This window comes from Vulcanisaeta distributa JCM 11216, from assembly GCF_001315985.1.
GTDB lineage: Archaea > Thermoproteota > Thermoprotei > Thermoproteales > Thermocladiaceae > Vulcanisaeta > Vulcanisaeta distributa_E.
This window is the reverse complement of sequence record NZ_BBBI01000004.1, coordinates 1-55,287: the sequence shown is the minus strand read 5'-3', so window position 1 is coordinate 55,287 and position 55,287 is coordinate 1. Positions and strand designations below refer to the sequence as shown.

67 protein-coding genes, 1 other RNA gene and 13 pseudogenes (1 of these 81 only partly in view) are annotated in these 55,287 nt (G+C 45.1%); 23 read left to right on the top strand and 58 right to left on the bottom strand.

Translation table 11 applies throughout. The features are described from left to right. Both dnaG and JCM11216_RS16330 read left to right on the top strand, forming a co-directional pair. Positions 1 to 121 (top strand): annotated as a pseudogene (dnaG, locus tag JCM11216_RS16335) (DNA primase DnaG) (its annotated part extends 706 nt beyond the left edge of the window); the annotation flags it as partial. A 344-nt stretch (positions 122 to 465) separates the two neighbouring features. Continuing rightward, on the top strand, positions 466 to 681 hold the full coding sequence (locus JCM11216_RS16330) for a hypothetical protein (protein WP_243675171.1): 216 nt from the start codon (positions 466 to 468) through the stop codon (positions 679 to 681). 69 nt (positions 682 to 750) lie between these two features. Here the strand turns inward: JCM11216_RS16330 and JCM11216_RS04490 are convergent. Beyond that, a pseudogene (locus JCM11216_RS04490) lies at positions 751 to 3,126 on the bottom strand (DNA polymerase II). A gap of 83 nt (positions 3,127 to 3,209) precedes the next feature. Next, positions 3,210 to 3,674 carry an Lrp/AsnC family transcriptional regulator gene (locus JCM11216_RS04485; RefSeq protein ID WP_054853431.1) on the bottom strand — a complete coding sequence of 155 codons (465 nt, stop codon included), beginning with the start codon at positions 3,672 to 3,674 and terminating at the stop codon, positions 3,210 to 3,212. Between the two features lie 273 nt (positions 3,675 to 3,947). On the opposite strand from JCM11216_RS04485, the gene JCM11216_RS04480 reads away from it, so the two are divergent. Further along, on the top strand, positions 3,948 to 4,238 hold the full coding sequence (locus JCM11216_RS04480; RefSeq protein WP_054853430.1) for a UPF0147 family protein: 291 nt from the start codon (positions 3,948 to 3,950) through the stop codon (positions 4,236 to 4,238). A gap of 7 nt (positions 4,239 to 4,245) precedes the next feature. Here the strand turns inward: JCM11216_RS04480 and JCM11216_RS04475 are convergent, their stop codons facing one another. The 5 genes from JCM11216_RS04475 to JCM11216_RS16315 all read right to left on the bottom strand — a co-directional run bounded on the left by JCM11216_RS04475 (position 4,246) and on the right by JCM11216_RS16315 (position 10,376). After that, positions 4,246 to 5,589: an NADP-dependent malic enzyme gene (locus JCM11216_RS04475; protein WP_054853429.1), complete on the bottom strand. Its 1,344-nt coding sequence runs from the start codon at positions 5,587 to 5,589 to the stop codon at positions 4,246 to 4,248. Positions 5,590 to 5,703: 114 nt separating this feature from the next. Continuing rightward, positions 5,704 to 6,747 carry an ABC transporter ATP-binding protein gene (locus JCM11216_RS04470; protein WP_054853520.1) on the bottom strand — a complete coding sequence of 348 codons (1,044 nt, stop codon included), beginning with the start codon at positions 6,745 to 6,747 and terminating at the stop codon, positions 5,704 to 5,706. Then, positions 6,731 to 8,515: a substrate-binding domain-containing protein gene (locus JCM11216_RS16325; RefSeq protein WP_243675170.1), complete on the bottom strand. Its 1,785-nt coding sequence runs from the start codon at positions 8,513 to 8,515 to the stop codon at positions 6,731 to 6,733. Before JCM11216_RS16325 ends, JCM11216_RS04470 begins: the two co-directional genes overlap by 17 nt. Positions 8,516 to 8,919: 404 nt before the next feature. After that, positions 8,920 to 9,420 carry a hypothetical protein gene (locus JCM11216_RS16320; RefSeq protein ID WP_243675169.1) on the bottom strand — a complete coding sequence of 167 codons (501 nt, stop codon included), beginning with the start codon at positions 9,418 to 9,420 and terminating at the stop codon, positions 8,920 to 8,922. A 29-nt stretch (positions 9,421 to 9,449) separates the two neighbouring features. Beyond that, positions 9,450 to 10,376 (bottom strand): amino acid permease, encoded by a 927-nt coding sequence (locus JCM11216_RS16315; RefSeq protein ID WP_243675168.1) that lies wholly within the window; start codon positions 10,374 to 10,376, stop codon positions 9,450 to 9,452. Positions 10,377 to 10,502: 126 nt separating this feature from the next. Here JCM11216_RS16315 and cyaB point away from each other — a divergent pair, with 126 nt between their 5' ends. Next, positions 10,503 to 11,054, top strand: a complete 552-nt coding sequence (gene cyaB, locus JCM11216_RS04450; protein ID WP_054853428.1) for a class IV adenylate cyclase — start codon at positions 10,503 to 10,505, stop codon at positions 11,052 to 11,054. Positions 11,055 to 11,077: 23 nt separating this feature from the next. After that, positions 11,078 to 12,265, top strand: coding sequence for a hypothetical protein (locus JCM11216_RS04445; RefSeq protein ID WP_054853427.1), 1,188 nt, complete (start codon positions 11,078 to 11,080; stop codon positions 12,263 to 12,265). On the opposite strand, the pseudogene JCM11216_RS04440 reads toward JCM11216_RS04445, so the two are convergent. Continuing rightward, positions 12,242 to 15,185, bottom strand: a pseudogene (locus JCM11216_RS04440) (DEAD/DEAH box helicase). The gene JCM11216_RS04445 and the pseudogene JCM11216_RS04440 sit on opposite strands and share 24 nt — an antisense overlap. Positions 15,186 to 15,360: 175 nt before the next feature. Here JCM11216_RS04440 and JCM11216_RS16310 point away from each other — a divergent pair. Both JCM11216_RS16310 and JCM11216_RS04430 read left to right on the top strand, forming a co-directional pair. Continuing rightward, complete coding sequence (locus JCM11216_RS16310) at positions 15,361 to 15,540, top strand: TFIIB-type zinc finger domain-containing protein (protein WP_243666868.1); 180 nt, start codon at positions 15,361 to 15,363, stop codon at positions 15,538 to 15,540. A gap of 37 nt (positions 15,541 to 15,577) precedes the next feature. Continuing rightward, a complete protein-coding gene (locus JCM11216_RS04430) occupies positions 15,578 to 16,330 on the top strand; it encodes a hypothetical protein (RefSeq protein WP_243675167.1) in 753 nt (250 codons plus the stop codon). Here the strand turns inward: JCM11216_RS04430 and JCM11216_RS04425 are convergent. The 13 genes and pseudogenes from JCM11216_RS04425 to JCM11216_RS04365 form a co-directional block, all read right to left on the bottom strand. Continuing rightward, positions 16,292 to 16,879, bottom strand: coding sequence for an XTP/dITP diphosphatase (locus JCM11216_RS04425; protein WP_054853424.1), 588 nt, complete (start codon positions 16,877 to 16,879; stop codon positions 16,292 to 16,294). The two genes, JCM11216_RS04430 and JCM11216_RS04425, sit on opposite strands and share 39 nt — an antisense overlap. Positions 16,880 to 16,927: 48 nt before the next feature. Continuing rightward, positions 16,928 to 17,684, bottom strand: a pseudogene (locus tag JCM11216_RS04420) (thioredoxin family protein). A 70-nt stretch (positions 17,685 to 17,754) separates the two neighbouring features. Then, positions 17,755 to 18,210 carry a hypothetical protein gene (locus tag JCM11216_RS04415; RefSeq protein ID WP_054853423.1) on the bottom strand — a complete coding sequence of 152 codons (456 nt, stop codon included), beginning with the start codon at positions 18,208 to 18,210 and terminating at the stop codon, positions 17,755 to 17,757. Positions 18,211 to 18,461: 251 nt separating this feature from the next. Then, complete coding sequence (locus JCM11216_RS04410) at positions 18,462 to 19,220, bottom strand: hypothetical protein (RefSeq protein WP_243675166.1); 759 nt, start codon at positions 19,218 to 19,220, stop codon at positions 18,462 to 18,464. Next, positions 19,198 to 20,028, bottom strand: coding sequence for a hypothetical protein (locus JCM11216_RS04405; RefSeq protein ID WP_054853421.1), 831 nt, complete (start codon positions 20,026 to 20,028; stop codon positions 19,198 to 19,200). Before JCM11216_RS04405 ends, JCM11216_RS04410 begins: the two co-directional genes overlap by 23 nt. A 414-nt stretch (positions 20,029 to 20,442) precedes the next feature. Beyond that, positions 20,443 to 20,688 (bottom strand): 50S ribosomal protein L23, encoded by a 246-nt coding sequence (locus tag JCM11216_RS04400; protein WP_054853518.1) that lies wholly within the window; start codon positions 20,686 to 20,688, stop codon positions 20,443 to 20,445. A gap of 8 nt (positions 20,689 to 20,696) precedes the next feature. After that, a pseudogene (gene rpl4p, locus JCM11216_RS04395) lies at positions 20,697 to 21,538 on the bottom strand (50S ribosomal protein L4). Positions 21,539 to 21,540: 2 nt separating this feature from the next. Next, the gene (locus JCM11216_RS04390; protein ID WP_243675165.1) at positions 21,541 to 22,575 is read right to left on the bottom strand and encodes a 50S ribosomal protein L3; all 1,035 of its coding nucleotides are present in this window, start codon (positions 22,573 to 22,575) and stop codon (positions 21,541 to 21,543) included. A gap of 51 nt (positions 22,576 to 22,626) precedes the next feature. Beyond that, positions 22,627 to 23,211, bottom strand: coding sequence for a putative RNA uridine N3 methyltransferase (locus tag JCM11216_RS04385; protein WP_054853419.1), 585 nt, complete (start codon positions 23,209 to 23,211; stop codon positions 22,627 to 22,629). A 675-nt stretch (positions 23,212 to 23,886) separates the two neighbouring features. Then, a pseudogene (gene secY / locus JCM11216_RS04380) lies at positions 23,887 to 25,193 on the bottom strand (preprotein translocase subunit SecY). 400 nt (positions 25,194 to 25,593) lie between these two features. Beyond that, positions 25,594 to 26,064, bottom strand: a complete 471-nt coding sequence (locus JCM11216_RS04375; protein ID WP_054853418.1) for an uL15 family ribosomal protein — start codon at positions 26,062 to 26,064, stop codon at positions 25,594 to 25,596. A gap of 119 nt (positions 26,065 to 26,183) precedes the next feature. Beyond that, positions 26,184 to 26,745 (bottom strand): annotated as a pseudogene (locus JCM11216_RS04370) (50S ribosomal protein L30). Positions 26,746 to 26,794: 49 nt separating this feature from the next. After that, positions 26,795 to 27,410: pseudogene (locus JCM11216_RS04365) on the bottom strand (30S ribosomal protein S5). A 119-nt stretch (positions 27,411 to 27,529) separates the two neighbouring features. Between JCM11216_RS04365 and JCM11216_RS04360 the strand changes: the two are divergent. The 3 genes from JCM11216_RS04360 to JCM11216_RS04350 all read left to right on the top strand — a co-directional run bounded on the left by JCM11216_RS04360 (position 27,530) and on the right by JCM11216_RS04350 (position 29,871). Continuing rightward, the gene (locus JCM11216_RS04360; RefSeq protein ID WP_054853416.1) at positions 27,530 to 28,012 is read left to right on the top strand and encodes a hypothetical protein; all 483 of its coding nucleotides are present in this window, start codon (positions 27,530 to 27,532) and stop codon (positions 28,010 to 28,012) included. Beyond that, positions 28,012 to 28,467 (top strand): hypothetical protein, encoded by a 456-nt coding sequence (locus tag JCM11216_RS04355; RefSeq protein WP_054853415.1) that lies wholly within the window; start codon positions 28,012 to 28,014, stop codon positions 28,465 to 28,467. Before JCM11216_RS04360 ends, JCM11216_RS04355 begins: the two co-directional genes overlap by 1 nt. 75 nt (positions 28,468 to 28,542) lie before the next feature. Further along, positions 28,543 to 29,871, top strand: coding sequence for a type II/IV secretion system ATPase subunit (locus JCM11216_RS04350; RefSeq protein ID WP_054853414.1), 1,329 nt, complete (start codon positions 28,543 to 28,545; stop codon positions 29,869 to 29,871). A 279-nt stretch (positions 29,872 to 30,150) separates the two neighbouring features. Here JCM11216_RS04350 and ffs read toward each other — a convergent pair. Beyond that, positions 30,151 to 30,458: signal recognition particle sRNA (gene ffs, locus JCM11216_RS16305), an RNA gene on the bottom strand. A gap of 107 nt (positions 30,459 to 30,565) precedes the next feature. Here ffs and JCM11216_RS04345 point away from each other — a divergent pair. Together JCM11216_RS04345 and JCM11216_RS04340 are read left to right on the top strand one after the other, a co-directional pair. Next, on the top strand, positions 30,566 to 31,177 hold the full coding sequence (locus JCM11216_RS04345; RefSeq protein ID WP_243675164.1) for a hypothetical protein: 612 nt from the start codon (positions 30,566 to 30,568) through the stop codon (positions 31,175 to 31,177). 31 nt (positions 31,178 to 31,208) lie between these two features. Next, positions 31,209 to 31,691 (top strand): hypothetical protein, encoded by a 483-nt coding sequence (locus tag JCM11216_RS04340; RefSeq protein WP_054853412.1) that lies wholly within the window; start codon positions 31,209 to 31,211, stop codon positions 31,689 to 31,691. Here JCM11216_RS04340 and JCM11216_RS04335 read toward each other — a convergent pair. The 4 genes and pseudogenes from JCM11216_RS04335 to JCM11216_RS04325 form a co-directional block, all read right to left on the bottom strand. Continuing rightward, positions 31,666 to 32,167, bottom strand: a pseudogene (locus JCM11216_RS04335) (adenosine-specific kinase). The gene JCM11216_RS04340 and the pseudogene JCM11216_RS04335 sit on opposite strands and share 26 nt — an antisense overlap. Before the next feature lie 24 nt (positions 32,168 to 32,191). Beyond that, a complete protein-coding gene (locus JCM11216_RS04330; RefSeq protein ID WP_243675163.1) occupies positions 32,192 to 32,647 on the bottom strand; it encodes a hypothetical protein in 456 nt (151 codons plus the stop codon). A gap of 1 nt (position 32,648) precedes the next feature. Then, positions 32,649 to 32,822 (bottom strand): hypothetical protein, encoded by a 174-nt coding sequence (locus tag JCM11216_RS16300; RefSeq protein WP_243675162.1) that lies wholly within the window; start codon positions 32,820 to 32,822, stop codon positions 32,649 to 32,651. Positions 32,823 to 32,854: 32 nt separating this feature from the next. Continuing rightward, positions 32,855 to 34,174 (bottom strand): type II secretion system F family protein, encoded by a 1,320-nt coding sequence (locus tag JCM11216_RS04325; protein ID WP_243675161.1) that lies wholly within the window; start codon positions 34,172 to 34,174, stop codon positions 32,855 to 32,857. Positions 34,175 to 34,196: 22 nt separating this feature from the next. On the opposite strand from JCM11216_RS04325, the gene JCM11216_RS16295 reads away from it, so the two are divergent. Beyond that, the gene (locus JCM11216_RS16295; protein WP_243675160.1) at positions 34,197 to 34,346 is read left to right on the top strand and encodes a hypothetical protein; all 150 of its coding nucleotides are present in this window, start codon (positions 34,197 to 34,199) and stop codon (positions 34,344 to 34,346) included. Between the two features lie 93 nt (positions 34,347 to 34,439). On the opposite strand, the gene prs is transcribed toward JCM11216_RS16295, so the two are convergent. The 3 genes and pseudogenes from prs to JCM11216_RS04315 form a co-directional block, all read right to left on the bottom strand. Continuing rightward, positions 34,440 to 35,018 carry a ribose-phosphate diphosphokinase gene (gene prs, locus JCM11216_RS16290; RefSeq protein ID WP_243675159.1) on the bottom strand — a complete coding sequence of 193 codons (579 nt, stop codon included), beginning with the start codon at positions 35,016 to 35,018 and terminating at the stop codon, positions 34,440 to 34,442. After that, the gene (locus JCM11216_RS16285; RefSeq protein WP_243675158.1) at positions 35,005 to 35,334 is read right to left on the bottom strand and encodes a ribose-phosphate pyrophosphokinase-like domain-containing protein; all 330 of its coding nucleotides are present in this window, start codon (positions 35,332 to 35,334) and stop codon (positions 35,005 to 35,007) included. The genes prs and JCM11216_RS16285 overlap by 14 nt, the downstream gene beginning before the upstream one ends. Positions 35,335 to 35,372: 38 nt before the next feature. Continuing rightward, a pseudogene (locus JCM11216_RS04315) lies at positions 35,373 to 35,814 on the bottom strand (hypothetical protein). Positions 35,815 to 35,898: 84 nt separating this feature from the next. Between JCM11216_RS04315 and JCM11216_RS04310 the strand changes: the two are divergent. Next, positions 35,899 to 36,594, top strand: coding sequence for an HAD family hydrolase (locus JCM11216_RS04310; RefSeq protein ID WP_054853411.1), 696 nt, complete (start codon positions 35,899 to 35,901; stop codon positions 36,592 to 36,594). 2 nt (positions 36,595 to 36,596) lie between these two features. Here JCM11216_RS04310 and JCM11216_RS16280 read toward each other — a convergent pair whose 3' ends face one another. Genes JCM11216_RS16280 through JCM11216_RS16270 form a run of 3 tightly spaced genes read right to left on the bottom strand, consistent with a single transcriptional unit; the run spans position 36,597 to position 37,113 of the window. Continuing rightward, positions 36,597 to 36,737: a hypothetical protein gene (locus JCM11216_RS16280; protein ID WP_243675157.1), complete on the bottom strand. Its 141-nt coding sequence runs from the start codon at positions 36,735 to 36,737 to the stop codon at positions 36,597 to 36,599. Then, positions 36,734 to 36,973 (bottom strand): ribosomal protein L13e, encoded by a 240-nt coding sequence (locus tag JCM11216_RS16275; protein WP_243675156.1) that lies wholly within the window; start codon positions 36,971 to 36,973, stop codon positions 36,734 to 36,736. The genes JCM11216_RS16280 and JCM11216_RS16275 overlap by 4 nt, the downstream gene beginning before the upstream one ends. Then, on the bottom strand, positions 36,922 to 37,113 hold the full coding sequence (locus JCM11216_RS16270) for a hypothetical protein (RefSeq protein ID WP_243675155.1): 192 nt from the start codon (positions 37,111 to 37,113) through the stop codon (positions 36,922 to 36,924). The genes JCM11216_RS16275 and JCM11216_RS16270 overlap by 52 nt, the downstream gene beginning before the upstream one ends. A 59-nt stretch (positions 37,114 to 37,172) precedes the next feature. Between JCM11216_RS16270 and JCM11216_RS04300 the strand changes: the two genes are divergently transcribed. Further along, positions 37,173 to 37,523: a hypothetical protein gene (locus JCM11216_RS04300; RefSeq protein WP_054853410.1), complete on the top strand. Its 351-nt coding sequence runs from the start codon at positions 37,173 to 37,175 to the stop codon at positions 37,521 to 37,523. Here the strand turns inward: JCM11216_RS04300 and JCM11216_RS04295 are convergent. The 8 genes and pseudogenes from JCM11216_RS04295 to radA all read right to left on the bottom strand — a co-directional run bounded on the left by JCM11216_RS04295 (position 37,509) and on the right by radA (position 43,112). Next, on the bottom strand, positions 37,509 to 37,880 hold the full coding sequence (locus JCM11216_RS04295) for a hypothetical protein (protein ID WP_054853409.1): 372 nt from the start codon (positions 37,878 to 37,880) through the stop codon (positions 37,509 to 37,511). The genes JCM11216_RS04300 and JCM11216_RS04295 overlap by 15 nt on opposite strands. Further along, entirely contained in the window at positions 37,870 to 38,265 is a 396-nt protein-coding gene (locus JCM11216_RS04290; RefSeq protein ID WP_243675154.1) for an HIT family hydrolase, read from the bottom strand. Before JCM11216_RS04290 ends, JCM11216_RS04295 begins: the two co-directional genes overlap by 11 nt. Positions 38,266 to 38,318: 53 nt before the next feature. Next, positions 38,319 to 39,334, bottom strand: a pseudogene (locus JCM11216_RS04285) (transcription initiation factor IIB). Positions 39,335 to 39,402: 68 nt separating this feature from the next. Next, entirely contained in the window at positions 39,403 to 40,395 is a 993-nt protein-coding gene (locus JCM11216_RS04280) for a replication factor C small subunit (RefSeq protein WP_054853408.1), read from the bottom strand. A 24-nt stretch (positions 40,396 to 40,419) separates the two neighbouring features. Beyond that, positions 40,420 to 40,647 (bottom strand): hypothetical protein, encoded by a 228-nt coding sequence (locus tag JCM11216_RS16265; protein WP_243675153.1) that lies wholly within the window; start codon positions 40,645 to 40,647, stop codon positions 40,420 to 40,422. Continuing rightward, positions 40,622 to 40,894, bottom strand: coding sequence for a hypothetical protein (locus tag JCM11216_RS16260; RefSeq protein WP_243675152.1), 273 nt, complete (start codon positions 40,892 to 40,894; stop codon positions 40,622 to 40,624). The genes JCM11216_RS16265 and JCM11216_RS16260 overlap by 26 nt, the downstream gene beginning before the upstream one ends. Before the next feature lie 31 nt (positions 40,895 to 40,925). Next, positions 40,926 to 42,105: pseudogene (locus JCM11216_RS04270) on the bottom strand (TGS domain-containing protein). Positions 42,106 to 42,152: 47 nt separating this feature from the next. Then, entirely contained in the window at positions 42,153 to 43,112 is a 960-nt protein-coding gene (gene radA, locus JCM11216_RS04265; protein WP_054853407.1) for a DNA repair and recombination protein RadA, read from the bottom strand. 85 nt (positions 43,113 to 43,197) lie between these two features. Here radA and JCM11216_RS16255 point away from each other — a divergent pair, with 85 nt between their 5' ends. Then, a complete protein-coding gene (locus JCM11216_RS16255; RefSeq protein ID WP_243675151.1) occupies positions 43,198 to 43,620 on the top strand; it encodes a hypothetical protein in 423 nt (140 codons plus the stop codon). Next, entirely contained in the window at positions 43,607 to 44,146 is a 540-nt protein-coding gene (locus JCM11216_RS16250; RefSeq protein WP_243675150.1) for a LysO family transporter, read from the top strand. The genes JCM11216_RS16255 and JCM11216_RS16250 overlap by 14 nt, the downstream gene beginning before the upstream one ends. A 1-nt stretch (position 44,147) precedes the next feature. On the opposite strand, the gene JCM11216_RS16245 is transcribed toward JCM11216_RS16250, so the two are convergent. From JCM11216_RS16245 to JCM11216_RS04225, 8 genes are all read right to left on the bottom strand, one after another. Next, entirely contained in the window at positions 44,148 to 44,294 is a 147-nt protein-coding gene (locus tag JCM11216_RS16245; protein WP_243675149.1) for a hypothetical protein, read from the bottom strand. Beyond that, positions 44,266 to 44,619 (bottom strand): CBS domain-containing protein, encoded by a 354-nt coding sequence (locus JCM11216_RS04255; RefSeq protein WP_243675148.1) that lies wholly within the window; start codon positions 44,617 to 44,619, stop codon positions 44,266 to 44,268. Before JCM11216_RS04255 ends, JCM11216_RS16245 begins: the two co-directional genes overlap by 29 nt. A 41-nt stretch (positions 44,620 to 44,660) precedes the next feature. After that, positions 44,661 to 44,912 carry a hypothetical protein gene (locus JCM11216_RS04250; RefSeq protein ID WP_054853406.1) on the bottom strand — a complete coding sequence of 84 codons (252 nt, stop codon included), beginning with the start codon at positions 44,910 to 44,912 and terminating at the stop codon, positions 44,661 to 44,663. Next, positions 44,912 to 45,493 carry a hypothetical protein gene (locus JCM11216_RS04245; RefSeq protein ID WP_054853405.1) on the bottom strand — a complete coding sequence of 194 codons (582 nt, stop codon included), beginning with the start codon at positions 45,491 to 45,493 and terminating at the stop codon, positions 44,912 to 44,914. Before JCM11216_RS04245 ends, JCM11216_RS04250 begins: the two co-directional genes overlap by 1 nt. A 28-nt stretch (positions 45,494 to 45,521) precedes the next feature. Further along, positions 45,522 to 45,710 carry a V-type ATPase 116kDa subunit family protein gene (locus tag JCM11216_RS04240; RefSeq protein ID WP_054853404.1) on the bottom strand — a complete coding sequence of 63 codons (189 nt, stop codon included), beginning with the start codon at positions 45,708 to 45,710 and terminating at the stop codon, positions 45,522 to 45,524. Between the two features lie 126 nt (positions 45,711 to 45,836). Beyond that, a complete protein-coding gene (locus JCM11216_RS04235) occupies positions 45,837 to 46,295 on the bottom strand; it encodes a hypothetical protein (RefSeq protein ID WP_054853403.1) in 459 nt (152 codons plus the stop codon). Next, positions 46,292 to 46,609 (bottom strand): hypothetical protein, encoded by a 318-nt coding sequence (locus tag JCM11216_RS04230; RefSeq protein ID WP_054853402.1) that lies wholly within the window; start codon positions 46,607 to 46,609, stop codon positions 46,292 to 46,294. Before JCM11216_RS04230 ends, JCM11216_RS04235 begins: the two co-directional genes overlap by 4 nt. An 11-nt stretch (positions 46,610 to 46,620) precedes the next feature. Then, positions 46,621 to 47,199 (bottom strand): hypothetical protein, encoded by a 579-nt coding sequence (locus JCM11216_RS04225; RefSeq protein WP_054853401.1) that lies wholly within the window; start codon positions 47,197 to 47,199, stop codon positions 46,621 to 46,623. 291 nt (positions 47,200 to 47,490) lie between these two features. On the opposite strand from JCM11216_RS04225, the gene JCM11216_RS16240 reads away from it, so the two are divergent. Further along, the gene (locus tag JCM11216_RS16240) at positions 47,491 to 47,592 is read left to right on the top strand and encodes a hypothetical protein (RefSeq protein WP_243675147.1); all 102 of its coding nucleotides are present in this window, start codon (positions 47,491 to 47,493) and stop codon (positions 47,590 to 47,592) included. Between the two features lie 31 nt (positions 47,593 to 47,623). On the opposite strand, the gene JCM11216_RS04215 is transcribed toward JCM11216_RS16240, so the two are convergent. The 10 genes from JCM11216_RS04215 to JCM11216_RS04180 form a co-directional block, all read right to left on the bottom strand. Next, complete coding sequence (locus tag JCM11216_RS04215) at positions 47,624 to 48,346, bottom strand: hypothetical protein (RefSeq protein ID WP_054853400.1); 723 nt, start codon at positions 48,344 to 48,346, stop codon at positions 47,624 to 47,626. 214 nt (positions 48,347 to 48,560) lie between these two features. Continuing rightward, positions 48,561 to 49,109, bottom strand: coding sequence for an AMMECR1 domain-containing protein (locus JCM11216_RS04210; RefSeq protein ID WP_054853399.1), 549 nt, complete (start codon positions 49,107 to 49,109; stop codon positions 48,561 to 48,563). Positions 49,110 to 49,166: 57 nt separating this feature from the next. Continuing rightward, entirely contained in the window at positions 49,167 to 49,712 is a 546-nt protein-coding gene (locus JCM11216_RS04205) for a Mut7-C RNAse domain-containing protein (protein WP_054853398.1), read from the bottom strand. A 6-nt stretch (positions 49,713 to 49,718) separates the two neighbouring features. Then, positions 49,719 to 50,426: an NFACT RNA binding domain-containing protein gene (locus JCM11216_RS04200; protein WP_054853397.1), complete on the bottom strand. Its 708-nt coding sequence runs from the start codon at positions 50,424 to 50,426 to the stop codon at positions 49,719 to 49,721. After that, positions 50,423 to 50,608: a hypothetical protein gene (locus tag JCM11216_RS04195; RefSeq protein WP_054853396.1), complete on the bottom strand. Its 186-nt coding sequence runs from the start codon at positions 50,606 to 50,608 to the stop codon at positions 50,423 to 50,425. Before JCM11216_RS04195 ends, JCM11216_RS04200 begins: the two co-directional genes overlap by 4 nt. Next, positions 50,577 to 51,062 (bottom strand): hypothetical protein, encoded by a 486-nt coding sequence (locus JCM11216_RS04190; RefSeq protein WP_054853395.1) that lies wholly within the window; start codon positions 51,060 to 51,062, stop codon positions 50,577 to 50,579. Before JCM11216_RS04190 ends, JCM11216_RS04195 begins: the two co-directional genes overlap by 32 nt. Positions 51,063 to 51,191: 129 nt before the next feature. Further along, positions 51,192 to 51,395, bottom strand: a complete 204-nt coding sequence (locus tag JCM11216_RS04185) for a hypothetical protein (RefSeq protein ID WP_054853394.1) — start codon at positions 51,393 to 51,395, stop codon at positions 51,192 to 51,194. A gap of 26 nt (positions 51,396 to 51,421) precedes the next feature. After that, entirely contained in the window at positions 51,422 to 51,559 is a 138-nt protein-coding gene (locus tag JCM11216_RS16235) for a hypothetical protein (protein WP_243675146.1), read from the bottom strand. A 23-nt stretch (positions 51,560 to 51,582) separates the two neighbouring features. Further along, a complete protein-coding gene (locus JCM11216_RS16230) occupies positions 51,583 to 51,738 on the bottom strand; it encodes a hypothetical protein (protein WP_243675145.1) in 156 nt (51 codons plus the stop codon). A 40-nt stretch (positions 51,739 to 51,778) separates the two neighbouring features. Then, entirely contained in the window at positions 51,779 to 52,039 is a 261-nt protein-coding gene (locus JCM11216_RS04180; RefSeq protein WP_054853393.1) for a hypothetical protein, read from the bottom strand. 171 nt (positions 52,040 to 52,210) lie between these two features. Here JCM11216_RS04180 and JCM11216_RS04175 point away from each other — a divergent pair. From JCM11216_RS04175 to JCM11216_RS16220, 5 genes and pseudogenes are all read left to right on the top strand, one after another. Next, positions 52,211 to 53,151 (top strand): annotated as a pseudogene (locus JCM11216_RS04175) (histone deacetylase). 174 nt (positions 53,152 to 53,325) lie between these two features. Then, positions 53,326 to 53,832, top strand: coding sequence for a hypothetical protein (locus JCM11216_RS04170; RefSeq protein WP_243675144.1), 507 nt, complete (start codon positions 53,326 to 53,328; stop codon positions 53,830 to 53,832). A gap of 18 nt (positions 53,833 to 53,850) precedes the next feature. Next, complete coding sequence (locus JCM11216_RS04165) at positions 53,851 to 54,720, top strand: molybdenum cofactor guanylyltransferase (RefSeq protein ID WP_054853392.1); 870 nt, start codon at positions 53,851 to 53,853, stop codon at positions 54,718 to 54,720. Next, complete coding sequence (locus JCM11216_RS16225; protein ID WP_243675143.1) at positions 54,717 to 55,010, top strand: NTP transferase domain-containing protein; 294 nt, start codon at positions 54,717 to 54,719, stop codon at positions 55,008 to 55,010. Before JCM11216_RS04165 ends, JCM11216_RS16225 begins: the two co-directional genes overlap by 4 nt. 29 nt (positions 55,011 to 55,039) lie before the next feature. Continuing rightward, on the top strand, positions 55,040 to 55,252 hold the full coding sequence (locus JCM11216_RS16220) for a hypothetical protein (RefSeq protein WP_243675142.1): 213 nt from the start codon (positions 55,040 to 55,042) through the stop codon (positions 55,250 to 55,252). Positions 55,253 to 55,287: the final 35 nt, after the last annotated feature.

Genomic DNA, 55,287 nt, shown 5'->3' with positions numbered 1-55,287 from the left:
TAAGTATGCGGATATTGACTACATAGCAAAGGCACCACCAGGTAAGGAGGTTGAGCAATTAACGGCTAAGGAAATAACGAAAGCCCTCAGGAATAAGGTACCTGCTGAGGAATACTTAGCAAGTCTTGAGAAGAAGGAAAGAAAGCTAATTGAGGAGGCTAGGCAGGCACAATCGCAGTCGCAGCAGGAGATACCACAGGCGCAGGCCATAGAAGTTCCTGTCCAGGAACAAGCGCAACAGGCTGAGAAGATACAGATAATACCGCAGCCACAGCCAGTGCAATCGGCACCGCCAACAGCAGCGCCAGTAACGCCTCAGCAATCACCGCCTCAGTCTCAACAGCCAAGTCCTGAATTACCCCCCCAATTACCTCCAAATGTTATTGATGAGATGAGAAAACTTGGGGGGGAACACTGGAGGCCATTATATACGATGATCACTGGACGGAGATTAAGAGGATACCCGTGAGGGACCTCGTAGACACACTACAGCAACTATCTAATGCCTATGCCGTAATATTTGATGGAGTTTGCACACAACGCCTTGTTGATGTTGCATCAGGCAAAGGCGTTAAGTTATTAATAATGTCTAGGGTGGGTAATATAACGAAGGTACCCACCGACATGCTAATACTAACAATAGACGAATACCTAAGTAAGGTAGGAACAAGCATCAAGTAAACCTAGTGAAATACTTTAAAAATCATCATATTTCCATTAACTCAGTAATTCAATGCCTAACAATCTTTCTCACGAGAAATAATCCAAGATTGACCTACCCGCTTTACCCTCCATAAGCTGTGACTCCTTAACTCCCAAAACCTCGAGTATCCTCATTGCGGCAGGGACTATCTGCTTCTCAACATAGTAATCAACATCAATCTCCCTAATATCCTTAACAAGTATGTACGGCTTAACCTTATAGGCCAGCTTGGCGCCACCGCCCTTAACAACCACGTAACCAATCATGTCACCCTTACCAACCTTATAACCAGCCTCTACCAACTGCTTAGCCGCCGCGACATGAGGCGTTAAAACCTTGTACTCATTCAATGACTTGTCAAGCGTCTTCCAAATAATTACATCATCTATATCGAATTGATAGGCCTTAACCTTATCAATCACAGACTTAACGTAAGAAACCGCCTTACTAACATCACCCGTGGTCAATACTATCTCCGCGACACTTTCCTGAACACCCTTAGCAATCTCGGCCCAATCACCCCCCCTAACGGCCTCAAAACCGACAATGTCTATCTCACCATCAATTGTCAAACCAACATACCTCTTCTTAGCCTCAGTAAACAAAACCCTCCTATACACCTTATCAACCTTAACCTCAAAGCCAAGCTCATTATTTATGTAGTTGATTAATGCATCAACCTTATCACTAATGTTCCTAACGAATAAGCTATCGGTATCGCCGTAGATTATTGGTAGGCCCAGGGACCTGGCCTTCTCAATAACGGTCTTAAGCAGGTTCCTACCCCCCCATGCGGTGACGGCCTCAGCCACCTCACGCCTATACCACCTAGCCCCCCCAACCAACCGCAGTACCCATACATGGCATTAGCATGATCTTAAGCGCCCTCTGTCTCTCATTAAGTAGAACCCACTCAGGGCTGTCCTCAGGGTACTTCTTCATTAAATCCCTCACCCTACGCCTACCCTCAACAAGGATCCTAAGTAAGCCAGAGTATAACCCCCCCTCAGGCGACTTCTTGAACTTATAATTAACCTCAGGCGCCACGTAGCAGTCCCCCCCGCAATCCCCCCCAAGCACCAGTGTGTCTGGCGAGACGTTATACTTCATCATTATGCTTGGGTACATACTGGAGAAGTCTATCACGCTATGTTCTCATGAAGCCCAGGCCTCGGCTCAAGCACGACGGCGCCCTTATAAGTCTCGTATGGCCTCTCCTCACGGTTAGGAGCCAACTCACCCCCCCTCTTGACCGCCTCGTAAAATATCATCCACTCAACCCTAGCACCAACACTGGCCGCACCAACCTGATCCAGCGGAAGCCCTGATATTGAGGACAACTGGATTGCGAATGGAAGCAGCTTCTCCGCCAGTCCGTAAGTACTGACCACGTCATCCCTGGCATACTTAAGAAGCAATTCACGCTTATTCTTGTCATCCCAATACTCATGTATCCTGTGGCCAGGTATTAAGACGCGCTCGCTCCTCCTCATTATTCCGAAGAACTCGGCTGCTCGGTCCAGGCTCTTCACCTTTATCTCGCTAATCTCCTCAATGAAGTTGTACAGGTCAACATTTGCCCTACCTATTATTGACCAGTGACCATACACACTCGGCTCGGGTGGATTACCCATCCTAGATAGGGTCAGCCTAACACCCACCCTTGAAGACCTATTGACTAGGTAAGGCCAATCAAAGCCATTATTATTATAACCAACCACTATGTCTGGGTCATACTTCCTGAAGTAATCCAGGAACTCCCTAATTATCTTAGCGTCATTCCTATTATCATCAGCCACAAACATCTTAACGCCATCCTCCTTAGTCATTGTCGATATTATTATTACGGGGGGGTCCCTATCAGGGTTGGGCATACCCCTTGGGTTATAAACCTCGATGTCGAAGGCAAGCACCTTAAAGCCGGGTAACTTATGCTCCTCAATCATCCTAGGTCTAGTCTTGGCGAGACATACCAGGTCAACCTGGTAATTACCCTTAACCTCCTCACACTGATCAACAACAACCCAATTACTCGGCTTAACACCCATGTCCAGCAGGTACCTCTGCGAGAACCTAATGTCAGCCTCAAGCACATCCTCAACGCCTGGAACCTCGGCAGCGAGTTCCCTAAGCTCCCTAACCTTCTCAGGTATTGTTGCAGTAACCTTAATGGCATCAACTTCATTACCAAACAACCTGCGCTTAACAACCTCCACATTCAATACCCTACCCTCCAACTTACGCTTAACGTTGTTTAACACAGCATTAGTATCACCTGAAGGTAATACATAGAAGTACGGCCTAAACGACCTATCCAAAACAAGGACCCTTTTGCCATTATCTGCAATACCGAATAACCTTAACTCCGGCGTATTACCAGCAATGCCATATGTGACGTCTAATAACCAAAATGTTAATTCCATTATTTAATAGGTTGAGAAGCAATATGTTAAACTTACTCTTCATGAAGTTTAACCATCAGCCTGGTAGGCAAACGCAAAGGCACTTATATAGGTAGTCTCGGGTCCTCCTTAATTACCTTGGCTACTATAAGGGTTGAGGTCCTCTCAACCTCCTCCATATTCATTATCTGCTCAAGTATCCTAAGAATCTCATCCTTACCACTAGCCCTAACCTGAAGCACGAAGTCCCACTCACCAAATATGTAGTAGACTGTCGTCACACCGCCAATACTCGCCAACTTCTGACCAACCTTCTCATGATAGCCAGGGCCATACTTGGCCTTAACGAGTATCACAGCCACGTAATCCTTACCCATCTTCTCAGGGCTTAGCTTGGCATGGCAGCCGAGTATTATGCCGAGTCTCTCGAGTTTCTTAATTCTGTAATAAACAGTTGATTTCGAAATCTTCAATTTATTAGCCATTTCATCGAGTGTTACCCTGCAGTCATCCTGCAACATCTTTAAAATCTCAATATCAGTCTGGTCTATCTCCTCGGTTATTGACATCAATGAACTATTACTGAACCTATTTAAAAAACATTCGCTTGTTATAAAAATGTTCATATCGCACATAACTACTTTACATAATTATCTTTCTCACGCACCTATCTAAAGACTAATTAATCACCATGATGGACATATATACGTAAATAATTCATGCACTTTTAAACCCTGAAAAAATATGAACGCCGTTAATTAGCCAATGAATTAAGCAAAGAAAAATGCTTTTATATCAGTTACCAACGTCTGCCAACAAAGAGGTCTTCTTGGTGATGAAATATGTCAAGCAAGCAAACTCCCGGATTAAGTAGGGATGAAACGGATGAAAGAATAAAGCAAGCATTATATTACCTAACAAGGGTTGTCCAGGACATGGGCATACCCAGAAATATCAGGAGGGCTGCCAGCGAAGCCGTTAGGGTTTTAATGGACCCGGGCATGAGCCCAGGCCTTAAGGCTTCAACGGTCATCAGCATACTCGAGGAGGCATTGGCAGACCCAAACATGCCACTTTTTAGTAGGGTTATTTTCTGGCAGGTTATTTCATTACTTGAACAGATTAGGGATTGACACGGATTCAGGCTAGGTCTTCTAATAAGTTCTTTATTAGTCCCTTGCCATACAAAGTCTCTATCATTAATCTGGTGCTTGCTATGATCTCCTTGGCCCTATTGTACTCATCCTTCCAAGTCAATGACCTCCTGGAAACACCCTGTTCTGCAGCCTTTACAGCAACAGCAGCGGCAACCCTCGGGTAGAAGTCCCACTCCTCCATTGTTGGCAATATCTTATCCTCGCTTAATCTATCACCGACAAAATTCGCGATCTCCTGCGCGGCGGCAATAATCATCTCATCAGTTATTGTTCTAACCCTAGCATCCAATGCGCCCCCCCTAAAAACTCCTGGGAATACCAGGGAATTATTGACCTGATTGGGGGGGAAGTCGCTCCTACCTGTCGCCACGACCTTAGCACCGGCCTCCTTAGCCTCCCAAGGCCAGATCTCCGGTATTGGGTTCGCTAGAGCAAAGACTATTGGGTCCTTATTCATCGCCCTAATCCACTCCTTCTTAATCACGCCCGGCCCCTGGACTGAGGCGGCAACAACCGCATCAACGCCAACGAGCGCCTCCTTAATACCACCCCCCCTCCTTCTCTCGGCGTTGGTCTTTATCGCCAATTCGTACTTCCACGGATTGGTGAGCATTAACTTATCCATATCCTCCCTCTCCGGGTGCAGTATTCCCTTACTATCAACGAGAATTATATTGCCTGGTTTAACCCCCCCGTACTTAATCAAGATTCTCGCCGCCGCTATGTTTGAGGCACCAGCGCCAATAAATACTATCGTTGAGTCCTCAAGCTTCTTACCAACAATCTTAAAGGCGTTTATTAAGCCAGCCAGTATTGCTCCGGCTGTTCCCTGTTGGTCATCATGCCAGATGGCTATCTTTAGCTCCTCCCTTAATTTATCAAGTACGTAGAAGCACTTAGGTGACTCAATATCCTCAAGGTTTATACCACCGAAGGCGGGTTCTATGGCCTTTGCAACACTAACAATGTCATCCTGAGTCCTCGCCCTAATGGGTAATGGTACAGCATCGACACCACCAAGGTACTTGAAGAGGAGCGACTTGCCTTCCATGACGGGCATTGCTGCCTCAGGACCAACATTGCCAAGCCCAAGAACTCTACTGCCGTCTGTCAGTATTGCAATTGCATTCCACCTCCATGTATACTCAAAGGATTTATCAACGTCTGCATTTATTTCCTTAGAAACCGCGGCGACACCGGGCGTATACCATATAGAGAAATCACCTAATTTCCTAACTGGTACCTTGGGTAATACCATTATCTTTCCTCCATACCTCCTTGATGCCTCAATCGCCACCTTAAACCATTTACTTGATTCCTCACTCATCGGGTTAATGTAAAAATTGAGGATTTATATTAATTTCTGAAGATAAATTCGGCAACTGACAAGTATAGAAATTATAAGATAAGAATTCAGTTGAGTATAATATTATTAATGAACTTAGCCCTTAATAACATGAATATTTTCCTTAGGTATCACAAGCAGGACCTTATCGCCAGGTTTAAGGGCCTTTACAGACAATGCAGTAATCACTAGGTCACTACCCACTGAAATTAGTAATTGATAACCAAGCCTAACTCTAACCACCTCATTAACAATACCCTCAAACACGTTTTGCCCCCCCTTAGTATCAACATCATTATCTACAACAACCTTGATCCACTCAGGCCTAATACAAACATAAACTTCACCATTAATATTCCCATCAATACTTAGCCCTACCTCTCCATTAAGCCTTACAAAACCATTCTCTGCAACGCCCCTAATGACATTTTGAAAACCAAGGAACCTAGCCGTGAACACATTACTTGGCCTATTAAATACCTGCTCAGGGTCTCCCTCCTCTATTACCTTGCCCTCATTCATAATGTACACCCTATCAGCCAATGAGTACGCCTCATCCCAATCATGAGTTACGTGAATCACGGTAATACCATATCTCTTGGGTAACTCCCTGAGCATTAATATTATCCTATCCCTGGTCTCCCTATCAAGCATTGAGAGAGGCTCATCCAGCAATAAGACCTTTGGCTTAATAACGAGGGCCCTAGCCAACGCAACCCTCTGCTGCTCACCACCGCTTAGGTTAACGGCTCTCCTACTAAGTAGGTACTCAATACCCAGGTCCTTGGCAATCTCCATAATAAGCCTACGCCTCTCCGGCTTGGGAATGCCCTTGAACCTAAGCCCATACTCAATATTCTCGTAAACAGTCATGTGGTCAAAAATCGCATAACCCTGAGGTACATAGGACACGTTACGAGTCTCTGGTGGTTCCCTAGACACGTCAATGCCATCAATCACCACACTACCCTCACTAACCTTATAAATACCCGCTATCGTCTTAAGTAACGTACTCTTACCTGATCCCGTGGGTCCAAGAATTACGTTATACGTCTCGCGTTCAAAAGCCGTGCTTATTGGACCTAGGGTGAAGTATCTAAGCCGCACAATTACACTCCTTAATTCAACCATACCAGGCATTACCACCACCCAAGCTAACCAGGACCCTATAGATTATGAATATCACGAGCATGACCGCGACAAGCGCTGCCGAAAACTCCACAGCATTAACCAAGCCAATACCCACGTAGCTCTCGTATATGTATACCGAGGCTGGGTAAACAAGGTTCTTACCAAATAACACGTAATAAGCAACAATGAATAGGGCACCGGCTTCCGAGACTGACCTAGCCCACGATAATAAGGCGCCTGTTGCCATTGACCTCCAAATCCTGGGGGGGAGTATGATTGACGTGAAGACCCTTAATGGGCTAGCCCCTAGGGTCCTCGCAACAGCCTCCATTTCAGGGCTTATCATCCTAATCGATGCCTCAACAACCCTAATGTAGTATGTCGATGAGAGAAAGGCGACCGCAGTCGTGGCGCCCCAAAGGGTATTTATGAAGTTAATGCCGTGAGCCTTTAGGAACGGGCCAAGACCGTAGTAGGAAGCGAAGGCTAGCACTACCATTATCCCAACGATTATGTGGGGGGGTATCATTATTGGTATATCGATCACGGCATCCACAATGCTCTTTAGGTGAAAGTCGTACCTAGCCATTACGTAGGCTATTGGCGTCCCCCCCATAATTATCGCTATTATTGCCGATAACGTCGACATGACCACCGTCACCTCAATCGCCTGTAAAAAACTAACCACGGAGAGAGCCTTCGGTATCATTGGGAAGCCCAGGACTATGAGTAGGGCCAGTGGGTATATTATGAGAATTGAGAATATGAGTATTGAGATTAGTAGGATTAGGATGATGGGTATGTTCATTTTTAATGAATTCATGCCATTAACTCCCTTAGCCTGGCTTGGGAATATGGATGCATACTGCGGGTACTGGCTTAACGGCGCAACAAAGGGTTTAATTGCATTAGGCACAGCGCTGTAATTACCATAGACTATACCGGGTATTATGGGTACAATACCATTCTCCTCAAGTATGTTCTGACCAATTGGGCTATAGAGCAGTAGTAGGAAGTATTCAGCTGCTTGTTTATTCGGTGCCTGGAACGGTATCGTTATTGTATAAACAACGGGGGGGTTGCACGCGAAGGTCTTCGTGACACCACCCTCAGACCAGGTGACATTAACCTGGTGGTAGTAATCGACATAGCTCAGGTTGCCGAGGTTTATGAATGGCGGTAGTGTTATGAATACGGTATTATGGTACGTCTGCGTCTGCGGTATTGCATTGCTCTCATAGGCCGAGAGTATGAAGTCCACCTGCCCAGAGGTCATTAGCGTTAGTAGGTCTATCTCTGTATTCCTCATCACGTACTTACTTGGATTTCCATATATTGCGTCGTATAGGTATGAGGCATTGTTAAAGAATGCCAAGCCAGCTAACTTAACGACACACTGCGCCTGGTAGCCGGAGGGGTCTGTGAATGGGTTTGAAACGCCAACAACGGTGCTTGAGTTAAGGGCTATTATCTGCCAAATCTTCTGCCAGGTCTCGTTATATTGAGCGGACATTGGTGGGTATGACTGGGCCTGCTGCCATAGTTGATAGACCTCCTGACCAGCCGTGGTGTTTAGGTTGACTATTATGACCATTTGCGTAATTCCAAAGGCTATCTCATAATTAGTGTAGTTGGGGAATAATACGGAGGGTATTGTCGTTGTATCCGCAGAAGCCACAACACTGAATTGCTGGGTAGTTGCCTCTGTATGGGCAATCTCACCACTACCCTTGAACATGGCTGGGGCTATGGTTATGCCTGGGTAAAGGCTCTGCATGATGTTGAGAATATCCGTAAACGCGAACTTCAGGGTGCCGGCGGCGCCGACTGCGAAGGGCGCGGTTGATGTCGTGGTAGTCGTAGTAGTGACTGGGGGGTGGTCACATTTGTAGTAGTTGCGTTAATGTACTTAGTAACAACCTTAGGTGGCATAACCGCATAACCAATTACCACACCAATTACAAGACCTATTATTAAACCAACGACTAACCAAACGGTTGTACTCGCCATACAACTATTTCGTATTTCCCCTATATTAAAGTTTTATTAATTATCTGATAATTGATAATTAACATTCAATTTAATAATTTTATTCAGGCGGTATTTCGGCATAGGCCATGGATATGTCAATACCAAACCTCCTCATATTAACATAACGTGATATCAAATACACGGCAATCCCTAGCACCACGGCGCCAAGCTCAACACCGTAGGCGAGTGGGTTACCGCCCCAGATCTGCGGGTAGCTAGGAACTCATAGGTTAAATACGCCATTACTCCAGCCATTAATACGCCGAATACTATTAGGACAGTCCTAGATTTACCGCTTATGTTAAATGATGAGTACCTAAGCGTCGCAAGTATTACTGCCGCGATACCGACTACCATGTAGTATATTATTGCCTCAACAACGGCACCGTAGAGCGCCGTGAATGTATTATAGAGGAAGCCAGCCGCGGCAATTAGTGCCGCAGTTACTGCTAAGTCGAATAGGTGTGCGTATATTGGTGTTCCGAGTCTTGGGCTTATGTAGGCGAAGGTGCTTGGCCAGACTCTGTCGAAGGCTAGGGCGAACCAGTACCTTACGACGACGATGGCTCCGTAGGCGAGGACGGCTAGGTACCAAGTGACTGATGAAATGCCAATAAACCAACTTAGAATTGCATTACGCGAAACCACCATCGCCACCGTCCAGAAATTAAAACTACCACTTACCAACCCATTAACATTAGGATTAGACAAAGCCTCAGTAACAAAACCAAAACCCAACGAATAATACATGGCCTCGAAGCGAGGGTTAAGAATACTAATGAGAATAGGAATGCCATGGGGATGTTCCAGTGAAGGGCGCTTTTGCCCTTTATCTCGGAGGCTATTGCAGGCCCAGCATTCAACCACGGGTATACATATATTGCGAAGAAGGGTAGTAGCATCAATATGGTGTTCATGGAGAAGTAGGGCCCCCCCGTATAACTGCTGGCTATTTTTGAATACGTATAACCAGTTGGTAATAATGAAGACACAGCACTAATGACCTGGGTCTTAGGCGTTATGAAGAGCAAAATTATGGCCGTAAATAGACCAAGTAGTGATACTACTGTTAGTGCCGTCATTAGTTTAATCCCATACTTTGTACCAAGTATGTTGGCTAGGACTATGACGGCGAAGAAGGCAATGCCTATACCAACCTCCTGAGCAGTCGTTAATGAAATACTAACACCCAGTATTGGCAAAACCGACTCCAACTGAAAAACCGCCGCAAAGGCTATCAATGCGTAGTATGCCAAGCTCTCTATTACAAAGCCGAGGACAAGCCCATTAGTTAGCCAGGCTAGTTTTGGTCCTAGGGCTCTTCCTAGCCATATGTAGTCACCGCCAACCCTCGGTATGTACCTAATTAGCGTGGAGTAGACAATTACCTGCGGCAGTGCAAAGAGGGCGGCTATGAGGGAAGCATATACAAGGTTTGCGCCTGCCACGGTCGCCACGGTTGATAGTGCTGTCAATGTAAAGCCTATGGATGCCAAAGCAGCACCAACCGACATATTAGCAACATTAATCGAAACAGCATCCCAAAAACCAGCCTCCCTAACCAAACCCGTAGACTCCCTGATGAAGACTTGGTATTCCCTATCCATCGTTATAATGGTTATTTTAAATAATTTATAAATCCTCTGTTCATTAATACCGTTTATTGTTTAATCAAATTATTAAACAATAAGTCAGGACATAGTTTATAAATTAGTAGGCACTGCCATAATGCCGTGTTTGAGGTTGAGGTTAAGTATAGGGTTCCAAGCCACGATAGGATTAAGGATAATCTGAAATCATTGAATGCGAAGTTTCTCGAGCATACTGAGGAGACCGACATATACTTTAATAGCCCGGTTAGGGACTTTGCGAAGACTGACGAGGCACTTAGGGTTAGGGTATATGGCGACGGTACTGTGGTACTAACGTATAAAGGTCCACGTATTGGCAGTGTTGGGAAGACCCGTGAGGAATTGAGTGTTACCGTCAACGACCTTGACAGCCTCCTTGAGATTCTCAGGAGACTTGGGTTTAAGGAGGTAGCTAGGGTGGTGAAGAGGAGGGATATTTATAATTATGAGAACTTCACAATCTACATGGATACGGTCGAGGGATTGGGAAGCTTTGTTGAGGTTGAGACCATGGTTAATAATAAGGAACTAATAAATAAAGCCACGGAAGAGGTACTCCAGCTTGGAGATAGGATGGGCCTTAGGAGGGATTGGATTGAGAGGAGGACGTACTTAGAGTTAGTGCTTGAGAAGCAGGGTGTGAATAAACCTTAATAATTACGGCTGTAATACTTATTGTGCAGTTTGATAATGTCGTGATAATCGAGGATAATTACAGGAATTACTACCCATTATCAATTAGTACGCCACTCAGTGACCTAATAATTGGTGGTCTTCGATACTACGAACACATAGCATTATGGTTAATGAGCCTGGGATATGACGCGAATATATACGTTATTACCCGCGATTACCTAGCTAGGTATTGGCGAGGCATTGCCGATTCAATATTATCTAGACTTAACCTGAAGTATTCAGTAAAGTATGTACATAATACTGAGGATATAAGTGGAGCGACCCTGTGGATAGGCACATCGTTAATTCCTCAGATAGATGTGCTAAATAAATTGATGAGTAATGCGAGGACTGGAGTCGAGATTAAATGCGGCGATAAGGCTCTGCTCAGTATCACTAATGAACGTGGAGTAGGTGTAAAAGATACAATTAATAATTGCGACTTACCAATATCTAGTGGTATTTGGTCCATAATTAAGTGGAATACTGAATTACTCCGCAGTAATTCTAAGTACTTGGTGAAAATCATCGGTGATAAGGCCGTGAACTCCGACATCTCGGGTAATGCCATTATTGATGAGAGGGCAGGTAGTGTAATAGCGATAAATGCCATTATTGAACCATTGACCTATATTAAGGGCCCATCACTACTCGGTCCAGGCTCCAGGGTGCTGCCTCATGCATACGTTAGGGAGGGCACGGTACTCTACATGAATAATGCAGTTGGTGGTGAGGTTAAGAACTCAATAATGGATATGCACAGCCTCAAGGAGCACTTTAGTTACCTGGGCGACTCCTACGTGGGTAGGTGGGTTAATATTGGGGGGGCCGGGTCGGTAACTTCGAATCTGAAGAATACCATAGGCATCATTAGGTATATGGGTATTGACACGGGCATGATTAAGCTTGGTTCAATAATTGGTGATTGGGTTAAGGTGGGGGGGATTAACACGTCGATAATGAGCGGTAAGTATGTTGGGCAGGGTAGCAGCGTACTTGGTCTAATTAGGAGGGATGTTCCACCATTTAGTATGTGTATAAATGATAATTGTAAGACGTTAATAATCGAGAAGGCTGTGGAAATTTACAGGAGGTTTGCTGAGTTGAGGAGGACGGGGGGGTTTAATGAGGATGAAGCAGCACTAATTAAGGCGGTCTATGAAGTATCACTCCATGAACCTCCTCCTTAATTCCCTCTTCTCGAGATCATGAATAATAAGCACCAGCTTATCAATGTCGCTTATCTTTGGCAAGAACTCTTCAATATCATCAATCCTAACCCTACTGGATAGTGCGAGCACAGCGAGCTTGCCGTACTTACCAACGAGCTCAGCCGTCCTATTTATGTATTCAATAAGTTCATTGTCCTCAGACTTGGCCTTACCCTCCCTCCACCGTTCCATAACTTGCCTTACCCTCTCCTCATCAATCCTTAATGCACCGAGTTTTTCTGAGCCGCAGTTAGGGCATTTGGGCCTGTCTGGTAGGTCCTTATTCCTGACCGAGCCGACCCAACCACAGTTGAGACATACAAGTGTCATTGATTCATTTAATAGCCTAGCTTTAACGCTCTCCCTAACCAACTTATCGAGCTTGTCGGGCGCCATTACTTCAAGCCTATGGCTTATCTTATCCACGACCTCCCTACTCATTGGGCTAAACTCACTCCTCTCTATTGTTACTAGCCTCCTCTCGCCATTGATCAAAGACTTCAGGAAGAAGAATGTATTATCTAGATCAAAGTCTCTCATTAGGACCTCCTTAAGGGTCTCTGTGAATACTGGCGACCCCCTTATAAAGCTCTATTAAATTGGTTATTGCTAGGTCGCTCAACTCCCTGTCCTTTTTAATTACATTGAACCTCCTGGCAACGTGAACAAACTTCCTCTTGAAAATTCCCGTCTTGGTTATGGCCCTCATTGCATAATCAATAAATGTCTTGTCATCCATGTTAGCCACATCCATTATTGTTTGTACGATAAGTGTCGTGTCGATGCCAGGCCTTGGTAGTTGTAGTATGACCGCGTAAGCATCCTGCTGAACACCAACTGGATAACCAAGCCTCTCGGTTAATACCTCCCCCCCAAGTATTCTGGCTATTGTCCTGTTGACTAACGTACCACCATGCGTGTAAAGCACTATTAAATCGCCAACACGCTCAATAAGGACAAGTCTATGCGAGGGCACCGGAACCCCCCCACTTTCGACGTGCTCCATCACCTTGCTCACGACGTACTTAATCGTATCACTGGAGACACCCAGCTTCGTTGTGAAGGTATTTATGGTTGCCTCAGGACCAACCTTGGTTATGTAGTTACTTATTTCCTCCTTAATATTGCCAACATCCTGCGCGATCTCGAAAGGTACAGGGATTTCCTCACCAACCCATGATGGTATTGCACCAACCGTGTCCTTAGCCGGCGCCACGTAGATCGTATCACCGACAATCTTCTGCAGAACCCAAACACCACCCCCCCTAAACACGAACTTAATGCCAGGCTCACCATACTCAGCGACGAATGCCTCATCAAGCACACCAATGGTTCCTCATTGGCTTGGTTAATGACTAGGTAGTGCTTTTCGTCGGGTATCATAGACATCTGCTCAAAGAAGTACCTATACATCTCCCTCCTGGCCCTAACACCGCTTGGCTTAAGTACGACACCCTCATTTTCAATGAAGTAGGCAAGCCTTGGATTGAGGACATCACTCATGAACCTAAGCACACCCTTAAGCTCCTCAATTGACAACTTCCTGTACGGGTAAGCCCTCCTTATTAAATCATAAAGTTCATCAATAGTCCACCTACTCTTGATCATCAATAAACTGACTATTTGGTGAACGAGAACATCATATGGCTTATCAGGTATTTGCGTAGCCTCGAGAAGCCCAGACTTAGCCCTGTTTATTATCGCCACAGCCTCAAGCGTGTCATTCAAGTCCTCGGTTATTACAACACCCCCCCTTGGGATCTTATCAAGCCTATGGCCACTCCTACCAATCCTCTGAACAAGCCTAATAACCTGGTGGGGGCGATAGGTACTGTATTACGAAGTCCACGTGGCCGATGTCAATACCCAGTTCAAGGCTTGATGTTGCTATGACTGCCTTTAACTTACCATCCTTGAACGCCCTCTCCGTGGTTATCCTCGAAACCTTAGACAATGAACTGTGGTGTATGCCCACCGAGTCGTAGCCAAGCATTGTGAACCTATACATCAGTAGTTCAGCCATTGATCGTGTATTAACAAAGACTATCGTTGAACCACTCCCACTCACTAGGTCTTTAATCACCCTGAGCCTGGCAACCGCATCTGGGTATAGGTAAACACTCTTGGCCACATCTTCATCCTCCTTAGTGGGCTCCGGGTGTAGTACGTCCATCCTCATCTCTCTAATGATGCTTGACTGTACTATGTCGCATTCCTCATCATTACCAACAAGGAACCTGGCAACCTCCTCGGGGGGGCTACCCACCGTGCTGACAAGCCAATTATCTGCGGTTTCCTACCAATCAACCACTTAATCCTCTCAAGCGTCAAGGTCAACTGCGTACCTCTCTTATCCTCTGCTAATTCATGAACCTCGTCAATGATTATCCACCTAAGCTTCATTAAGTGCTCCCTTAGTCTCTTACCTGATAAAATCGCCTGGAGGGTCTCGGGCGTCGTTATGAGCATTTGAGGGGGGGGTCCTTACTCTGCTTAACCCTATCGCTCTGGTCCGTATCCCCATGCCTAACACCAACCTTAATACCAACCCTCTCACCCCCCCACCAAACAAGCCTATCAAGCAAGTCCCTATTCAACGCCCTAAGCGGTGTAACATAGAGAATGTATATGCCTTATCGGCGAACTCACCCTTATCCATACCCCACCTAAGCATCGAGAGGACTGGCAATACGGCGGCCTCCGTCTTACCACTGCCCGTTGGCGCTATTATCAACACATTACGCCCACTAAGGATCTTCGGAATAGCTAACCTCTGAGGCTCCGTGGCCTTTAAGAACCCCCTTTCAATAAGAGCTGATTGAATTACAGGGTGAAGTAATCCATAGGCATTATCCAACTCCTTAGTGGTTACTGAAAATTTGACATCGTAGCTACTCATCGTACTTACACTATACAATTAACACCATGGACCCTACCCAATTTTAAACCATTTGCTTTAGTTGAAGCGAAAGACAAAACCACGAAACCTATAAATAAGGTGCAGGAATGCTCCATAGAATATTACCTTTAATGGAAACATAAGCCTAATATTAAACCTCAGCATCAGTAAACCAATGCTTAAGTGCAGTGCCTGTGGCTCGACCAGGGTAACGGTCCTAATTAATGGAAAGCCATACTGCACATACTGCGGGACTAAAATATTAAGAACTCATTTAGTAAGAACGTTATTAAACATGAAGAAGGAGGGTTTGATAACCTCAATAATAAATGTGGAGAGTTACGAAGACTCTTAGTGAAGAAACTATTAATAAGCTAGAAGCACATACCCTAATGATGAATAGGTATGGATTAACACTCATAATAGTTCTATTTACAATGACCTTACTCACAACGAACTTAGCAGTGATGGGATACACCATAAATAACACTTTCATAATGCAGTTAAACAACAATATTACCCAGGGCCTAAGTAAATGCGGAATAAATCCATCAACAATGTACATAGTATCGAGCACCACAACGATAACAAATAACGTAGTTGTAGTTAAAATGGCCTCAACAACTGGTAATTACACCGTTGAGTTAAGTATAATGGCTGCAAATAATCAATTACCGATTAATGAGATAAACATAACAGTTACCAGAGATAATGTTGTACTTTGTAACCTAACAATACCAGTAAGTAGTGCATCGGGTTTGTATAACTATACCATAGAAAAAAATAGCTACTTCATAGAATTAATATCCTATAGTGGCTCTCCACCCACCATTATTAATAGTTCGAATTCACTAACTACATATGGAACAACGATCAATTCAGTAATAATAGTACCTGAGGTCACAGGCAATATAATATGCACCACTGGTTCGCCCTCCATACCCGTATATATGGTGTATATATTTGGCAAGCCCATGCTCTATATAATACAGCCATCAAAGCCGATAACATCCGTACTGTGTAGGTACAGTCAATCATTAAACATAAGTTACCTATTAATGTCACTGCTCATTGGTATAGCGGCGGCATTGATTTACGAAGTGGCACTAATAATGATTAAGATTAATCGTTTGAAAATTACCTAATAACCAAGTACCCAGGGACCTAAATGCCCTAGCTCTATGGGACAACTTATTCTTAATATCAATGCCTAGCTCGGCGAAGGTCTTATCATAACCATCGGGTATGAATATTGGATCGAACCCAAAGCCCTCGGAACCCCTAGGCTCCATTGCTATACTTCCACGTACAATACCGGTAAATAGCTTAATGTTGATTTTAGGGCCGCATAGGCCAACCACGGACTTAAAGTAGGCTGACCTATCCTCAACACCACTCATTAGCTTTAAAATGCCTGTAAGCCCTATTGTTTTATAGACATAGGCTGAGTATGGACCTGGAAATCCATTTAGCCTATTTATGAATAGACCATCATCCTCAACAACGAAGTAATTAGTAACGTTACTACTGCATATTTCACCTAGTGCATTGCTAACAATATCTTCAAGGTTATCGCTCTGTATCTCAATCTTCTTATGTTCACGGTCAATCACAAGATCCACACCGAACTCTCTAAGGACTAATGAAGCCTCATGGAATTTAGCCTCATTGCCTGTTACAAAGAATATCCTCATGCCTATTCATTTTTACAAACCGGCTTTAACTTTAATATTTTAAGGGAATCACTGCAGATTCACACCACTATAATCAAGAACCTTCTTTAACAAATCACTTTCTGGAGGAACACCTATGAACTCCACATTACCAACATCCTGATCCTCCCTCTTAAGCACAACAGTAGGCACGGCAGTAACTTGGTAAGCATCGGCAATATCACTCTCCTCATAAGCCTCAACCGTTACTGAAACAACCTTACCCTTACTATCATAGGCAAACATGTTAGCCATTAGTACGGCATACGGGCAGTATGGGCATGACGGCGTAACAACGGTCATGACCTCAACCCTCTTACTATTGCCCGAGTTTATCAGAGCCTCGAGACCCTTCTTCGTTTTAGGCCTTAACTTCGTTTCACCAACGGAGACCCTCACTATAGTCTCTATGAAGGCCCTAACCTCCTCACCAAGTGGTGCCCCCTAGGTACCTAATTGCACCATCAAGTAGGTATATTACGGGGGGGACCCTCTGCGGCTCAACGTTGTACTTATTGAAAGCGTCACTATTCTCCTCATACTTAATCTTCCTCAGCACTAACTTGCCAGGAGGCGCCAATTCAGCTAGCAGATCCAGTAATTCCTCGGTTGGTACGCACCAATTAGTGTCCCTATTACCACAGGTGTTGCTAGTGAAGAATAAGACCTCGACTGGGTTCTTCATTTGAGATAGTATCTCCTTTATTATCTCCTTAGTCTCTTCATCAACCTCTATGTGTGGTACCTCTGCAGTGCCTTGTGGCTTCTCGAAGGGTGTTGCGGACATTCTATCTTCGTAGGAAGTAACCCCCCCTATAAAAGCCTTTTTTCCCATTATTTTCAGTAATTTAGGGTGTTCATGAACTCCTCGATCTCCTGGACCTACTCTTAGACCCCCCCTTACTGCCTTTGGACTTCCTGCCTTTCCTCTTTCTTTTCTTTTTCCTCGACTTCCTGGACTTCCTAGTCTCCTTTAACTCACCCGAGACCTTGTCAATAATCTCCTTAATTACCCCCCCACTTGATATCCATGAATTGACCTTATTCAATTCATTATCTATTACATCATTAATTAATGACTGCCCAACCTGGTCAGCACCTACCAGCAATACCTTAGCCAACGCCTTGCCTGACTCCAGGCTTATAATGCCCGAAAACTCCTCACCAAGTCTCTCCTTAATATACCTCCTTAATCTCCTATAACTCTCCTCATTAAAGCCATCGATGCGCAGAACCTCCAGTAGAAATGACTGATTATCCTTAATGAAAGCAAGCCGCAACACGTCATTGCTAACCTCCTTAATTACGTCCACGACCAAGAACTAAACCAAGCACTAATAAATCTTACACCGCACCTTACCACCGACACAGGTATCAACCCATGCATTACATGATGAGTACTAAGTACCTGTGAATTAATTACATGATTCACCAATCAGTACTTAAAGGATTCCTCATCAAATCAGCGAGGTGAAGCATCCTCATCATAATACAATGCACCAGTGCATTTAAATAGTTTTTCACATGAATGGAGAGCTACGCATGGCTGATTGAACCAACCCAGTCATTGATAATGCCTAATTGGGAATGGCAATACGCAATCCCTATCCTCATCCACGAAGAATAATCTATCGCCGGGAGCCACATCCTTCATTAATTCAATAATGGCTCTCCAGTTCTTACGTGGTGTGACAGCAATCACGTGAAATCCATCCTTTCCATACGAGAGGTTCGTGTTTATGAGCCACGTGCCACCCACACTCACGGAGTACTCCACATTATACCTCCTGTTATATCCACCATAAATGCTCGCATCAACATCCTCCTTAAGTCTCACCCACCCGTCGGTGAATAGGTAATCCATATCGGTAATGCTCGTCCAGTCAGGATAGTCATCAAATAAATGAATTATTATTAGATCATCAACGATATTCTCGGTTAATTCCTTGATCTTAGCCGCAGCCTCCTCAATGGTGTTACCATCAATGCGTGGCGCTGGTAGATAATCCCTAATTATACCTGCCTTGGCGTTGATCATTATTAGCTCATGATCCAGCTCGTGCATCTGCACATAACTAATTATATGTGGCATAAGTCGTCGGAGGTGGGTCTCCGTCCCGGAAATACTTATGGTCGCCTCCTTACGTTCTCTCCTCCTTTCATGACCCTTAATTCTCGACTTAATCGATGTTCTCATCATAACCTCTATTTTCGGATTACCACCGGCCTGCTTGAGGTAAATAGTTACCTTATTTACCCTAGACGTTCTCAATAGATTTACAACATTACTCCACTCGTCGTTACTCCTCGCCATATTCCTCACCGCACTCCCACTCAGGTAGGATCCTATTCTCCTCTTCCTCACGCATCATCTCCCTCATTAACCTCTCCTCCTCCTGCTCTTCCTCCTCCCTTTCTATTTTATCGAGGTCCCCCCCAATCTCCACGTTCCTACGACCAACGACACTCACCACAGCTCTCTTAACCATGGTCCAAAACTCCTGTGGCGATCTGACAATTATTGATATACCCTCGTCCTCCTCCATGGGAGGCTCCACTTGGATTATGTACCTTGGCCTTGGGACCACCTCATAAAGGAACGTAAACTCATTAGCGTGCCTGTGTACTGACCAAACTCTCACCTTACCATCCGTGAACAAGTGACTGTTACCCCTAATCTCAATCTCATTTTTATCCCTCCTCGTCCCAAGACTTAAGTAAACGTTTGCGTTACGAAATGGTGATAACAAACCCTTAATCATCGATAACGCATCCTCAAGTGGTATATCATTGTGAATTTCAAGGTTCGTTATGAATTCCGTAAAGGAACCTGCCTTATTAATGACTTGGCAATTATTGAAGGATAGGCCATGTTCGTATATATACGTCACCGCTTGTTTTGCCAGTTCATGTAATTGGTTCATTGGGGCTACTATGTTAATGTCCATAATGGAGGCGTAATGCCTTGACTTTGATCGGCTCCGCACTATTTCAATTTCATCATAAACACTCACACTCGCCTGAACCCTTGGCTGTCTCCCTTTGTACAGGGTCATGAATAAATCCTCAGGCTCATAATCATTAACCAACTCAAGTACCCTATCCCACATGAGTAATGTATTGCGTACCATAATTCAGTAATTCCTAAGGAATTTATTAAGATACCTTTATTTTCAATTTATTACCAACCACGGTCAACAAACACAATGAGAAACACACTATGTAGGGTCACACTATTAATATTCAGGTAGGGAACTCATGGAGGTTCTTACAGTTAAGAACACCAGATGCGGTGTTCTGGGTCTATGCTGCCCAATGTCGCAAATACTTTTAATCATGTAATTAACTACCCTAATCGATGATGCAAGGACTTAAGTACTGATTGATGAGGAGGAACCCACGTGCTGATTTTATGGGTTAGGTTCGATGATTCAGCGCAGTATCGATGTACTTTATTTAATTATGACCTTAATGAATACGTATAAAGCCAAATCACTAAATTTAGAGGGATATTAATTTAGATCGGGGGTGTTGAAAATGCCCTATCATACCAGGCCTAGTCGTCCAAGTAGATCATAGGCATTATACTCAGAGGTTAACTTTACGTAAGCCTTCTTTTCACCGGTCATTGTTATTAACGTATTCACATTCTCGACTTTAACGTTATACGTCTTCTCCACGTAATCCCTAATCTCCTTCTTGGTGGCATTCCTCGGGACGATAATCGTTATCTTATTCTCCCTCTCAGCAAGCCTAAGGCTCTTCTCTGTGAGTACGAACCTCACTATCATGCCCCCCCTCACCCCCCCATGAACAAGCCCTTTCTCAATTCCTCAATCGCTCCTGATGTCCATAATGTTAGCCTACCAGGGACACCACCAGGTGCTAGGTACAGCACGCTTAAGTTCCTCACGGGAACAACATCAACACCAGGTAGATTCCTAGCAACCTTAATGACGGGGGGGGCATCAACGGTTGATGTCACGATAAGTAGGCTCTTGCCCTCCTTATACCTCCTACCCCCCCTCATCTTACCCTTACCAGACCTAATCCTAACCCTCTCGGCAACCCTCTCAACATCATCCCAAAGACCTAACGACGTGAGCGCCTTCTTCAAGTCTGACATAACACCAATCCTCTCAAAATCCTCACCCACAATAAGCGGTATCTGGGGAACTCTATCAACAATGTGACCCCCCTGGCAATGACCAAGTCCTTAATCGCGGTTGCGGCTATGGCCGACCTAATGGCCTTCCTACGCTCCCTCTTGTTAATCCTCTCATGAAGAACCTTCTCAACCTTGGGTGGGTGAGCCCTCCTACCCTTAACGACATTTGGTGCGAACCTTGCCGTGGGCCATAGACTACCCTTAACCCTAGGAACCCTCGCCAGGCCAAGCCCTATACCAAAACTCACCGCGGTAGTCCTCTTACCGGCCATTGGGTCTGTACCCTTGGGCTGTAGCTTAGCCGTTAACGCACTAATGTAGGCTCTAAGTATTAAGTCCGGCCTTATTGGCTCGAGGAATTGCTGAGGCAGTGAAATCTCGCCAATGGCGTTACCGCTTAAGTCGAGTACCTTCACTGTCGTTGGTATGGCGTACTTCGGCCTTATTAATGGTGATAGGTCTAGGGACACCATGCTCATGCACCCTGCAATGGCTGTGTTGATAACCAGACTATTTGAACCTTACCGGTTGGGTAGGTCTGTGGCCTAGGTCTCACGGGGAACCTAAGCGTCACAAGTCTCTTGACAACGCCGGGCACCGTGCCCTCGAGGACGATGTACGGCCCCCCCTTAATAATACCATAATGCGGGAAGCCCGAGCTTGGGGGGGTTATCTCAGCACCGTTCATGCCTATCCTGAGTATTCTCTTATTATACTCGGTCCTCTTATGCAGGCCCATCTGTCCAGGTCTTGGTGTTGTGAATGTTAGGGCTGGATTTTGCGGACCAATGGCTCCAATCCTCCTATAGCCCTTCCTATGCTTATGCCACTTGGGCAGTATCTTGACGTTAAACCTCTTAACAACGCCTTGCCAGCCCTTACCCTTAGTTATTGCTGCAACATCTACGTACTGACCCTCACTAAATACGTCATTAATGCCTATGTCCTTGCCAAGTATGGAATCGGCAAACTTAATTAATTGGTTAACATCATCAACACCGCCTATTGGTATTTCCAGTATCTCGGGTGTTTTCTTACCAATGCCGCTAAGCCTTGGTTGTGTGGCCACGATTGCCCTGACCTCCGTTATCACGTCCACGTTATCGAGTATCCTCTTCATCATTTCCTCCTTATTGAACTTCTCAGGTAGTGTTGGTATTTTTCTGGCGATGTCCTTGGGAACATCAGGCATCCAGACCTCACCCAAGCTCAACTTCAGGTTTTTCCAGGGATCGTACGTGTATGCCCTGAAGGCTATTACCTTAATCGGCGGGGGCATCAAGTATTGTGACTGGCTTAATAACCTCCTTGCTGTAGAACGGGCTTGTGGGCCTATCATCAATGACCACGGCATGGGCCATGCGGCCTTATAGGCCGCGAAACCAAGCAGAAGGGGCTTCCCTGGGTGTGGGTCAGGCCATACATTGAACTTCGCCACTAATGACTCGGCGCGCTTCCTTGGGTAGTAAGCCATGGATCCGCGCTTAGGCCTATGAATCTTTAAACCCATAGTTCAGCCTACGTAGTCACAACCCTATTTAAAAATTATTAGTTCCCTGGACTAAAGCAACGAACCATGCAGGTTCCTAACCAGGTTTAGTATTGATAGTACCGCTATCACGGCCTCCTCAGTCCTCACAGTCTCAACACCCTGACCGGGTATGAAATTAATGAATGGATACCTCCTCAATGTATCCTCCATACCCTCAGCCCTTAGGATCTCGTCAACACCATGATACGGAGAACCAAATACCACGAGAACCCTGTCCCTGCCCAGGGCATTCCTTATGTGCTCCATTGCGTCTTTAATACTAATGCCCTCCTTGCCCGTTAGGATTGCATAGTCGTAATTACTAAATAACTTACTAACATCCATAACCTCCGACTCAAAGCCCCCAGTAAATGCCCAGACGTTCCCTCGGGATAACATGCGCCCTATATGTATCATCCTAGTAGTTGGCGCATCAACCTGGACCACGACCCTGGTACCAGCGGCATTGGCTTGGGTACCTTGGCATAGACCCCCATCACCAATCTTAATTATTGAGAAATAGCCATCCCACCTAACAACAACGCCTTCCCTATACTCACCCTTTCCTGGCTTACCCTCAGGCGCGTGATTAGGCGTCTTTAGCGGCGGCAGCAATCCAGCATACCTGAGATCCCTATCTAGCTTGAATAGGTCCTTTCTTAGGTATGGTGCGTTGCCAGGTACTGGAGACTCTTTAATATGAAGTTAGCCCTGTCCCTCTCACCAGCTAATTTATGCCTATAAATAATGATCTTACTCACCTGGAATATGGCCGCGCCCCCCCTGCTAGGTAACCAATCTTCCTAATGGCCTCCCTATCATCAGGCACCTCCGCAAGAAAGTCACTGGGTATTGCAATGTCAATGATTGGTTTTAATCTAGAAACCCTCATTAAAAACCCACTAAACCTAACCTTGGAATTAATTACTTCTTTCCTCCCTTAGCCTGCTTACCTTGCTGTTGCTGTGTCGACCCACCAGTCTCAGTTAATGCCTTACCTAGCCTCCTCTCCTCCTCCTCACTTGTCATGAACAAGCTCGTCCTCTGTCTACCGCCCACGAAAACTACAGATGTGGCCTCAATTTATAAGTTTTTTCACGTTTAGAATCTCGTAGAGTAAGCATTGATGGGCGTTAATTGACTATCAAAATACGGTATTAACCAAGGCGATGGTAACTTACACAGCACCGGCATTTCTCGACAGGAGATAATCCATGGGCTTATTGATGCAACTCAAAGCCGTAGGTACTAGGTTTAGAAAATTCTAAAACTTAAAGGTTGGGAAAGGCATCATTCCTTACCAAGGAGTCTCTTAAGCCCTGGGTAGATCTCGAATAACTGCTCCTGCAATGCCAATGAGTAGTACTGTATCACGATCTCCACAACCAGTATCAAGCCAATACCACCGCCAAAGACACCGGCAATATCGCCGAGGGCCGCTATAACACCGACGATTAAACCACTAATTATTGTTAGCATCCTGATGTACCTATCAAGGAACCTAGCGATGACCCTTGGGCTCGGCCTAAAGCCAGGTATTTGCATGCCACCCTGTACTATGTACTTAGCCTGATCCTCAGCGCTTAGGCCGGCTAAGTTAACCCAAACAATGGCGAATACTACGGATAGTACCGCATACATCACTATATGCACTGCTATGTATGCCGCATCGATGTTTCTAGGCACCACCGTGAAGTAGTAAAGCAGTGAGTTGGGGCATGGTATTAAGCCGAGGTTTGTCATATGGGCGCAGGCTAACCAATTAAGGAATGGGTTGGCGTTGGCCTTATTGTACGCGCTCCAAAGTAGTGTTAGGCCTTCACCTATTAGGTACACGGTGTATGCCGTGAATATTATTGGTAGTACTGACACGTACATGAGCTTCAGGGGGGGCACAGAGTACCTATAGCCCCTGTACTGCACGAGGGCTACCGGTATCGATACTTCCATGAGCTCCAGGTAAAGTACTATGAGGGCCAGGGTTACTGTGGCTATTAGGCCCGTTAGGCTCGGTAAATTGACTTGGTAAAGTATACTCATTAGGTAGGTTAACTTACCGCCCATTGCGTAGTATATCGCCGCGGCCAACGCGGGGATTGCGCCGTAGGGCATTACAGTACCTGGTAGGGTAAATGGTGAGAAGGCCATTGCGAACATTTGCTTAACAATAGTCACCAGTATAAACAGCGATATGCCACTACCCAGTCCCCCCCATCCCTTGGATATCATGTCATCCATCAGGATTATTATTACCGTAGCAACCAACAATTGAATGACTATTAAGGCACCGCCAAGGGCATTAACGGGGGGGATTAACTGCCCACTGGTCACTAGGCTATTGCCTCAAGGAGACCAAATACAATCGCCAGCAGCTTAAGTAATGCATTAAACTTCGCCTGATCCTCTGGGTCTTCAAGGTCTACATTAATCATGTCCGAGAAAACGAGGATCTCGAGTATTATGCCGGCCACGACTATCGGCGTTATACCCAACTGAGCCAGTGTTCCAAAGGTTATGCCAAGTATGGATGCTATGGCTGGCGATAGGAAGAATGACGGCGTTGTGGGGCTAAGACCATAGAGCGGGGTTATTGACATCAACAGATAAACAGTCACTGCCAAGAATGTCCAGAACAACCTTGAACCCATTCCCAGGGCCTCCCTGGGCTTAGGCACGGTTGGCATTAAGCGTAGTATTGGTTCCATAATATCGATAAACCTACGCCCACCGGTGCTAGCCATTCATCATCCCCTGCCTCGTTAGAGTTCCATCGTTTGAGGAGGTTTTTAAGCTTTAGGATTTTCCTCGCTTTGGTACTTTTCATCATTAATCATACCAATAACCTAGTAAACATGGCATTAAGATCCATCGAAAAACTCTTTTGCATTAACCATCCCATACCATATTCATCATAATCCAAATTCCCAATACCATCAACAATCCATAATTAAATTGTTGTTTTTACCTACAACCCTAACTATGAATGTACAATACCCCCTAATCAACTCCACGGAACCCCCCAGCAGACCTTATCTTCTCCTCAGCCTTCCTAGAAACCCAAGCCGCCCTAACAATCATGGGCTTACTAACCCTACCCCCCCTACCAAGCAACTTATTAAAACCAATCCTCAGTAAGTCAACGACGTACTTACCATCAACCACCTGCACCAACCCCCCCCTACTGACCAACTCATCAAGCATTGAGTCAAGCTCACCAACATTAATGCAAAGCTTGGCCGCGACTATCGTCTCGGGCTGCTTAAAACCATGCTTGCCAAAGAATGGGTAACCACTGGAGTCCTCCGCATACTTCAACACCAATGACCACTTATGCTTATGAAGCCCTGACCTACCCCCCCTACCACCACTGGAACCACTCTTCCTATGCTGGCCAACCCTACCCCCCCAGCCATGCGTCCTTGAACCCCCCCTATATTTCCTAACCTTCCTCTCAAATCTCCTAACCATGACTACGACTGACTATTGAAACCCTTAATAAATTTTATGACCTTCCCTCCATGAACCAAAGGATGGAGAATTCATGCAAACCTGAGGTGATGCATCATTACTATTATTTTTCTTGTTGCTTATAGCATCTTAAGTATTAACTCATTAATGGCAATGCCCCTATAGCCCAAGTCTCCACCTTCATTAAACCCCCCCTCTTAATGCTCCTAAGGCCGCCTGATGGGGGGGGATGGAGCCTAAAGAAGGGCTTTAGGCCGGGTATGCAGAGCACCTTATTGCCTGACCTCGGCCACGGCTTATTCTCAGGACAGGCAAGTTGATTAACCTCACCCATTACGTATGCCAACGCAAACTCCTCAATACTTGACCAACCATACCTCTTAACCCAATCGTCAGTTAATGGCTTATAGCAACGAGCCTACCCCCCCTCCTCCTTAATAATTCGGCCAGGGTATCAGCATCTATCTCGCCCCAGGTGACCCAGTCCTTAACGACATTAAGCATTCCCATGTACGATGGCCTCTCATCAATGACGATGCATGTATACCTCCTCCTCAACCTAAGGAGATCCAGCGCTCTCTCAACATCGGGTGATGTATCCGCCAAACCCTTAAGCCTAATTACGGCAATCCGCGTGTAAGGTACCTCCTCAACGGCCTGTGCACCCTCCTGAACCTGCATAGTCAGTGCCCAATAAACCAATGATTTATTAAGCTTTAGCCTCACGGGACTAGATGGAGAAGGCGTACGTCTTCCTTAACGCGTCATACGTGGCCTTAACCAGGTTATGCGTCGTCCTCGTCTCGCCCCCCATGTGTATGACCAAACATCCTTAACACCCGCAAGCCTGAGAACCACCTTAGCGGCGTCGGCAGCCACAAGCCCAACACCCTTAGGCGCTGGTATGAGTATGACCCTAACACTACCGCTCTTGCCAACAACCTTAAACGGAACACTATGCGGCTCATCACATGAGCAGTGCCATGAACCACAACCCCCCCTCCTAACGGGTATTATGTTCAACTTAGCCTCCCTGATAGCCTTCTCAATGGCCTGATTAACCTGCCTACCCTTACCCATGCCAACACCCACATAACCATCCTCATTGCCGATGACCACAGCCACCTGGAACTGACTAACCTCACCAGCGTCAGTCTGCCTCTGCACAATGTTTATACTAACAACCTCATGCTTAAGATTGGGTAGGAAGAAGTCGATGATCTCAGGCTCCTTAATGGGTAGATTAAGCCTAAATAAATCGTCAATAGACTTAACCTTACCCTCCTTAACCAACCTACCAACCACGTCCTAGGCTGCCAAGCCTCAGCAACAGACTCAGTACTCATCGGTCAAGGCGTAACTAAACCATTTAAAAAAGATTTACACCACGCAAGTAATAGACGAATAACGAGGAATAATTACTGTAGCCCCCCCTTATTAAGCGGGTTGAGTATTAATAACTAGGATGGCGCTGGATAGGTTAATAGCCGAGGCAATGCTACTGATTGGCTCGATATACCTAGGCTACGCCTTATTCATCGTACTCGGCCACATGGGGTTGGCCTTATCATTAATGAATTCCATAAATCAAATGGCAGGCACAAGCGTTTACATACCGGATGCCGTGATCGTAACCAACGGGTCGATCAACCAGTTATACCTGGTGATTTATAACAATGGGCATACATCAATAAACCTGAGGGACGTATACATGAACTGTCAGGGCAACACCATAGAAGTAAAAATGAATAATACATACCTGGCCCCCCCAGAAAACTACATAATAATTAATAGACAGATACCCTACCAGCAATGCAGGTTAGTGCCTTATTCTGCATTGCAAATACCACAATATGCATGGTATACGAAACAAACACTACGCAGTACATCATTTCATGAACTTTTAACCATTAGTGACTTAAATATCAACTTGAGACTAACCTACTGATGTATTACGGAAGTAATACAAGAAAAATAAACAGACAAAAAAGAGGGGGGGACTTAAGTGGGCCGATATATACGATACTCATGATAGTCTTCGTAATAGTGGCCGCGATAATGCTGTATAATTACTTCCAATCAAGAACCTCGGTACTAACAACACAGGCGCAAATAAGCATAGTCAACCCACAACTGGCAGGTAATGTATACTCAATAACCGTGGAAAACATAGGTACAACACCAATAACTTTAACCTCAATAAACATATACCCACAGGATTCACAGACACCCATAGTGTCGCAGCCATTAAATACATCATTGAATCCAGGTCAGTCGACAAGCATTGTTGGTACATCATCGACACAGTTCATAACGGGCAATAAGTACATAGTTGTCATTGAGGGGGGGCAAACGGGAAACGGGCAAACAGTTGCTGCAGAGAGCATAGCGATTTCCCAGTGAAGTCCTAACTATCTCATTAAATCTCCATTAAAATTACGTTAGTGGCTTATATCTTTATTTGGGAATCAATAGTTGATGAGTAATTACGTGGTTAATGTCGATATAGATGGATTTACATTTAGAATACCCGTCTCCATAGTCACCAGGGAAGACACATACTACTACATAGTTAAGGAGCCTAAATGCGATACGCAGTGCGTAGATTTGAAGGGCAAGGTCATTGACGCCATGAGACAGCGAAGTCTAACGATATTCGATGCCATGAACGAGACATTAAGGAACTTAGGTAGTAAACAATTGATGGAGCCGATAATCTACTATCTATTGAGGGATTTGAGGGGGGGGTATGGACCAATAACGGTGCCCCTTTTCGACCCTAACATTGAGGAAGTCGAACTTAATAATTGGTCATACCCAATAACTGTGGTACATAGGGATTTACCAGGAATTAGGCTTGTGACGAATATCAGGTTTAACTCTGAAGTTGAGGCCAGGGACTTCATAATGAGCATTAGCAAGAGGGGGTTGCCTAGATCCGTCTCATTATTAAAGCCGTACTTAGAGACCATACTCCCTGAGGGCCATAGATTTACTGGAACAATTGGTGAGATAACCATAGGACCAACCTTCAGTATAAGGAAATTCCCACCGCAATCCCTAACCCTTGAGGAACTGATACTAAAGGGTACACTCAAGCCCAGCGCGGCTGCTTACCTATGGTTAATCACTGAACTTAAGGGCTTCATAATGATTAGTGGCCCAATGAGCAGCGGAAAAACAACACTACTGAGTGCAATAGCCAGTAAGCTACCTATTTACTCGAAGATTGTAACGATAGAGGACACGCCGGAAATACGCCTACCGCACCCGCACTGGGTTAGAATGTTTACTAGGGAAAACGAGGATGAGCGATCAAGAATAAACATGTTCGACTTAGTTAAGTTAGCAGTGAGATACCGACCAGATTACATAATTGTTGGTGAAGTCAGAGGTGAAGAAGTTCACGCACTTTTCCAAGCATCGGCCCTTGGTCACGGCATGTTAACCACATTCCACGCATCAACACCCGAAGAACTACTGATAAGATTAACTAACCCACCTTTGAACGTAAATATTGGCAACCTACAACTATTATCAAGTGTCGTCTTCACAACAATAAGAAATGGCAAGAGAATAGTTAGTAATATTGTGGAGCCTATAATTAACAATGGCTCAATAGAGTTCCAGAGCATACTGACGAATTCTGGCGATGTCGACATAAAGAAGAGTATTAGATTAAGAATACTGGAGAAGGCCTATGGAATAGACATCAACAAAGAATTGATAAGGAGGGAAAGCATGCTTAAGAACAGTAATGCAAGTTATGAATATGAAATTGAGGAAATAACCACAATAAATAATTAAGTACAAACCAATTATTCAATAATTCACAAATACGTCAATCACCACTGCGTATAACTAACCCCAGGAACATGAATTACCAACAAGGAAACAAGCCATCTCATGCAGAATAGTTAATCCTAACCACAGGCCCTCATTAAACCCGAACAACACTGAGACTAAAGTATACACATTATTAGTAAGCATGCATTCCAGTTAAATGTAGACGGTAATGGCGATAATATATGAACAAAATGCGTGCGAAACAATGATAATTAAGAACACGAATTAAATAAAGACGGGACCCAACCCCCCCATGTAATGCCTTACGTGACAAACCAGGGATTTCACCGGCCCGTTCTCCAACCGGTAACCCCCCTGAACGCGCCCACCCCCCCGACTTAGGGCCGCTCCCTCCCGGGCCTAACCCGGTTCGTCGGGATCCGTAACCGGCCAACCCTACGGTTGACCGGCTACGGCGTGGACGCCCCAGGGGGGGACCGGTTATCATTGAGGTACCGGTGGTCCCTGGTTTGTCACGTAAGGCATTACATGGGTTTCGGCCTCCGAACCCATCGGCCTGGGTTTTGCCCAGGGGGGGAGGGTTGGGTAGACCCTCCAGGCCCGGTCCCTGTTTAGGTTTTTGCTTATGGAAAAATAAATTTTTTCATTGAATATGGGCGGTAGGTTTATTTTTCTGTTCTCGATAATCTGCCTGATGGGTAGTTCCGTTGTTGATGAGTTCATTAGGTCATTGGTTGGTGATGCTGATGGTGAAATTATTAAGGAGGTTATTAGGATTAGTTACGCTGTTGCGTCCTTCGTTATTTATGGCATGACCTCGCTCATGAGAGAAGGTAAGGGTTCCAGGCTTTCCCTAGTTATTTCCCTATCGAGGATATTCAATGCCGACTTCATGAAGGATGTCTTTGAGGTTCTCTTTGCCTCTCAGGGTGATGGTGATGATGCCATTGACGCCGCTGGTATTGTCTCCGAGACCTACACAATTAAGTTAATTTATGGCCATGAGGAGAGGAAGACTAGGCCCAGTTTCCTGAAGCCCGTTAGGGTTGATCATAGCGTTTACGCAGCCGTTTATAACGATGTTAAGACCTATATTGATGACTTCGAGAATAGGAACAATGTTGCCTTTGGTCTTCTTGGCAACGTAATATCCATATTACTTACCACGGTAATTATTATGTTAATTATCGGCATGTGCCAGGGCGTAAGGAGTGAGGGCTATCCTGACGGTATTAGGGACTTCCTTGACTATGCACTTACGCAGAGTACGCACATGGCTCTTTCCGAGTTGCTTAGTCATGGATAAGAATTTAACTGGGTATTAACCAAGTACTGGCGTGGTTGATGAGGTTATTGAGGCTAGGGATTACGTGGCTCAACTAATCAGTAAGGGTTGGTTTAGGCACGCGGTCGGTGAACGTGGCATCAAGTACATAGTTACGCTATTGAGGTTCATAGACTTAAATTACAGGGAGTGCTCCGTAAACCTTGACATAGACTTCCTAGTGAACCTGCTGGATGATTACTACAACACGGAGAGTAGGATAAGGTACTTCATTAGGGAATTAATGAGGATCCAGGGGGGGTATGACACAATCGCCAGACAATTAATAAGCGCTTACCCAGTGCTACCACCCGACATCAGGGAATTCCTAGACAACATTGCCAAGTCCCTACCCTCAGACGCAGCCCCAAGTGCCTTGGTTGAGCAGGCAATTAATGAATTAATGAGAGAGTTGGAGGGTTTTAGGGAGAAGTTGGTCTCAGTAATTAATATTGCGAAGTCCAAATGCCCTAAAGCTTATAGCCAAACCTCCTAACCAACTCCCTACGTTCCTTAATGTCGGCGTCACCCTCAACACCAAGTGGCGAGTGGCCATCAACAACACCAACCACGCCCCCCCTCCTCTCAGGGGGCTATCTCGGCCACGATAACGGAGAGGGGATTCGCAGTAGCTGCGTATATATTCACCACCTCAACCACGTGCTTAATGGCATTAAGCACATTTATTGGCCACGCATTCCTTAGATAAATCACAAAAGTGTGACCAGCAGCTATTTTTCTGCAAAGGTCTATGGCTAATTTCCTTAACTCCTCATCGGTGCCCTCATGCCTAACTAACCTCTTGCCAGACGCCTCGCAGAAGGCCAGGCCAAACTTTATGTTTGGTACCGTGTTTACGAGTGCTTCGTAAATGTCCTCAAGAGTCTTTATGAAGTGGCTGTGGCCTATTATTACGTTTGTACCCTCGGGTATTGGTACGTCTATTACCTCGAACTTGATGCCCTGGGACATTACGATTAATCACTATGGAATACTTTAAGCATTACCGCCATGTAACCTCTTCACTATGTAACCAAGCGTCTCAAGCATACTACTTGGTGTGTAGCCCTTCCTAGTCCTCTTTAAACGTACCTTATTCTCGCCATACACTATCCTCACGTTTTTCCTCGTAATACTTATTGTAATGGTCTTCATAAGGTCAACATACGGCTCATAAACGAACCTCTCGCCATTGTACGTATACCTACCAAGGAATGTGTAGTAATTTGTGTTTGTTAACTTGATTACCTTACTAATGATAGGTGAGAATGCGAAAAGCAATTTCGTGAATTTATCGTCGTCAAGCCTTACGTAGTCATGCTCACTGATGATCGCGGAAAGTAATACGCCATTTATTGCCTGGGATACGAATAAACCGCTAGGCCCGGTAATGCTTAGTGCCCTGATGTCGTGTCCCTTTGTGAAGGACATTAGGCCTGTTAATACGGCCATGTCACTTAGCCTCTAGTGGTGTTCCGTCCGCTGGGCACTTATAGAAGGTCTTCTTGGCGCAGGTTGGGCAGTATATAGCGTGGCACTTTGGGCATACGTAGTAATCATCATACTTAAATAACTTCTTACCGCACCTCCAGCACCTGCCAATTACTAGGGTCCTTGGTACGTACACAACTACGCTTGATTCCCAGTTCTTTTAAAGTCTTACGCCAACACGGGTATTTCCACGGCCATGAACATTAGGGCCAGGGTTAGTGGTATTGGTAATGCATACTTAATTGTTGGGTTTATGGTTAGGTTGCTAAGTAGTGATGCCAGTAGTGATACGGATAGGCTTATTATGTATGCCGTGAGTAGTAGAGGCATTAGCACCGCATTGATGCTGGGCATTGATAAACCAACTAATGAATAAGGCGCATTACTAATTATTGAACTTATTGTTGAGACCACAAACCTACTTATGTATGTTATCCCGGCAAATATAAATGGTAGTGAGTAATTAAGTATCTGTAATGATCTTGCGCCATAACCAATGCCTGTGATTATCGTCTTCAACTCGAGGAATACCTCGACAAGCCTATCGAGGGCCTTCGATGGAGAACCAAGGCTTGATATCTCCCTCAGAATGCTAATTGCGAATTTTATTAACCATGGACCACGAACCTCAGCGGCACTACCAGGTTGGTTAATTCTTTGTAGGTATGTAATTAATGGGCGTGGGTATGGATTATCAATAACCCTCTCAAAGGCCGCACCTATGCTTACGCCTGCCTTAACAATCTCTGCTATGTCACGTGTTAGGTCGGGTAGTGCCATTATTGAGTTCCTTATGTCATTTATCTTACGAGACACCAATACGGATAGCAAAAGTGGTGGTAATACTAACGAGATCACACCCTTAACCCCCCCAAGGTAAATTATGAGGAGGATAGCAACCATGGTAGAGGTGATCAATACCATGTACGTGTTTTTATCGTGCATGATATTGATGCGTATTATGTACGGTATTGATTGGTGAACTCTTATTATAAAGGCTGGTAATAATAGCGCCACAGCCGGCATTATGTATAGTATTGCATAGCTCATGCCGAGTATCGTCGTGATTATCACAAAGAGTATTAGTATAACTAGCGATGATACTATTGCCACAACCACATCAATTATTTGCCTAGATAGTGAGGATAATTTATTACCTAGCATTGAAAGGTACGTGTTCTCAATACTCCTCACGTAATTACCCACATCACCGCTATAGCCCCCCCACACGGATACGTAACCATTTATAAATCTCTGAAACTCAATGCTCGGATGTAGCCTAGCCCTTAATTGCATGGCTCTCGTTAACGAGTTCGTGGTCAGCGAATACCTCTTAATTAACGACCACTCCCTACCAATCCACCGAAGCCCAACCCTGGCACTTATCTCAAATGCGTGTGTTATGTCTCCACCAACATCGTGAATTATGTCGAGTAAAACCACGAAGAATGGTAATTCCCACTCAATATTCTCCTTAACCGTATCCACCGAGTAAATTGCCCAGGTTAATGTGAGTAAGGTAGGTAATAACGGTATTGGCATTAGAATTAATGATAAAAATAGTGATTTAGTGAGTAAGTACGTAATGAGTGGTATTGGTATTAATGAGTATGTCAGTATCTCGATTAATGATGATGCCTTATCAACATTCCATGAGTAACCACCACAAGCGCCTTCTTACTCAAGTAATCTCTCAATACCTGCCCCCCCAGCGTCCTCACATACAGTATTTCTCAATACGATTAATAAACCACTACTTTAATAATCCCCTAATCACATTAACTATTAGGTTATTCACATTAATCTCTGAGTACCTAGTTAGTATTGTGTTTGAGCAGGTTATTGAGGAGACCCCAGCCTCAAACATTCTTGAGTCTGCCATGTTCAGTAATAGGCAATGCGTTGCAACCGCATGAACCTTTACAGCACCTAAGGACCTCAATATTTTCGTGGCCTCTATTATCGTGCCCCCAGTCGCTATTATATCATCTATTATGAAAACCTCCTTACCAGCTACATCAAGTTCCTTGGGCTTCATGGCGACCTCACCCGTGACTCTATCGCGGAACTTCTCAAGGTAACTAAACGAAGCCCCCCCCAAATACTCACTGACCTTCCTAACCCTCCATAGTGAACCGAAGTCTGGGCTCAGTAGTACCACGTTATTCATTTTCCCGAGCCTACCCGCATAAAGCTCGAAAGGCTCTATGTTAATGCATTGTGTATTGGCTATCCTGAAAGCCTCGGGTTTGTGAACATCCACGGTAATTATTGATGATGCACCAATGGATGAAAACAGGGAAAGCATTGTTTGTAGCTTATGGCTCGCCATCCCTAAATCTCCTGTCCTGCCTTGAGTAGGGTAGGTAGGGAAGAACAATGTGTATGTGCTTGACCCCTAAGTCACGCGCGGCATGCGTTGCGAGCATTACCTGAATAAGCCTAGTGTTTTGATCGGGGGGGTAAGCCCTTTGGACGAGTATTAAGCCATCGTAAGTCGACACATCAATGGGGGGGTACCTAACGTATGACTCACCATCAGGGAATTGCTTAGTCTCAAGCGTGGTGTGGGTTAGCCCTAACGTCCTCGCTATATCATCACCCACGTCTGATGACCACGGAAATGATGCAACTAAGTACCTCACCACGATTAATGGATTACCCAACACCTTTTTAGAATTTATCTTTATGGGTCGTCGGGAGGCTGAACCTCATAGAGTCTCTTACCCCCCCTCGATGTTTTCGGCGCTAACCAATCAATTAGTCTCCTTGGGTCATTAGTTTCAACAATAAATGTTATGGGACCCAATGGGCTTTCATTCTCCTCAGTTACAAATGTAAGGACCCCCCCCGCATAGGCCGCTTGCTTATGTAGGTGAAATACCACCCTATTACCATCGATGCCCCCTCATCAATACTGAGCGTGCGCTGTCCTCAATGCCCTGCTCCTTAATTAAGTTGTGTACCTTAATCAATGATTTAAAGCCATTCCCCAGGGCAACGATGTATTTCTTACCCTCGCTCTCCTCAATCCTTACCTCATCATAAATAAACACATTGCTTAATGCCCTCCCGACCTTCTCCTCATCCTCCGTGGGCCTAACCTCGACCCATACCTCAATCCTCACGTTAATGATATAGTTTGTGGCGTTTTAAGGATTTGGTGCCGTGTACATTAATCTTTAAATATTCAACTAAAGTTTGGGTCCCGTATGAAGACGCTATTTTTTGAAGTACTCAATACATTGGTTAGGCTAACGCATTTTGAGACTGAGAGTGCTAAGTTAATCAAGGATGAACTAAACATAAAGGTCTCACTCGACGAACTCACGAATCAGTTTAAGAAGGAGTGGGAGGATAGGTACAACATGTTGATAAGCAAGGGCGTCTATAGGTCATTGAGACAATTGGCCAGGGAGACCATGATATCACTATTGAAGAAGTACTCCTTAAGCCTGAGCCCAGCTGAACTTGATTATTTTGGTAATGCAATATCATCACTGATCGTAGAGACGTCAGAGCTCTATCCCGATGTTATTAATACCATAGACTCACTATCCCAAATGAACATACCCATGTACATACTCACAAACCTGGACAATGATGTAGCAAAGAAAATACTCCTAAAGAATAACCTACTTAGGTACTTTAAGGGTGTCGTCAGCTCAGACCTAACAAAGGTTGGTAAACCAGCCGTTAAGATCTTCCAAGCAGCCCTAAACAGGGCCGGCGTATCACCAAGTGATGCCTTAATCGTTAGTGGCTTGATTGAGGATGTAATTGGCGCGAAATTCCTTGATTTAAAGGTCGTGTTTGTGAAGAGAGCGAGCGTGCAATTACCCGTTAAGCCATTTTATGAAATAGATTCATTGGCGCAATTACCAGAGATAATAAGCAAACTTACCTAGTTTTAATGACCACCCTTGGCCCTAACAACCTCATGCCTCCTCCTCTCTGCCCTCTCCCTAGCCTTCTTCCTCCACTTATGAACATGGGTCTCCCTTAACCCAACACTCACTAAACCTCTCATCCTACGACCAGCAGGCGTCAATGCCCTGAATACCCTACCCTTCTTACGCTTAATCTTAACGGCCTTAGGCAATGCAGTTCGGGCGGTAGCACCTCACCCTTAATGACCTTATTCAGCCAATCCCTAAGTCTCTGCACGTTAACATCCCAGACAGTGTCCCTATTAGTGTCGATCCTAATGCCCAATAGCCTAGCCTCTCCAGGCGTTAACCCAACAGCTCTAACCTCACCAATTGAGTAACCCCTACCAACCTCCACTCATTACCTAAAACACCACCACTACTAATCAACCTAGGCCGCTTAACAAGTGGTTCCGGCGGTGGTAACACTGGTGGTTGCGTTGCCTGCGACATCCTGCTTACGTACTCATTACCCCCCTTTATAAGTATTAATATCACTCATGGTACTACCGGGGGGGAGAATACTTAATTAATGCGTTGCATTTAGGACTAGGTCAATGTATAGGTTGTTCACGTATATGGCCTTGGTACGGTACGTGGAGTTCATACTCATAGTACTTGACTTTGCCTACCTTGGCGTTCTCAACCCATTGAATAAGTTCTTAGTAGCAATATTGATGACGGCCATTGTTTACTCGTTACTAGCCGTGGCGAGTTACTCCTTCATCATGAGTATGTGGATAATACTACTACTTGTTCTAGCAGTATCTAGCGCAGATGCAGTGTTGCTTGTTCTGGCTGTTATGACACCGTCAATGTCTACAATCGGCTTATACACCATGTGCTTCATAAATATCATTCTCGATATACTAGTAATAGTTATGGTTATCGAGTTAGTAAGGAGATAAGGTAATGATACCCCTGACCGGATAATCACCTAATCGACCAATTATCACCGCCTCAATTAATATCTTAATCTCTGCATCATTAACAACATCACCCTTGTTAATAACCCTAATCATGTTCCCATGAACCTCAACATCAATATTATCCGTTAGCGGCTTGACATTAACTATCATAATATGAATCAGTGATGGATATATCGGCAGCATCAACTCATGAAAGGTAGATACCCTCACTTTCTTCTTGAGTATTCTCGAGGCGGTTACGACTATTCTATAATCATTAACCATAGCCGTGAATACGGAAAAACCAATAATCAATATTATTATCGATATTATCAGGTCAATGATCTCAAAGGCCATACTCCCTCACCGCATCCCTTATCCTACTCACGGAATCCCTAACCGTCTCCGGAACAACCTTAACATTGTAGAAGAGGGTCATGAAGCTAACGTCACCATTCCACCTAGGAACTACTTGTGTGTGCACATGCGGTGTTAATGATATAGCCACATTAAAACCATGCGGATTATATATTTTAGCCAAAATATTGATGAATCTTTTCGTCATATCCATAAGCTCAGTAAATAATGACTCATCGATTTCATTAATTGATTGATGCATTATTGGTGCAATTATTAAGTGCCCATTATTGAATGGGTGCGGATTATGAAGAACTATGATCCTTTCATTCCTCATTATTACCAATTCCTCATTATGCATTAATTCACAGATCTCGCATCCCACACAAATCCCAGGAAGACTAAGGAAAAATTAATTTTTAAGGTTTTTAACCCCCCCTACTTTATCGGTATCTTAATGTTTAACTCCCTAGCCAACTCCTTATACCTATTCCTAACAGTAACCTCAGTGACTTGGGCAGCCATGGCAACCTCCTTCTGAGTCCTAACCTCACCCCCCCTCAGGAGAGATGCTATATAAACAGCGGCAGCGGCGAGACCGGCTGGATCCTTACCTGCCGTTAAGCCTTCCTCTTGGCCTGCTCAAGAATATTAAGGGCCTCCTTAAGTATTTCGCCACTAAGCTTCAGCTGCTCAACAATCCTTGGAACATAGAGCTTAGGATCACTAAGCGGCAATCTAACACCCAATTCCCTGGCAATGAGCCTGAAGCACCTGGCAACCTCCTTCCTACTCGCCCTGGTGTATTGACTAATCTCATCAAGGCTCCTGGGCATACCAATCTTCCTACAGGCCATGTGCAGGCAGGCAGCAACAATAGCCTCAACGCTCCTACCCCCCCTAACCAGGCCCTTGGTCAATACCTGCTCGTAAATGCCCATAGCCTCATCAACGCACGCCTTAGGAATGCCTAGCTGCGATGATATCCTGCTCAACTCATTCATTGCCTGTATGATGTTACGCTCATAACTCGTCTGAACCCTAACCCTCTGCTGCCACTTCCTATACTTCAGAATCTCAAGCTTCCTCTTAATATCAAGCTCCTTACCACTCGCATCCTTAGTCGCCCAATCAATCGTTGTGGTCAAGGCCTCGCTGGTTAACCTATTAAGTGGGCCACCAGCCCTCGCCCTAGTTTCCTTCTCCTCAGCCGTGAAGGCCCTCCACTCAGGCCTTAAGTCAATAACGTGCTCAAGAACAACTGAACCGCATTTAGCACAAATTACTTGGCCGTTTTCGTAATCGAAAATGAATGTTGTTGACCCACAGTATGGACATACAAGCTTTTCTTCACCCTCAGATTTGAATTCTATAATCTTACCCGATACCCTTAATTTATTTAGTAAATTAGATCCACCTTGCTGGTCCTTCCTTTCCTGCTCGGGGTTAGACATAAATATCCCCTATTAAAGCTTTTCGCACATCGTTTAATTATTTATAAACCTTTCTCTCCGTAAAAAATTTATTTATAACCTTCATGAAGTAACTTCCTGATCCTGGCAAGTAATCCATATACCTGCAACTCACCGCTTGATCCTCTGAGTAGCCTATAATGATGCTCGCTAACGATATACACAGCCTTAGGCTTTAATTCATCTGGAACCTTTAACTGCGAGGTTGCCGAGACAACCTCCCTATGAATTATCTTAATGATGTCGAGGGGGTCGGCGCCCTCATTCCTTATTAATGACGCCACTTCCTTAACCGCCTTGCTGAAGTCGCCAATCACTGCCTCCGTAATTATCGCCCTAACCCTGGTTGGGCTAACCTTGCCCAATGCCCTATAAACCACCTCCTCGTCGACGACACCGCCAAACGAAGCAGCGGCTTGTAGTGTGTTTATTGCCTTTCTCATGTCTCCCTGGCTTATGTCCCATATGGCCTCGAGGGCCTCATCAGTAACCTTAACACCCTCCCTCGAAGCAATCTCCCTAAGCCTACCAAGAACGGCATCCTTAGGCAGGGGGGGAGAAAACCTGAATAGGGAGCACCTTGACTGTATTGGCTCGATAATGCCGGAGGGATAATTCGCAAGTAGTATGAATCTGACGGATGCCGTGTACATCTCCATTATCCTCCTAAGGGCTTGCTGGGCATCCGGCGTCATGTTATCAGCCTCATCAAGAATTATTAGCCTGAAGGGCGCTTTCACGGTAGGCATGGTCTTTGCGAACTCCTTGACCTTCTCCCTAATCATCGCTATACCCCCCCTCTCGTCACTCGCATTAAGCTCTAGGGTATTCTCACGCCAGGCATCACCATAAAGCTCACGGGCAATGGCAAGAGCCATCGTAGTCTTACCAGTACCAGGAGGACCGAAGAAGAGTAGGTGTGGTATATTACCGCTGACCAGCATCCCCCCCTTTACTCTAGCCTTAACGTGGTCCTGGTCAATAATATCATCAATCCTCGAAGGACGGTACTTCTCCACCCACAGTACCTCCTCAGATGACATGCACTACTTTTTTCTCTCCCATCCTTAAATAAATTCTTTTGCAGCCTCCGAGACCACGTACTTATTATCCCTCAGTAATACATACCCCAGTCTATTTAGTATTGTTAATAACTCGTACTCCCTATCACTGAGTTTATCTATTTCATTGACAGATATCGGCAATTTACTAAGTAACTTCCTAATAATTTCTTTAGTTGTGGCCACCTCCCTGTTTGCCGTCTCATCCCTAAGCAGTACTACCTTCCCCCTCATCCAGCAATCTCTTAAGGAGTCTCTTAGCCATTACATCCCTCGTATCAAGAAACAGGTTATTATTTATCGCCTTAAGCAGTCCACCGCCCAATTGTTGGGACCGTGATTGCTGCCGAGGTTGTGCAATTCCCTGACCACGCAGTTCCCTCAATTCCTCCTTGATCAAGTCGAGCTCTCCCTCAATTGCCTCAAGACGCTCAAGAACCTCCCTAAGCAATTTAATGCATTCACCGTATTGTGAACTCATTACCTAATGTACGCAGTGCCAGTTAATAAGGCTATAGAGATGAGTGAATCTCCACGACATCACCGTCATTAAGAACGTAATTAATACCGACCCTTTTAACACCCATTGGGAATTTATCAATCCTCCAAACCCTGGCGTACTTAAACCCCCTCATAAAACCTACTATGAATCCTCTTAGCCAAGTCGCCCACCGTCGAACCTCTCCTAAGTACGAAGGGCTTTGGCGAGTACGTATCGGCATCCGGCTCCTTTGTATAGACCCTTATTAGGTCCATTATCCTCAATAATGACTCGCCAAGCGCCTTAGAATCAATTACACAGTTCCTTAGCGACGCAGTTAATACCAATGTCTCATTGCTTAGTTTGGCGGTGATATCCCTTATATAATCGATGTCTGCCAGATCAATCTTATTTATTACAACGAGAGCCGGCTTATACGTTATATCCTTAAATATTGATTCCTCAACGTCATCCAGCGTGGCCTCACCATTAATCATGACCAGGGCATTGTTTATCCCGTAACTCACCAATAACTTTTTAACATCCTCTGCCGTACCATTAACCAACTTACCAACGACTTGAATTCCACCTGTTGGTCTTCTTTCTATTGTCACAAAACCCCTAGGCCTAACTATGTATATCCCATTCTCCCTAAGGATACCCTTTAAGGCGTTGTACTGAGTCTCGATATCACCACTCGCGTCAAGAACCACTATTGCGCTGTCCGCATTTCTAATCATTGATAGTGCCATGGAGTTCACATCCGAGTCCACGTCATAGATATTAATTGAGGGCAGCTTCACAAGTTGGAAGTAGACATTGTCGTAAATGAACATGCCAGGTATTGGTTCAATTGATGAGAATGGTACATCATCAGGTTCAACCCTCACGTTAGTCAGGCACCTTAAAAGGCTTGATTTGCCTGATGATGGTGGTCCTATTACGACCACTTGAGCATCGCCCTCCTTCTCGATATAGATATTAACCCCTCCGCCAGACCTCAGGCTCCGTTCCTTTGTCCTCTTCTCCTCAATCTCCCTCCTAAGCTGGGCCATCCTCCTCCTAGCCCAGTGAACCAGGTTCTCCGTACCCTTATGCTTAGGTACCGTGCTTAGGAACTCCTCAAGTGCCTTCAGCTTCTCTTCAGGTGTCTTGGCTTCCATTACCTTCAACCACTTGGCCTTCGCCTCTGGTGGTAAATTAGCTGGCATTACCAAGTCTATAATTAACTACGGATTAAATAATTTACGAACCATCACTAAACATCCTCAATACCCTTATCCGTAATCCTAAACATTGCACTGGCCTTGAAGGGAAGCCTAGGCGAGTCCAGGACCTCCATGACCTTAACATCCTCCTTAGACTTCCTAAGGAACAACCTATGCGTAACCGCGTGGGCCAGCACATTACCACCAGCAGGTCTCTTGACTTCAATGTAGCCCATTGGCACATCAAGGACTTGATTCGTGAGTACCACATACACATTGTAAACCTTGGCGATCCTCATTAACCAATCAAGTATGTAATTAAGCCTCTGCTGCCTCTCGGCAAGTCTCTCCCTACCCTTAAACTCAGCCCTGTAAAGGGCTATTATTGAGTCGACCACGATAAGCTTAACGTTAGCCTGCTCAACAAGCTTAACAACATCAAACTTAATCCTATCCTCGAGGTCTGCGGCATTGACCACCTTAATGACGTATATATTATCCAAGGCCTCATTGGGGGGGTCCAGGTCAAACCTTTGGGCAATATTGACGATCCTACCTGGTGAGAAGGCCTCCTCAGTGTCTAGGTAAACGGCCGAACCACCAACGCCACCCTTATCCTGACCTAACTGAACGGTTACCGAGAGCTGATGACAGAGTTGAGTCTTACCAGTGCCGAATTCACCGGCAAATTCGTAAATCGCCTTAGGCTCTAAGCCGCCCTGTAGTAAATCATCGATGGCCCTAACATTTGTCTTCAACCTGGTGATGCCCTCAAAAGACCTGGCTAGGTCTGTCGCCCTTGAGACCCTATTGCTGCCAAATACGATATCCCTCGCGGACCTCAGTATCTTCTCAACCCTATCAGGCGTCATGTCAGTTAGCTCAATGAGCTCTTCAGGGTTGAAAAGCGCCAAATGCTTAACACTGAGTATTCCCTTTGATTTAAGTAATTGTGCGGTCTTCGGCCCAATACCCTCTAAATCCTCCAAGTCCACGCTATCTCGGGACATCTCTTCTCAATTCATTAACTCGCTACCTAACAATAAATAGGTATTTGTTAAGAATTAAAAGTGGGGCCTTCGGAGGGGGGGTCACGTGATAAGCTTTGCCAATGTAATCAGTGGCTTATTCCTGGTAACGTTTCCAATAACCATGGTCATTGGGTATACATTCAGGGGGGGTAGGATTAAGACACTCGGTATTGGTAATTACCTGCAATACGTGGTTGCGGCGTTAATATTCACAATGGCCCTTTGGGCTGGCAATATCGTGGCTAGTAACTACGTTTTGCGCATAATTCTTTACTCAGTAGTCTATGCCATACTCTCCATAATAATGAGCCTAGTCTTTACAATGCCCATAGGTCTCCTAATCGATACTAAACGGTTGAGGATAATTAACATGGATGGCAATCCCAGTATTAATATTAGGTTGCCATTGATATTATTAATTATCTTAGTAACTGGTTGGTTGCTCGGTTATTACATTAGGTTCGGGGGCAATAATGAATGTAATTAATTACTTAATAGCGTCTGAGCTATTTGTATTAATACTGGTGATCGGCCTTGACATTGGTTCATCAATAAGCATGTCATTACTTACCCAGGGGTATCTCGGTATAGTAATTGCAGCAACATCATTATTGGGTAGTTCCGTTAGTGGCTTAATACTGCATTACCTAGTTGGAATACCATTAGCGGCGTCTCTCGGGGGGGTATCAATGGGGGGGATGGGGGGGTGGTACTCACTGGCTGGACCCCCCCTGCTTAGCGTTAGGTTTGGGCCTGCCGTGGGCACCCTGGCCTTTTTGGCTAATTTCCTTAGGGAGCAATTAACGTACTTATTAATTCCCCCCCTAATTGTGATTGCAGGTTTTAGGGATGTATCCCTGGTATCGATTGGTGGCGCAACGTCCATGGATGACACATTGCCAATCTATAGGCTTTACATGGGTGAGACCGGCGGCTTCATAGCGTTTATTAATGGTTTCGTGATAACAATGATACTTCCTGAGTTATTACCCTACGTAATAACGATTAAATAGCCTAAACCCCCTCATCGATGTTTACGAGATCCCTAATCATGCCCACCTCCTCCTCAGTGGCGCCAAGCTCCTCCACGTTCATGTCAACGAGAAGCCTCGCCAATGCTATTGCGGCATCCCTAATCGATATTATACACGACCTTGCCATCCTCATCAACAATTGGCAGGTGCCTAATACCGTGCTTAGCCATTATATGCACAGCCTTTATTAAACTGGCGTCCTCCTCAACGACGATGACATTCCTCGTCATAACATCACCAACGGTTAATGAATCAAGCCTTGCATTACCCGCAACTAACCTCAATAAATCCCTCTCAGTAAACACACCAATGGCCTTACCTTCCTCATCGGTTATTATTATCGACCCAATATTCCTCTCATTCATTATCTTAATGACCTCGGTTAATGGCTCATCATCCCTCACGGTTATGGGAACCTCCTTCATCACGTCCCTAACGCGGGGTATTGCCATGCAATTAATAGTACCTTAAGGCCTATATATACTTTTTAGACCTAGACTATGAGAAGCCTAACCCACTTCAGACCCAGTGTGAATGGCGTAAAGAGCACACCAGCACCACTAAAGAACTTCGTGTACATCTCATAGAAGTGAAGCCTAAGGCTTTGTACGAAGGCTACGAACCCCCCCTCACCAAGTATTATTATCAAGTTGAATATTATCAACACGGCAAGGCCAGCTGGTGTGAATAACCCCCCCAGCGAGACAGCCCAGGCGTATGTCATCGCAGTGAACACGGCATGCATTATAGCACGATACTCAGCCTCATGAAGGATATGGTATTCGTGAGACTCGGTATTGCAGCCTCGGCACCAACCTCAACGGCCAACTGGGCAGCACTAAACCCAGGAACACCCCCCCTGTACTTAGCCCTGAAGTAAAGCAGTGAGTATACTAGTATTGCTAACGTAGCAAATACCGCGTATACCCAATACCACATTAAACTCTCTATTGCATTGAATAAGGGATATAATGGTTGTAGTAATGGGGTTTCCTCACCAATCCTTATGACTGGTACGAACCCAGCGCCCATTAGGGCAAGTACTAGGAATGCGAAGAAGAAGAACAGTGGTATATAAAAGCCTATGGCCAGATCCCTCTCACCACCCCTATAGGCATTAACAGCTTTAAGTGCAAAGGATAGAAGTAATGACACTATACCAACCATTATTGACACGGCCAACATGGCATAGATCGAGTTAAAAACAACAAATCCTGGCTGACTAATACTGGCTAACTTAAAGGGTGGATTCAAACCCTTTATTTCTATTCCAAATATTGTACCACTCTCAATGAAGGTGAATACTATGGACCAAATACCTGCCATCAGGAATATTAAGCCCCATGTCGAGTATTTACCGCTGAATATTGAGCGTAGGAAGCATTGGGGGGGCCCTTATAACGTGACTTGTAGAGGCGTAGCCGAATAGGGATAGTACTATGCCGTGGCCAAGGTCCGGGTACATCCAGCCGTAGAAGGCTGGGAATAGTATGAAGGTTAGTATTATGGGGGGGCTTATCTCCGTGTACTTCGGTACCCCCATACATGTACGTTATCTTCTTAAACGCGTCAATGGGCTTCGGATACTCCTCAAGCGTTGGCGCCTTCTCCGGCTCGATCTCCTTGACATACACCACCTTACTCTCCTTCCTAACCCTGGCATCAATGGCTAACTTACTGAGTAGTGACGCAGTAAGTCATCGAACTTACTTGATAGGCTTTCCTTGACGTAACCGGCTATCGTCACTACATCACCGCCAACCTTACTAATACCATCAACACCGTAGGTAGAGACCTCGTTAAACTCCTTCACAAACTCCTCATACTCCCTCTCCAGGTCCTTAAGCCTAGACCTTAGGTCCGTCAATTCCCTACCTGTTAATTCAAATGCCGACTTAATATCGACTAGGTAATCCCTACCTATCTCATAAACCTCCTTACCCAATGACTTCACGTCTAGGTTCTCCGGAGGCTCTATGAGTGTGAGTATTGATAAGTCTGTACCCTCAATATCACGCTTAATGTACATAAGCCCCTTAATGAAGTCCTCGTTCACACCACCCTTGATCGCGAATACCCTGACCCTAAGCCTACTGAGGCCCTCGAAGGAGATACCGGCCTTCTTCATGTACCTAGAGCCTCATGCACTATCTCCAGCTCTCTAATTCTATTCCTAGTCTCATTCACGGAATTAATCAATTGCACTAGCCTATCACCCACGTCCTTACCCTCGGGTATTGCCGAGTCCATGTATTGCCTAACTATGTTCGTTATCATATCCGAAAGGTTGATAATTGCGTAGGCCCTATCACTAACCTTGGTTAGGAAGTCTCTAAATTCCTGCTCAAGCCTTTCTAACCTACCCTCCAACTCTGCCAACCTACTCTTCATGGAGTTTAAGTCAAAGTTACTAGGTACCTCAAGTGGGTTCGTATTAAACAACTTATATGCACTCAGTAAACCCTGGCTGGCCCACTCTGGTATATCACCAGTGCGTAGAACCTATCCTGGGCCCTAACGGGTAGTGCCTCGGCTCCATGATTAGCAATGGCGTTCCTAAACTCATTAAAATCCTCCTCACTCAATGGTATGATATCCATCGAGAAGTGCTTTAGCTTCTCCATAATAACACCACCAACGGTTGATACTACATCCACAATACTCCTCAACCTCACATACTCACTCCTAATGCCTTCAATAGTATCAAGGTACTGCCTGACCCTGGTGAGTAGATCCTCCCCATCCTCAATTATGTACTCAAGTAGCTCGTTGAATAGGCTAATCTTAACCTCATGGGGGGGAGTCGTTGGTGGTGGTATTGAGTACTGATTCAATATCCTACCCAGTTCCCTGGATATATCTTCAACTTTCCTAATCTTCTCCGAGTACTTACCTGACACCTTGGGTGCCGGTATTACCCCTGGCCTAGTTATTGGCATGAAGTAACCGGCATTACCTATATTCATCAATAGATCAAAGGCGTGTTCTGACGGTAATGCAATCTTATACTCAATAAGTCTCGCTATTGGCATTCGAGGGACAAAGGCTAATTATAGAATTTAAGCATTATTCCTCCAAAGACCTGGTAACGAGCATTTACGAAAGTAGCATTTAAAAATTCTGTATTGCGTCATGTAACGTGTCAATGCAAGTAAAGACTGTCAAGGCGAGGATATACTCAATACGGAGGGGATCCATTGGATACTCAAGGGATGCCATAATCATAGTGCCGGGGTGTTGAAACGCCAGTAGATGCGGCAAAATTCGTTAACGCCAAGGTTATTTGGAGGTCTAGAAGGGGGGGAACTGAAGTAATTGGGAAGGTGCTCAGGGTATGGGGGGGTAAGCATGGTCAACTACTCGCCAGATTTAGGCGCGGATTGCCTGGACAGGCCCTTGGTGATACCGTGGATTTAATAATATAAGGCTGGCAATCTAGAAAATCATTAAGCGAAACTAAGTTGATTTACATGGCGGCTTGGTCGGATTAACTATCTTGTATCCAAATAACAGGCATACGCCGGTGTTAGCACCGTAGTAAATACAATTTCTGCAATCATCTGGTCTACCCATAACTATCTTAATACCACTTGGTAACGATGAAAGAGGCGTGGGCGCTGGCGGCGCTTGTGGTTTTTCAATAACTGTGGCTTCAGGTCTCGTTATCTCCACGGCCTGTTGCCTAACCTCAACTGGTGGAGGTGGCGGCGGAGGAGTTGGTGGGGTAGGTGGTTGTGCCGGTGGTTGCGGAATACTTGGTACCTGCGGTGCCGGCTGGGGGGGTGGGCTTATTACCTGTGTTGGCTGTTGTGGTGGTGCTTGAGGCGATAACGCAGTAACTACCTCATCCATCACCGTCTTCCTTACCACATCTGGTGCTGGTAATTGACCCTCATACACCTTCCTACCATTAATTATCAATGCAGGTAATGCAGAAACTCCATCCTGCTTCATTGACTTGACTAGGTATACCAGGTTTTGGGGTATTTGGCTTTCCGGCATGCTTAATGCATTAAGTGCCGTGTCAACGGCCTCGGGCTTTATTCTAATGAACGTTGCATTAACATTCCTCTCACTGCCCTTAAACTTCTCCCTAACCTCTGTGACAACACTTCTAATAACGTTTTCGTAAGTCTCATCCCTACCCACAACCATGTAAAACTTGATCATAACCGGCATATACCTCAATTCTTAAATATAGGCCGATTTAATAAATCTTTAGTGTTTAAAATGGCGTCAATAATTTATTATTCATTCATAGCCACTGACAACTTTACATGATTACTCAGTAATCTGTTAAGGTAAAGTTTGCGTTCAATGACGTCGCCATCAGGACGCAATTCATATATTATCTGCGTTTTAAATGCCTTAATGCTTGTTGGATTGCAGATCCTCAGAGAATCACAAAGTTCTTTAATAAAATCGTCAATACCCAATTGCTTACCATCCTTTGATAGTAATTCTCGGCCATCTCCACAACCTTCTGTGGAAGAAGTATTGTGGCCTTGCCTGAGTCAACTATGTACAATCCATGATAACCAAGCACCATCTCCCTCCTGACCCAGTCCATGTTAACATCCATTAGTGGCGATGTTACCGTAACCTCGAGGACGCAATTCTTAAACTCGGCAATGGATATTGGCGAGAACCTTGGGTCATAGAAGGCTGCGTGTATTGCAGCGGTTACTGAGTCCTCAAGTAGGTTCTTTATTGGCCTTATCGTACCCATACTACCCCTAAGGACCCTCTTAATCATGCCGTCTGAGTACATGAGCTTTTCAATGGACACGAAGACACCGAGCTTGAGCTCTGCAATCTTTACTAGATGCGTTGGGTCTATGTCATAGTTAGCCTTAACGCCAAGTCTCTCAAGGATCTTAGTCCTCAGATACTTAATAAGGCTTACGTAGTCCTGCTCATTGAGAGGCCTGAATAGTTGCATGTGGTACAGCGTTATAGTCAATCATTTATATGCATTTATACATAATGCCCTCCCTATTTACTCACGAATTACTAGTAAATTACCATTAATGCACTGGGTACTTAGTGCGCCTTGAATGCCCCTCGCAATCTCCAACTCCTTGCCCATGCGCGCATGGTGGCTACCAACCCAATAAACCTTACCACAACCAGTACATAGCCAGAACTCACTATGCCTAAGCAAGACACCCTGAGGCACCTTATCAATTACTAAATCCTTACTGACCTTAATTAGCCTTGAGCCACAGATGGGACATAGGCTCCTCTCCATATTAAGCACCAATGGAAACCCAAGTACCAACGAGAGTATTGATAACCACTCAACATGACCAGAAGTAATCAATAATAGGCTTAACTTAGTCCTTCTCCTAAACAATTCCCTATCCTTGGTCACGAGTACGTGACCAACATTCAATAAATAATAATCATCAAAACTAGGGTTATAAGTGACCCTAACACCCAGAATCCTCAACCACCTAACTAACCAACCAAGCATTGAGTCAACAACAACCTCATCATCGCTTATGGGCAGGTCAACACAAGCATTAAGTCTGGCGACCTCCAAGGCCGGTCACTTCGCTAAATCCCTTAATTCATTCCAGGGCCTTGGATTCCCCTCATAAACACCCTCGATGATCGAGGGACCCGGCACAACATCAACAATGTGACTCAGGTTGATTACCTTGGTAAACCCGGTAACCTTACCTCTGAACAAATCATAAATCTCCCTACTCACGTTAACCCTATCCTTAGTACCAGGCCTTAATATGACGTAGTAACTACTCAATGACCCTATCACGCTCGGCGGTGCCGTGATGAGCCTGACAAGTGTCGAATTATTAAGACTGTCAATTCTAACGCCAACACCGAGGCTAAGCTCGGCATTCCTAATCCAACCCCCCCTGGTTCCATAAATCATGAAACTGCCCTTGCCCAGGTACTCACCGGATGGTGCCCTCTTAGTCACTTGTTCGCCCCCCCTCACGTAAAACGCATCAAGTACTGATAGGCCCATTGCCCAAGCCCTTGAATACGAGACTGCGTATTGCGCTGCTTCCTGGATGTCCCTATCGCTGAAACCATCATTAGGACCCGCAAGTCTAATAATAACCACGGAACCCCCCGGTATATCGGCATGAACGAATATATCCCAGGGCCTCAGGTAATGCCTAACAATAACCTCATTCTGCGTGGCATCCCTACCAGCTATCACGAACTTACCACCACTGGTCACAAACCACCTAAACCTCTCGAACCACTCCCTGGCGCCGTAAATCACGCGTACCGAACCCTCCTAATGCTTTCCTCAATCCTCTCACCCTCAACCCTAAGCTCCTCAATGCGCGCCCTGAGTTGGCCCAGGTTCTCCTCAGCCGTTTTAGCCTTACGCTCAAGTTCCTTAGCCCTGTTAAATAAGTCGTCAATTACATCACCAACATCTGCATTTAATGGTATTGACACTGTGACCCCCATCAATCTCGAGCGTCACGGCCTTACTCCTCGGATCAAAGCCCTTAACCCTAATTCCCTGGTACTCCATGCCCCTGATCAAGTCCTGGAACTCATCCTTATAGGAGGACCAGTAATTCCTAAGCACATTAAGTAATTCCTCAATTACGTACTTCCAATTAAGCACGGTCTCCGCCTTAACCCTCAACTCCCTAGAACCCTTCCTGAAACCCTCAATACTAATCATTAACTCATCAATACTCCTCTCAAGCCTAGCAATCTCCCCCCCAGAGATGCTGGCTAGTTTCTTCTCAGACTCTTCCTTAACCTCGATTTCATGGAAGTACTCATCAACGGCCTCATTAAATTTACCAAACTGCTTAATACCATCATGCTTAATAGATAAGTACTTAATCGGCGTTACAGTTATTGGCACACCATTACCATAGTAAATGGTTGGTTCCAAACTACCCCCTACTTATGGTACTTATCATGGATGAGATCACCGAGATTATGCGATCGATATCAACAGAATTAGCGGATTGATCGCAATTAATCGACGCCCTAATGCACACCTCGTTGGCCACCTCACTACCTAGCCTAGGCCCCTGGCAATGGCCCTGCCTATCGTGTCATAGCCCTGTAAAGCCTTGATGATGCCTTCACGATTATCAATAGGCTTAACGAAGTTTTGAGGCGGTGGTTTGTACTCTAGACCGATATTCACGACCCTATCCTTGCCCCCCCTATATGGCCTTAGGACCCACTTAATCATGTTGTCATTACTTACATAGACCACGTTCCAGGGCTCAAGTAGCTCAATTATTAGGTAGCCATCATCAAACAGAAGCTTAACAATGCGGTCAAAGTTAAGTAACTCAAGGTCCTAAGTGAGGCCCCCTCAATCAACCTCCTAAGTGGTAGTATTCCCTCGGCTCCATGCTCAAGGACGTAACTCGTCAATCCAAACCTGTGGGAGTTCGCTATTATGAAGTACTTCTCGGACCCTTCCTAAACCTCAGGAGTAGTGAGCCACCCATGGTATAGACCTTATCTAGTATTGAGCCCCCCCTTAACTCCGTGAGTTCTACTAAGATTGCCAATAGGTCCAGGACATTCAATGATCTCTTTTGACTTGGCATTACACCTTATTTAATTGGGGTAAGGGCCTTTAAAAACGATTTACTTCTTTGCGATATTTGGTTCCTGCTCCTTCAACAACCCAATTAATTCATTGATTGATTCCCTCAGGGACTTTATCTCCTTAATTAATTCATCAACACCCTCAAATTCAACCCTGAATCTAACACCTGCTTGTTGACCGTAATCCTCATAGTCCTCACCAACACGCCTTCTTGGTTTACTTCTCGTATTATCCTCCTCATTGCTAGTCAATTCCTGGAGAAGCTCCTCGAGATCCACCTTCTTCCTTCTGCCAAACATACCAATTAGGAATTCTCAAGTAAATTAATAAGGCACTATAGATATAATTCAGTGATTATGATTGGTATAATCTATGACGATGCATACCTAGAACATAAACCACCAAGAAGCCACATTGAGAACCCAGGTAGGGTTCTGGCAATAATTAGGTCGGTGGGTGATTACGTCGCCATGGAAAGACCCATTAATAACATTGATGAGTGGTTACTTAGGGTTCATGATGCGAATTACGTAAAACAAATCGATGAGGCTTGCAGCATGGGCTACGTATTCATAGATGCCGATACTTATGTCAGCCCAGGCACTTGTAAGGCTGCGAGACACGCCGTTGGCGCCGTCCTGAGGGGGGGCATTGATAAGGTACTAAGCGGTGAATGGAATGCCGCCTACGCCATTGTCAGGCCGCCGGGGGGGCACCATGTTGGTCATGGTGGCCGGGCATTAATGGCTCCTACCCAGGGCTTTTGCATATTTAATAATGTAGCCATTGGTGCTGTCTACGCCATTGAGCATGGCATTAGTAGGGTGGCCATACTCGATGTTGATGCTCACCATGGGAATGGCACACAGGAAATTTTTTATAAGGACCCAAAGGTCCTTTACATAAGCCTTCATCAAGACCCACTAACCATTTACCCAGGTACAGGCTTTATCGATGACGTCGGTGAAGGCGAGGGCGAGGGCTTCAATGTCAACGTGCCCCCCCTACCACCATTCACGGCCGATGATGCTACATGAATGCCCTGGATAAGATTGTATGGCCTATAATCAGGGAGTATAGGCCACAGTTGATTTTGGTTTCCCTGGGCTTCGACGCGCATATGCTGGACAACATAGCTAATCTTAGGCTCTCGTTGAATGCCTATGCCCACGTGTTTAAAGAACTGAGGGACATCATTGGCATGGTTAGGGGTGTCGTCTTCGTACTTGAAGGTGGTTATAATTATGATACCCTAATTAGAGGCTCGAGGCTCCTAATCAACATCATGAATAATAGGGATACGGAGGTTGATGAAGATGTGGTGCAGACGGAACCGAGGGTTTTAGCCCGTGTTAATTCAATCATCAGGGATGTAATTAATGTCCAGAGAAATTACTGGAACCTAACCTAAACGGCCTAAATACTTATAATTACTTCAAGTAGTGCGTACTTGCATGATGATGCTGGGCTGGATGAACAGTGATTTAGGTTAATAGCGCTGATTCCATTCTCATTAACAATTTCTGGGAGTTAGTGATTTATTTCCCAGTGTATGTAAAGCAATGTGGTAAGACCTCAATACTTGGTGGTGATTATTGCGGCATTAACAATGCTATTAAGCACCGCCCTAATTTCATATGCCCAGCAAACTCAATTACCAGTGTATATACCCGCCGTTAACGTGAGTATAAACGCACTCTCAGCAAATGGTATGCCACTGACGAAGTACGCAATAGTGGGTCTGCAATGCGCTGGTTATAACGTAAGTAACCTGGGCCCCCCCATTAACGTGGTGATCCCAATACCGAGTACGGGCTCAATAACCTGCGAGGCCTATGCCTACTCCTTCGGCGTATATTCAAGCCGGACCGTGGTCCTCACGGCAAATGAGGATGGCGAGACTGTATCAATCACCCTGGTAGTACCCGTGAGTGGTTATTACGTGCCGGGCATAGGCTTTGTGCCCGTGGGTACCTTGATAGCCATTGCCGTGGCAATCATAGTGGTAGTAATACTCATAGTCATTGGCTTAATAGAATACGCCAGATGGAGGAGGGAGAAACTGGCGAGACTTATAAGGCCGCCTGAATAAGTTAGGTAATGGCTTAGGATGGTTTGTGGCATTATACTGAGTGGTGGATTGTCACGGAGGTTCCAAGTACGTGGCGAACCATGGACTGATAAGGCGCTGTATAGGGTAGGTGATAAACCAATGATGAGGCTTGTTTATGATGCCGTGTCGCAGGTGGCAGATGAGGTCATCATAGCCGTGAATAACTCAGAAAGGGCTATGAGTTATAAATCCGTAATACCAAATGCCGATTACGTAATTGATGATGAGAGGTTCAAGGGACCACTTGCGGGCATATACTCGGCACTTAATAGGTGCAGTGAGGAGGACGCAATCATCGTTCCCAACGACATGCCCTACATAACGCCCAACATCCTTAAGCCGCTAATAGTGGAGTTGAAAAACTTCGACACTACGGCTTACGTATACCCAAATGGGCATTTAGAGAATGCCCTAATGGCCGTCAGGAGGACCGTAGCTCTCCAATACTTGAACCTCCTAATTGATTACGGCAGGTCAAAGATCTTCGACCTAACTAGGGGGGGATTACCAAGGGCCCTATTCCTAAACCCATTAATTCATGGGTTTGAATTAAAGGGTCTCATAAATGTAAATACGCGTGATGAATTAATTAATGTGAATATCGATATTAATGAGCAGGTAATTAAGAATGACATATCAATAATTAGGGAGTACTCAATTAATGATGTACTGGATAGGAGACTTGGTAAAATCATGGGTTCGCTCTGGTACACCCTAATAACTGGCGATCCATGGCCCGAGTTTAGGCTTTATGTAGAGGCGGGCCTGCACTTCCTGGCGGCCCACGTACTGCTTGACTCGGTTAACGAGAATGTTAGGCAACTCGGTAGGCGCATATTGCTTTCCTTTGGTGTTGATAAGGCATGAACATAGTAATAATGGCCGGCGGCATGGGGAGTAGGTTATCGAACCCAAATAAGCCGTTAATTGACATCTGCGGTAAGCCGATGATTGAGCGTGTAGCATCATCAGTTAATGGATTTGGTAAAACGTACGTAGCAACCACGGCTAGGCATACCGAGGTAATTAACTGGGCTAGGAAACGTGGTTATGAAGTCCTAATAACCAGCGGCGCGGGTTATTCTAAGGATTTACTTGAGTCCTTATTGATGGTTGGTACACCAACCATGTTCATACCAAGCGACATGCCTTCATAACCAGGGAGTTAATTAGGAAATTCCTTGCAATGACGGCCTACACAACATCACCAATGACAACCCTAATGTATGAGAGGGATCGTGAAAGGGAATTCACAGGAATAAGCCTGGTAAAGAGACTGGAGTTTATGCACGAGATCATACCCTGGGCATCCCTAGTGATTCCCTGGACAACAGAGCTACTAAATGTAAACACGCAGGAGGACCTAAAACTCGCGTTAAGGCTATGTAAACATGAATAAATAAGCTATTTAAACCCATTCAACGAAATCTTACT

Excerpts from the sequence above, each read along its gene's own strand:
- JCM11216_RS04375 (WP_054853418.1), bottom strand. The coding sequence starts at position 26,064 with ATGGTTAGGAGATTTGAGAGGAAGGTTAGGAAATATAGGGGGGGTTCA.
- JCM11216_RS04425 (WP_054853424.1), bottom strand. The coding sequence starts at position 16,879 with ATGAGGATATTCTTTGTAACAGGCAATGAGGCTAAATTCCATGAGGCT.
- JCM11216_RS04300 (WP_054853410.1), top strand. The coding sequence starts at position 37,173 with ATGTATAGGTTGTTCACGTATATGGCCTTGGTACGGTACGTGGAGTTC.
- JCM11216_RS16325 (WP_243675170.1), bottom strand. The coding sequence starts at position 8,515 with ATGCAGAGCCTTTACCCAGGCATAACCATAGCCCCAGCCATGTTCAAG.
- JCM11216_RS04225 (WP_054853401.1), bottom strand. The coding sequence starts at position 47,199 with ATGCCAATAGCGAGACTTATTGAGTATAAGATTGCATTACCGTCAGAA.
- JCM11216_RS04235 (WP_054853403.1), bottom strand. The coding sequence starts at position 46,295 with ATGAAGAAGGCCGGTATCTCCTTCGAGGGCCTCAGTAGGCTTAGGGTC.
- JCM11216_RS04485 (WP_054853431.1), bottom strand. The coding sequence starts at position 3,674 with ATGTCAATAACCGAGGAGATAGACCAGACTGATATTGAGATTTTAAAG.
- JCM11216_RS04240 (WP_054853404.1), bottom strand. The coding sequence starts at position 45,710 with ATGGGGGTACCGAAGTACACGGAGATAAGCCCCCCCATAATACTAACC.
- JCM11216_RS04475 (WP_054853429.1), bottom strand. The coding sequence starts at position 5,589 with ATGAGTGAGGAATCAAGTAAATGGTTTAAGGTGGCGATTGAGGCATCA.
- prs (WP_243675159.1), bottom strand. The coding sequence starts at position 35,018 with ATGGCGAGCCATAAGCTACAAACAATGCTTTCCCTGTTTTCATCCATT.
- JCM11216_RS04390 (WP_243675165.1), bottom strand. The coding sequence starts at position 22,575 with ATGGGTTTAAAGATTCATAGGCCTAAGCGCGGATCCATGGCTTACTAC.
- JCM11216_RS04280 (WP_054853408.1), bottom strand. The coding sequence starts at position 40,395 with ATGTCATCTGAGGAGGTACTGTGGGTGGAGAAGTACCGTCCTTCGAGG.
- JCM11216_RS16260 (WP_243675152.1), bottom strand. The coding sequence starts at position 40,894 with ATGAGTTCACAATACGGTGAATGCATTAAATTGCTTAGGGAGGTTCTT.
- JCM11216_RS04250 (WP_054853406.1), bottom strand. The coding sequence starts at position 44,912 with ATGCATGCCGTGTTCACTGCGATGACATACGCCTGGGCTGTCTCGCTG.
- JCM11216_RS04360 (WP_054853416.1), top strand. The coding sequence starts at position 27,530 with ATGGCGCTGGATAGGTTAATAGCCGAGGCAATGCTACTGATTGGCTCG.
- JCM11216_RS16220 (WP_243675142.1), top strand. The coding sequence starts at position 55,040 with ATGACGGCCTACACAACATCACCAATGACAACCCTAATGTATGAGAGG.
- JCM11216_RS16310 (WP_243666868.1), top strand. The coding sequence starts at position 15,361 with ATGCTTAAGTGCAGTGCCTGTGGCTCGACCAGGGTAACGGTCCTAATT.
- JCM11216_RS16265 (WP_243675153.1), bottom strand. The coding sequence starts at position 40,647 with ATGAGGGGGAAGGTAGTACTGCTTAGGGATGAGACGGCAAACAGGGAG.
- JCM11216_RS04430 (WP_243675167.1), top strand. The coding sequence starts at position 15,578 with ATGATGAATAGGTATGGATTAACACTCATAATAGTTCTATTTACAATG.
- JCM11216_RS04345 (WP_243675164.1), top strand. The coding sequence starts at position 30,566 with ATGGGTAGTTCCGTTGTTGATGAGTTCATTAGGTCATTGGTTGGTGAT.
- JCM11216_RS04355 (WP_054853415.1), top strand. The coding sequence starts at position 28,012 with ATGTATTACGGAAGTAATACAAGAAAAATAAACAGACAAAAAAGAGGG.
- JCM11216_RS04330 (WP_243675163.1), bottom strand. The coding sequence starts at position 32,647 with ATGGCCGTATTAACAGGCCTAATGTCCTTCACAAAGGGACACGACATC.
- JCM11216_RS04215 (WP_054853400.1), bottom strand. The coding sequence starts at position 48,346 with ATGCCGGTTATGATCAAGTTTTACATGGTTGTGGGTAGGGATGAGACT.
- radA (WP_054853407.1), bottom strand. The coding sequence starts at position 43,112 with ATGTCCCGAGATAGCGTGGACTTGGAGGATTTAGAGGGTATTGGGCCG.
- JCM11216_RS04470 (WP_054853520.1), bottom strand. The coding sequence starts at position 6,747 with ATGCCTGGTATGGTTGAATTAAGGAGTGTAATTGTGCGGCTTAGATAC.
- JCM11216_RS16245 (WP_243675149.1), bottom strand. The coding sequence starts at position 44,294 with ATGGCAAGGTCGTGTATAATATCGATTAGGGATGCCGCAATAGCATTG.
- JCM11216_RS04480 (WP_054853430.1), top strand. The coding sequence starts at position 3,948 with ATGTCAAGCAAGCAAACTCCCGGATTAAGTAGGGATGAAACGGATGAA.
- JCM11216_RS04245 (WP_054853405.1), bottom strand. The coding sequence starts at position 45,493 with ATGGCAGGTATTTGGTCCATAGTATTCACCTTCATTGAGAGTGGTACA.
- JCM11216_RS04210 (WP_054853399.1), bottom strand. The coding sequence starts at position 49,109 with ATGCAACTATTCAGGCCTCTCAATGAGCAGGACTACGTAAGCCTTATT.
- JCM11216_RS04180 (WP_054853393.1), bottom strand. The coding sequence starts at position 52,039 with ATGTTTGGCAGAAGGAAGAAGGTGGATCTCGAGGAGCTTCTCCAGGAA.
- JCM11216_RS16225 (WP_243675143.1), top strand. The coding sequence starts at position 54,717 with ATGAACATAGTAATAATGGCCGGCGGCATGGGGAGTAGGTTATCGAAC.
- JCM11216_RS16320 (WP_243675169.1), bottom strand. The coding sequence starts at position 9,420 with ATGGTGGTTTCGCGTAATGCAATTCTAAGTTGGTTTATTGGCATTTCA.
- JCM11216_RS16315 (WP_243675168.1), bottom strand. The coding sequence starts at position 10,376 with ATGGATAGGGAATACCAAGTCTTCATCAGGGAGTCTACGGGTTTGGTT.
- JCM11216_RS04255 (WP_243675148.1), bottom strand. The coding sequence starts at position 44,619 with ATGGCAATACCCCGCGTTAGGGACGTGATGAAGGAGGTTCCCATAACC.
- JCM11216_RS16250 (WP_243675150.1), top strand. The coding sequence starts at position 43,607 with ATGAATGTAATTAATTACTTAATAGCGTCTGAGCTATTTGTATTAATA.
- JCM11216_RS04405 (WP_054853421.1), bottom strand. The coding sequence starts at position 20,028 with ATGGTACGCAATACATTACTCATGTGGGATAGGGTACTTGAGTTGGTT.
- JCM11216_RS04350 (WP_054853414.1), top strand. The coding sequence starts at position 28,543 with ATGAGTAATTACGTGGTTAATGTCGATATAGATGGATTTACATTTAGA.
- JCM11216_RS16230 (WP_243675145.1), bottom strand. The coding sequence starts at position 51,738 with ATGCCAAGTCAAAAGAGATCATTGAATGTCCTGGACCTATTGGCAATC.
- JCM11216_RS04400 (WP_054853518.1), bottom strand. The coding sequence starts at position 20,688 with ATGATAGTGAGGTTCGTACTCACAGAGAAGAGCCTTAGGCTTGCTGAG.
- JCM11216_RS04165 (WP_054853392.1), top strand. The coding sequence starts at position 53,851 with ATGGTTTGTGGCATTATACTGAGTGGTGGATTGTCACGGAGGTTCCAA.
- JCM11216_RS04310 (WP_054853411.1), top strand. The coding sequence starts at position 35,899 with ATGAAGACGCTATTTTTTGAAGTACTCAATACATTGGTTAGGCTAACG.
- JCM11216_RS04295 (WP_054853409.1), bottom strand. The coding sequence starts at position 37,880 with ATGGCCTTTGAGATCATTGACCTGATAATATCGATAATAATATTGATT.